The 57,671-nt window shown below is 29.8% G+C and carries 50 protein-coding genes and 1 tRNA gene (1 of these 51 running past the window's edge); 46 read left to right on the forward strand and 5 right to left on the reverse strand.

Going from position 1 to position 57,671, the window contains the following annotated elements; translation table 11 throughout:
* Window positions 1-217 precede the first annotated feature (217 nt).
* The gene (locus tag NNC19_RS10990; protein ID WP_310938699.1) at window positions 218-964 is read left to right on the forward strand and encodes a peptidylprolyl isomerase; all 747 of its coding nucleotides are present in this window, start codon (window positions 218-220) and stop codon (window positions 962-964) included.
* A gap of 55 nt (window positions 965-1,019) precedes the next feature.
* On the opposite strand, the gene NNC19_RS10995 is transcribed toward NNC19_RS10990, so the two are convergent.
* Together NNC19_RS10995 and NNC19_RS11000 are read right to left on the reverse strand one after the other, a co-directional pair.
* Window positions 1,020-1,664 carry an HAD family phosphatase gene (locus NNC19_RS10995; RefSeq protein ID WP_310938700.1) on the reverse strand — a complete coding sequence of 215 codons (645 nt, stop codon included), beginning with the start codon at window positions 1,662-1,664 and terminating at the stop codon, window positions 1,020-1,022.
* 63 nt (window positions 1,665-1,727) lie between these two features.
* Window positions 1,728-1,803 (reverse strand) — tRNA-Pro (locus tag NNC19_RS11000).
* A 364-nt stretch (window positions 1,804-2,167) separates the two neighbouring features.
* On the opposite strand from NNC19_RS11000, the gene NNC19_RS11005 reads away from it, so the two are divergent.
* From NNC19_RS11005 to rsmI, 4 genes are all read left to right on the forward strand, one after another.
* Complete coding sequence (locus tag NNC19_RS11005) at window positions 2,168-3,430, forward strand: NlpC/P60 family protein (protein WP_310938701.1); 1,263 nt, start codon at window positions 2,168-2,170, stop codon at window positions 3,428-3,430.
* A 357-nt stretch (window positions 3,431-3,787) separates the two neighbouring features.
* Window positions 3,788-4,999, forward strand: a complete 1,212-nt coding sequence (locus NNC19_RS11010; protein ID WP_310938702.1) for an NlpC/P60 family protein — start codon at window positions 3,788-3,790, stop codon at window positions 4,997-4,999.
* Window positions 5,000-5,113: 114 nt separating this feature from the next.
* Window positions 5,114-5,863 (forward strand): tRNA1(Val) (adenine(37)-N6)-methyltransferase, encoded by a 750-nt coding sequence (locus tag NNC19_RS11015; RefSeq protein WP_310938703.1) that lies wholly within the window; start codon window positions 5,114-5,116, stop codon window positions 5,861-5,863.
* Window positions 5,863-6,714, forward strand: coding sequence for a 16S rRNA (cytidine(1402)-2'-O)-methyltransferase (gene rsmI / locus NNC19_RS11020; RefSeq protein ID WP_310938704.1), 852 nt, complete (start codon window positions 5,863-5,865; stop codon window positions 6,712-6,714). Before NNC19_RS11015 ends, rsmI begins: the two co-directional genes overlap by 1 nt.
* A 77-nt stretch (window positions 6,715-6,791) precedes the next feature.
* Here rsmI and NNC19_RS11025 read toward each other — a convergent pair whose 3' ends face one another.
* Window positions 6,792-7,037 carry an AbrB/MazE/SpoVT family DNA-binding domain-containing protein gene (locus NNC19_RS11025; RefSeq protein ID WP_143315991.1) on the reverse strand — a complete coding sequence of 82 codons (246 nt, stop codon included), beginning with the start codon at window positions 7,035-7,037 and terminating at the stop codon, window positions 6,792-6,794.
* Between the two features lie 480 nt (window positions 7,038-7,517).
* On the opposite strand from NNC19_RS11025, the gene NNC19_RS11030 reads away from it, so the two are divergent.
* From NNC19_RS11030 to rlmD, 35 genes are all read left to right on the forward strand, one after another.
* Window positions 7,518-8,108, forward strand: coding sequence for a DUF1836 domain-containing protein (locus NNC19_RS11030; RefSeq protein ID WP_310938705.1), 591 nt, complete (start codon window positions 7,518-7,520; stop codon window positions 8,106-8,108).
* A 49-nt stretch (window positions 8,109-8,157) separates the two neighbouring features.
* Window positions 8,158-10,449: an ATP-dependent DNA helicase gene (locus NNC19_RS11035; protein WP_310938706.1), complete on the forward strand. Its 2,292-nt coding sequence runs from the start codon at window positions 8,158-8,160 to the stop codon at window positions 10,447-10,449.
* A 62-nt stretch (window positions 10,450-10,511) separates the two neighbouring features.
* Window positions 10,512-11,351: a YihY/virulence factor BrkB family protein gene (locus NNC19_RS11040; RefSeq protein WP_310938707.1), complete on the forward strand. Its 840-nt coding sequence runs from the start codon at window positions 10,512-10,514 to the stop codon at window positions 11,349-11,351.
* Between the two features lie 88 nt (window positions 11,352-11,439).
* Window positions 11,440-11,793: a single-stranded DNA-binding protein gene (locus NNC19_RS11045; protein ID WP_310938708.1), complete on the forward strand. Its 354-nt coding sequence runs from the start codon at window positions 11,440-11,442 to the stop codon at window positions 11,791-11,793.
* Window positions 11,794-12,285: 492 nt separating this feature from the next.
* Complete coding sequence (locus NNC19_RS11050; protein ID WP_310938709.1) at window positions 12,286-12,579, forward strand: DUF6514 family protein; 294 nt, start codon at window positions 12,286-12,288, stop codon at window positions 12,577-12,579.
* Between the two features lie 50 nt (window positions 12,580-12,629).
* Entirely contained in the window at window positions 12,630-13,004 is a 375-nt protein-coding gene (gene acpS, locus NNC19_RS11055) for a holo-ACP synthase (protein WP_310938710.1), read from the forward strand.
* 2 nt (window positions 13,005-13,006) lie between these two features.
* Window positions 13,007-14,506: an NAD(P)H-hydrate dehydratase gene (locus NNC19_RS11060; protein WP_310938711.1), complete on the forward strand. Its 1,500-nt coding sequence runs from the start codon at window positions 13,007-13,009 to the stop codon at window positions 14,504-14,506.
* A gap of 58 nt (window positions 14,507-14,564) precedes the next feature.
* On the forward strand, window positions 14,565-15,173 hold the full coding sequence (locus tag NNC19_RS11065; protein WP_310938712.1) for a germination lipoprotein GerS-related protein: 609 nt from the start codon (window positions 14,565-14,567) through the stop codon (window positions 15,171-15,173).
* 267 nt (window positions 15,174-15,440) lie between these two features.
* The gene (locus NNC19_RS11070) at window positions 15,441-15,674 is read left to right on the forward strand and encodes a hypothetical protein (RefSeq protein ID WP_310938713.1); all 234 of its coding nucleotides are present in this window, start codon (window positions 15,441-15,443) and stop codon (window positions 15,672-15,674) included.
* A gap of 8 nt (window positions 15,675-15,682) precedes the next feature.
* Window positions 15,683-16,036 carry a type II toxin-antitoxin system PemK/MazF family toxin gene (locus NNC19_RS11075; RefSeq protein WP_310938714.1) on the forward strand — a complete coding sequence of 118 codons (354 nt, stop codon included), beginning with the start codon at window positions 15,683-15,685 and terminating at the stop codon, window positions 16,034-16,036.
* 261 nt (window positions 16,037-16,297) lie between these two features.
* A complete protein-coding gene (locus NNC19_RS11080) occupies window positions 16,298-17,122 on the forward strand; it encodes a transketolase (protein WP_310938715.1) in 825 nt (274 codons plus the stop codon).
* Window positions 17,122-18,063 carry a transketolase family protein gene (locus tag NNC19_RS11085; protein WP_310938716.1) on the forward strand — a complete coding sequence of 314 codons (942 nt, stop codon included), beginning with the start codon at window positions 17,122-17,124 and terminating at the stop codon, window positions 18,061-18,063. The genes NNC19_RS11080 and NNC19_RS11085 overlap by 1 nt, the downstream gene beginning before the upstream one ends.
* A gap of 323 nt (window positions 18,064-18,386) precedes the next feature.
* Window positions 18,387-19,235: a YitT family protein gene (locus NNC19_RS11090; protein WP_310938717.1), complete on the forward strand. Its 849-nt coding sequence runs from the start codon at window positions 18,387-18,389 to the stop codon at window positions 19,233-19,235.
* Between the two features lie 14 nt (window positions 19,236-19,249).
* Window positions 19,250-20,095 carry a YitT family protein gene (locus NNC19_RS11095; protein WP_310938718.1) on the forward strand — a complete coding sequence of 282 codons (846 nt, stop codon included), beginning with the start codon at window positions 19,250-19,252 and terminating at the stop codon, window positions 20,093-20,095.
* Between the two features lie 159 nt (window positions 20,096-20,254).
* The gene (gene ftsE, locus NNC19_RS11100; RefSeq protein WP_310938719.1) at window positions 20,255-20,941 is read left to right on the forward strand and encodes a cell division ATP-binding protein FtsE; all 687 of its coding nucleotides are present in this window, start codon (window positions 20,255-20,257) and stop codon (window positions 20,939-20,941) included.
* On the forward strand, window positions 20,931-21,821 hold the full coding sequence (gene ftsX / locus NNC19_RS11105; RefSeq protein WP_310938720.1) for a permease-like cell division protein FtsX: 891 nt from the start codon (window positions 20,931-20,933) through the stop codon (window positions 21,819-21,821). The genes ftsE and ftsX overlap by 11 nt, the downstream gene beginning before the upstream one ends.
* 68 nt (window positions 21,822-21,889) lie before the next feature.
* Window positions 21,890-23,131 carry a S41 family peptidase gene (locus NNC19_RS11110; RefSeq protein WP_310938721.1) on the forward strand — a complete coding sequence of 414 codons (1,242 nt, stop codon included), beginning with the start codon at window positions 21,890-21,892 and terminating at the stop codon, window positions 23,129-23,131.
* A 13-nt stretch (window positions 23,132-23,144) separates the two neighbouring features.
* Window positions 23,145-24,428, forward strand: coding sequence for a PDZ domain-containing protein (locus tag NNC19_RS11115; RefSeq protein WP_310938722.1), 1,284 nt, complete (start codon window positions 23,145-23,147; stop codon window positions 24,426-24,428).
* A gap of 141 nt (window positions 24,429-24,569) precedes the next feature.
* Window positions 24,570-26,537: an excinuclease ABC subunit UvrB gene (gene uvrB / locus NNC19_RS11120; protein WP_310938723.1), complete on the forward strand. Its 1,968-nt coding sequence runs from the start codon at window positions 24,570-24,572 to the stop codon at window positions 26,535-26,537.
* Between the two features lie 40 nt (window positions 26,538-26,577).
* The gene (uvrA, locus tag NNC19_RS11125) at window positions 26,578-29,400 is read left to right on the forward strand and encodes an excinuclease ABC subunit UvrA (RefSeq protein ID WP_310938724.1); all 2,823 of its coding nucleotides are present in this window, start codon (window positions 26,578-26,580) and stop codon (window positions 29,398-29,400) included.
* Window positions 29,401-29,494: 94 nt separating this feature from the next.
* A complete protein-coding gene (locus NNC19_RS11130; protein WP_310938725.1) occupies window positions 29,495-29,932 on the forward strand; it encodes an FHA domain-containing protein in 438 nt (145 codons plus the stop codon).
* Window positions 29,933-29,954: 22 nt separating this feature from the next.
* Window positions 29,955-31,175, forward strand: coding sequence for an FtsW/RodA/SpoVE family cell cycle protein (locus tag NNC19_RS11135; protein ID WP_310938726.1), 1,221 nt, complete (start codon window positions 29,955-29,957; stop codon window positions 31,173-31,175).
* A 3-nt stretch (window positions 31,176-31,178) separates the two neighbouring features.
* Window positions 31,179-32,648, forward strand: coding sequence for a penicillin-binding protein 2 (locus tag NNC19_RS11140; protein WP_310938727.1), 1,470 nt, complete (start codon window positions 31,179-31,181; stop codon window positions 32,646-32,648).
* A gap of 114 nt (window positions 32,649-32,762) precedes the next feature.
* A complete protein-coding gene (gene uvrC, locus NNC19_RS11145) occupies window positions 32,763-34,622 on the forward strand; it encodes an excinuclease ABC subunit UvrC (protein WP_310938728.1) in 1,860 nt (619 codons plus the stop codon).
* A gap of 134 nt (window positions 34,623-34,756) precedes the next feature.
* Window positions 34,757-35,671, forward strand: a complete 915-nt coding sequence (gene murB, locus NNC19_RS11150) for a UDP-N-acetylmuramate dehydrogenase (protein WP_310938729.1) — start codon at window positions 34,757-34,759, stop codon at window positions 35,669-35,671.
* A gap of 121 nt (window positions 35,672-35,792) precedes the next feature.
* The gene (gene rapZ, locus NNC19_RS11155; protein ID WP_310938730.1) at window positions 35,793-36,671 is read left to right on the forward strand and encodes an RNase adapter RapZ; all 879 of its coding nucleotides are present in this window, start codon (window positions 35,793-35,795) and stop codon (window positions 36,669-36,671) included.
* Window positions 36,668-38,020, forward strand: a complete 1,353-nt coding sequence (locus NNC19_RS11160) for a YvcK family protein (protein WP_310938731.1) — start codon at window positions 36,668-36,670, stop codon at window positions 38,018-38,020. The genes rapZ and NNC19_RS11160 overlap by 4 nt, the downstream gene beginning before the upstream one ends.
* 138 nt (window positions 38,021-38,158) lie before the next feature.
* Window positions 38,159-39,106 (forward strand): DNA-binding protein WhiA, encoded by a 948-nt coding sequence (gene whiA, locus NNC19_RS11165; RefSeq protein WP_310938732.1) that lies wholly within the window; start codon window positions 38,159-38,161, stop codon window positions 39,104-39,106.
* Between the two features lie 19 nt (window positions 39,107-39,125).
* Window positions 39,126-42,713 (forward strand): DNA polymerase III subunit alpha, encoded by a 3,588-nt coding sequence (locus tag NNC19_RS11170; RefSeq protein ID WP_396136412.1) that lies wholly within the window; start codon window positions 39,126-39,128, stop codon window positions 42,711-42,713.
* Window positions 42,714-43,091: 378 nt separating this feature from the next.
* A complete protein-coding gene (gene pfkA, locus NNC19_RS11175) occupies window positions 43,092-44,051 on the forward strand; it encodes a 6-phosphofructokinase (RefSeq protein ID WP_310938733.1) in 960 nt (319 codons plus the stop codon).
* Between the two features lie 70 nt (window positions 44,052-44,121).
* A complete protein-coding gene (pyk, locus tag NNC19_RS11180) occupies window positions 44,122-45,540 on the forward strand; it encodes a pyruvate kinase (RefSeq protein ID WP_310938734.1) in 1,419 nt (472 codons plus the stop codon).
* Between the two features lie 180 nt (window positions 45,541-45,720).
* Window positions 45,721-47,121: a GH1 family beta-glucosidase gene (locus tag NNC19_RS11185; protein ID WP_310938735.1), complete on the forward strand. Its 1,401-nt coding sequence runs from the start codon at window positions 45,721-45,723 to the stop codon at window positions 47,119-47,121.
* A gap of 91 nt (window positions 47,122-47,212) precedes the next feature.
* Window positions 47,213-47,920, forward strand: coding sequence for a GntR family transcriptional regulator (locus NNC19_RS11190; RefSeq protein WP_310938736.1), 708 nt, complete (start codon window positions 47,213-47,215; stop codon window positions 47,918-47,920).
* 206 nt (window positions 47,921-48,126) lie between these two features.
* Window positions 48,127-48,486, forward strand: coding sequence for a DUF1540 domain-containing protein (locus NNC19_RS11195; protein WP_310938737.1), 360 nt, complete (start codon window positions 48,127-48,129; stop codon window positions 48,484-48,486).
* A gap of 67 nt (window positions 48,487-48,553) precedes the next feature.
* Window positions 48,554-49,921 (forward strand): 23S rRNA (uracil(1939)-C(5))-methyltransferase RlmD, encoded by a 1,368-nt coding sequence (rlmD, locus tag NNC19_RS11200; protein ID WP_310938766.1) that lies wholly within the window; start codon window positions 48,554-48,556, stop codon window positions 49,919-49,921.
* A gap of 239 nt (window positions 49,922-50,160) precedes the next feature.
* Here rlmD and NNC19_RS11205 read toward each other — a convergent pair whose 3' ends face one another.
* The gene (locus NNC19_RS11205) at window positions 50,161-51,006 is read right to left on the reverse strand and encodes a helix-turn-helix domain-containing protein (protein ID WP_310938738.1); all 846 of its coding nucleotides are present in this window, start codon (window positions 51,004-51,006) and stop codon (window positions 50,161-50,163) included.
* 257 nt (window positions 51,007-51,263) lie between these two features.
* On the opposite strand from NNC19_RS11205, the gene NNC19_RS11210 reads away from it, so the two are divergent.
* The 5 genes from NNC19_RS11210 (at window position 51,264) to NNC19_RS11230 (ending at window position 55,807) form a co-directional block, all read left to right on the forward strand.
* On the forward strand, window positions 51,264-51,926 hold the full coding sequence (locus NNC19_RS11210; RefSeq protein WP_310938739.1) for an iron-containing alcohol dehydrogenase: 663 nt from the start codon (window positions 51,264-51,266) through the stop codon (window positions 51,924-51,926).
* 178 nt (window positions 51,927-52,104) lie between these two features.
* Window positions 52,105-52,677: a sugar O-acetyltransferase gene (locus tag NNC19_RS11215; RefSeq protein WP_310938740.1), complete on the forward strand. Its 573-nt coding sequence runs from the start codon at window positions 52,105-52,107 to the stop codon at window positions 52,675-52,677.
* Window positions 52,678-52,732: 55 nt separating this feature from the next.
* Window positions 52,733-53,581, forward strand: coding sequence for an aldo/keto reductase (locus tag NNC19_RS11220; RefSeq protein WP_310938741.1), 849 nt, complete (start codon window positions 52,733-52,735; stop codon window positions 53,579-53,581).
* A gap of 227 nt (window positions 53,582-53,808) precedes the next feature.
* A complete protein-coding gene (locus NNC19_RS11225) occupies window positions 53,809-54,330 on the forward strand; it encodes a sigma-70 family RNA polymerase sigma factor (RefSeq protein WP_310938742.1) in 522 nt (173 codons plus the stop codon).
* A gap of 4 nt (window positions 54,331-54,334) precedes the next feature.
* A complete protein-coding gene (locus tag NNC19_RS11230; RefSeq protein ID WP_310938743.1) occupies window positions 54,335-55,807 on the forward strand; it encodes a DUF4179 domain-containing protein in 1,473 nt (490 codons plus the stop codon).
* 48 nt (window positions 55,808-55,855) lie between these two features.
* Here the strand turns inward: NNC19_RS11230 and NNC19_RS11235 are convergent, their stop codons facing one another.
* A complete protein-coding gene (locus tag NNC19_RS11235; protein ID WP_310938744.1) occupies window positions 55,856-56,857 on the reverse strand; it encodes an AraC family transcriptional regulator in 1,002 nt (333 codons plus the stop codon).
* A 215-nt stretch (window positions 56,858-57,072) separates the two neighbouring features.
* On the opposite strand from NNC19_RS11235, the gene NNC19_RS11240 reads away from it, so the two are divergent.
* Window positions 57,073-57,671, forward strand: partial view of an ABC transporter substrate-binding protein gene (locus tag NNC19_RS11240; protein ID WP_310938745.1) — the 5' portion only. The gene runs 346 nt beyond the window's last position; only the first 599 of its 945 coding nucleotides appear in the window; its start codon is at window positions 57,073-57,075; the stop codon falls past the right edge of the window.

Here is a 57,671-nt window from a genome sequence, read left to right on the forward strand (position 1 = left end):
TAGCTCAGTCGGTAGAGCAGAGGACTGAAAATCCTCGTGTCCCTGGTTCGATTCCTGGTCGAGCCACCAGGAAAAAGCACTAACTTAAGTTAGTGCTTTTTTATATTGATAAAAATATTTATATAAATGGTTAAGGTTAGAAAATTAATTAGTTGTTATAAGTATTATATACTGATAAAATGTACTTATACTATTTTATATTAAAAGGAGAAAAACAATGGAAAATAAGATATGGGCAGTTGTTGCAGGAAATGAAATAACAGATAAGGATTTAAACGAAATTATTATGAGATATCCTGAGGATAAAAGGATGTATATGAACAACGAACAAAGCAAAAAGCAATTATTAGAGCAAACTATAGCTTTTGAGTTATTTGGAAAATTTGGAGAAGAGATAAAATTAGATGAAACAGATGAATACAAAGAAACTGTAAAGAAGTTAGCTAAAGAAATTCTTATACAAATGACAGTAAATAAGGTATTATCAGAAGTTACTGTTACTGATGAAGAAGTTGAAAATTATTATAATGAAAATAAAGAAAAGTTTATGGATCAAGCTACAGCATCAGCTAAACACATTTTGGTTGAAAAAGAAGAAGAAGCAAATAAGATAAAGTCAGAAATAGAAGAAGGAAAGATGACTTTTGAAGATGCAGCTAAAGAATATTCAACATGTCCATCAAAAGAACAAGAAGGAAATCTTGGATCGTTTGGTAGAGGAATGATGGTTCCAGAGTTTGAAGATGCAGCTTTTGCAGCAGAAATAGGAAAAGTAACACAACCAGTTAAAACTCAATTTGGATATCACTTAATATTAGTAGAAGAAAAAAATGAACCAAAAGAAAAGAATTTTGAAGAAGTTAAAGATATGGTTACTGGACAATTGATTCAAGAAGCACAACAAAAAAAATACCTTGATGTAACTAAGGAATTAGAAAACAAGTATGGCGTAGAAAGAAAATAATCAGAAAAATACATAACAAAAATTAAGACTGCTAATTTTGATAGCAGTCTTTTTATTATAAAATTTCATTAAAATTATATATATATTTATCCACTTCAAGCACCAATTTATCTCTTTGATATTCAGAAGATTTATCATAAACAGCTATAACCTTCATATTAGCTAATTTAGCACCTCTAACAGCTTCAAGAATATCTTCAAATACTATACAGTCTTTAGGAGATACTCCTAACCTACTAGCAGCTAAAAGATATACATCTGGATTGCTTTTGTTGAGTTTAGCTTCATCAGTAGTTGTAATAGCATCGAAATAATCATAAATACCATTTGATTTTAATACAGTTTCTAATAATATTTTATTATTGCTTGTAGCAAGAGCAATTTTTATTCCTAATTTTTGTAGATAATTTAGGAAAGGTAATACTCCAGGTTTTAAACTAACTTTATTAGAATAGAAATTGTAAGCCATGCTATTCCAAGTATTTAGAATAGTTTCAATAGAATCTTCTAATTTAAATTTAGATTTGAAGTAAATTGCTGTTTGCTCAAAGCTAAGATGACCAATTTCATCTTTTAGGTTTGATGGAACTGGGATACCCTTTGAAGAAAGATAATTAATATCTATCTGTTCCCATACCCACATAGAATCGATAAGAGTACCATCTAAATCAAATATTGCTCCTTTTATATCTTTAAGCATATGTCACCTCAGAATATTTATATAGTGTAATAAAAAAAGGTAGACAATAATCTACCTTTTAATTGGTCGGGGTGACAGGTCTCGAACCTGCGACCTCATGGTCCCAAACCATGCGCGCTACCATCTGCGCCACACCCCGTAGCACATATACTATTATATATTGATGTACATAATATGTCAAATATAACTTCTAAATCTGGCAATAAAGAAAAATATCAAAAAATGATAATTTAGTACTAAAGAAAAATAATAAATTAACGATAATATATAAATAGAGCATAAGAATAAGCCTAAATAAGATGAATTGTCTACGAAATAAAGAATATGATAGGATTTAATAGGATAATAGAATATATGTTGGATAATGAACTCTAATTTGGGATAGAGAAAGTATATAAAAACCACTACACATTGTTTCATAATAAGTAAAATGTTATAATTATATGTAAAGTTTAGGATTTTATATACTGCGAAGGGAGGGATGGTCAAAGAGACCATTATTTATGAAAAGAAGAATTATATCTGCAATTATTGCAGGAGTATTTGTTGTTACAACTATGGCTTCAACTATTCAAGTTAGTGCAGCTCCGTCAGACCAACAAGTGCAGCAGCAAAGAGATAAGTATGAGGAATTAAAGGGAAAAGTTGCTCAAGAAAATGAAAAATTACAGGCATTTGATAATCAAATAAGCCAATTAACTAGTAAAATTGATAATAATAATAAGCAAATTGACGATATAAACAAAGAGGTAGAAAATACAAATAAAGAAATTGAACAAACTAAAACAGATATATCTGATAAAGAAGAGTTATTAGGAAAAAGATTGAGAGAGATATATAAATCAGGTGGACAAACTGATTATATTTCATTAATTGCTTCTGCAGATAGTTTAAGTGATTTAATTAGTAAAGTAAATGCAGCTGTAAAGTTAGTTAATACAGATCAAAAAATTGTAGGTGATTTAAAAGATAGCAAAACTAAGCTTGATGAAAAAGTAGAATCACTAGGAACAAAATCAACAGAAGTTCAAAATATTAATAATGATATAAAAACACAAAAGGATCAAGTTGATCAAAAGAAAACAGAACAACAAGCAGTTAAGGAAAAAGCTCAAACAGAAAAAGATAAGTTCTATAAAGAGTATTTAGTTCCAATAGAAAGAGAATCAACGCAAGGGTTTGTAAGCACTGCAAATAATCCAAATAGTTCAGTTGATGATCTTAATGCTGCAATTAGTGCATTAAGAGCTATGAAAGCTCAGCTTAAGAGTAGTGAAGTTGAAACTGAAGTAAATAATGCTATTGAAAATGCTAAAAAATTAGTTAATGAGAAACAAGCAGCAGCAGAGGCTGCAGCAGCCGCTGCTGCAGTAAGTTCAGCAAAGGTAAATAGAGGTGGAGATGTAAAAGCGTCTGTTCCATCATCTACAAGCACTTCAGCAATTGTGAATTATGCATATAAGTTCATAGGTTGTCCATATGTATGGGGAGCAACTGGTCCTAGTACATTTGATTGTTCAGGATTTACATCATATGTATATAGAAATGTAGCAGGAATAGATATAGGAAGAACTACATATGAACAAATTAATGCAGGAAGAGAAGTTTCACGAGATGAGTTACAGCCAGGAGATTTGGTATTTCCACATGATGGACATGTAACTATATATATTGGTAATGGACAAGTAATACATGCACCTCAAACAGGTGATGTAATAAAAATATCACCAATTTGGAAGTTCTGGAGAGCTAGAAGAATATTATAGTATAAATAGTAGACAAGCTATTTTGGATGTAAGTAAAAGCCATCTAAAATAGCTTGTTTTTTTATATGAAAGGGATCACTATAAAAGCACATAAATATTTATTTAGATAACATTTTTTTGAAAAATAATATATAATTACTAAGAGAATTGTCGTAATTGAGAGTGAAAATATTTACAGTATGGAGTATAAAGTAGAATTTCATAGAAAAATGAAATATAATTAGGGTAATGAGAGATAAAAAAGCTAGATGACACTACCTAAAGTTGTTTCAAAACAAATATGATGATATAATCCTTGTATATCATTTCGAATTTTCTATACAAATGAGGGGGGGGATGGTCTAAAAGACCATGTAGATGAACAGAAGAATAATATCTGCGATCATTGCAGGGGTGATGATTATTACAACTATAACTCCAACAGTTCAAGTAAGTGCAGTTCCATCTAATCAAGAAGTTCAACAATCAAGAGATAAGTATGAAGAATTGAAAGCAAAGGTTAATGAAGTTAATCAAAAAGTTCAAGAGTTTGATGATCAAATAAGTCAATTAACAATTAAGGTTGATGGAAATAATAATCAAATTAGTAATATAAACAAAGAAGTTGAAGGCGTAAATAAAGAGATTGATGTAATGAAAACGGATATGTCTGGGAAAGAAGAAGTTCTAGGAAAGAGACTTAGAGAAGTATATAAATCAGGTGGACAAACCAATTATATTTCATTAATTGCATCTGCAGATAGTTTTAGTGACTTGATTAGTAGAATAGATACAGCTGTAAGATTAGTTAATATGGATCAAAAAGTTGTACAAGAGTTACTTGATAATAAAAGTAAGCTAGATGAGAAAGTAGATACACTAGCAACAAATGCAAGTCAAATTCAGAGTATTAATGATGAAATACAAGTTCAAAAAGCAGAGCTTAGCCAAAAGAAAACGGAGCAACAAAATCTTGTAGATCAAGCAAAAACAGAAGAAGATAATTTTAATAAGCAATTCTTAACTCCGATGGAAAGAGAAGTTGCACAAGGTTTTATGGATGTAGCTAACAATAAAGATAGTACTGTAGCACAACTTAATGATGCAGTTTCAACATTGACTGCTATTAGAGGTCAAACCAAAAGTGCTGTAGTTATTAATGAGATAGATACTGCTATTAAAGCAGCTAAAAAGACAATTAGTCTAAGTAAAACGCCAGGAGCGGCTAATAGAGGAGTTGTTGCATCTGGAAATGCAGGATCACTATTGTCATATGCTTATACTTTATTAGGAAGACCATATGTATGGGGAGCAAAGGGACCTAACTCTTTTGACTGTTCAGGATTTACATCATATGTATACAGAAATGTAATGGGAATAGAAATAGGTGCAAGTACATATGAACAAATTAATGCAGGAGTAGAAGTTTCACAAAGTGAATTGCAACCAGGAGATTTGGTATTTCCACATTCAGGACATGTAGCTATATATGTTGGTAACGGACAAATGATACATGCTCCACGTACTGGGGATGTAATTAAAATTGGACCAGTATATGCATTCTGGAGAGCTAGAAGAATATTAAAATAGAAAAATAAAACAAGCTACCTTAGTATAGAAGAGTTATCTAAGGTAGTTTTTTATTTGTTAGATATTAAATATTAAGGTATAATAATATGTATCATTTTTGCGGAGTTGATAAATATGGACAAGATTAAAATATATGAAGATGAATCCATTGATGATTTACAGCTAAATGGATTAAAATTGATTCAGAAAAAAGATTCGTTTAGATTTGGAGTGGATGCAGTTTTGCTATCTGATTTTGCAAATGTAAAGAAATCTTTTAGAGTAGTAGATTTATGTACTGGAACAGGAATAGTACCATTTTTAATTTTAGGAAAATATTCGCCTAAAGAAGTAGTTGGAATAGAAATACAAGAAGATATGGCTAATATGGCTGAAAGAAGTACTAAATTAAATCAAGTAGAGACGAATATTAAAATTTATGCAAATGACCTAAAAAATATTAATTTTTTAAAAAAATTAGGAAGATTTGATGTATTAACAGTAAATCCACCATACAAGCTAAATAGTTCTGGAATAATAAATCCGTCAGATAAATTGGCTATAGCTAGACATGAGGTTATGTGTACACTAGAAGATGTTATAATAGCAGCGAGAACTTTATTGAAGGATAATGGACGAATTTATATGGTTCATAGACCAGAAAGATTAGCAGATATCTTTACATTAATGAGAGAATATAAGATAGAACCTAAAAGGGTAAGGTTTGTTCATCCGAATACCAAAAAATCGCCTAATATAGTCTTGATAGAAGGACAAAGAGATGGTGGTAAGTTCCTTAAGTGGGAAGCACCATTATATGTTTATAAAGATGAGGGTGGATATAGTGATGAGATAAACTCAATTTATGGAAGGGAAGAAATTTAATGTGTGAAGGAAAAGTTTTTTTAGTACCAACTCCTATTGGAAACCTGAAAGATATGACATTAAGAGGATTAGAAGTTCTGAAGAGTGTTGATATTATTGCAGCTGAAGATACAAGGCAAACACTAAAATTATTAAATCACTTTGAAGTAAAGAAAACATTAATAAGTTATCATAAACATAATGAGAATATAAAAAGTGAAGAAATAATAAAAAATGTTCAGCAAGGAAAAAATGTTGCTATTGTAACTGATGCAGGAACTCCAGGAATTTCAGATCCAGGAGCAGTAATAGTTGAAAAATGTATAGAAAATAATATAGGCTTTGAAGTTCTTCCAGGAGCAACAGCAATAACAACAGCACTTGTATATTCAGGACTAGATACAACAAAGTTTCAGTTTAGGGGATTTATATCAAGAGAAACTAAGGAAAGAAAAAAAATATTTGAAGATATTAGAGATGCCAAAGAATCGTTGATTTTTTATGAATCTCCACATAGATTAATAAGCACTTTAAATTTAATATTAGAAGAATTAGGAAATAGAAGAATAGCTGTTTGTAGAGAACTCACTAAGTTACATGAAGAAATAAAAAGAGGAACTATAACAGAGATGATTGAATACTTTTTAGAAAAAGGGATAAAAGGTGAATTTGTATTAGTAGTTGAAGGAAAGCAACAAAAAGATATAGATAATGAAAATAGAGAGAAGTGGGAAAGTTTAACCATAGAAGAACACATTATGCTTCTAATTAATGAAGGACTTACCAAGAAGGAAGCAGTAAAAAAAGTGGCTAAAGATAGAGGGATGGAGAGAAATGTAGTATATAAGATTTCTACAGATATAGAAATATAAAAAAGAGTACCTCTTAGGGATAGAGGTACTCTTTTTCAGTATGATATTAATAAAATACTAAATTATGTATCTGTGTATTATCTTCCATTTTTCATTTCTTCAAGACAGTTCTTGCAGATATTCTTACCTTTATAATTTATAACATCTCTAGCATCACCACAGAAGATACAAGCTGGTTCATATTTCTTTAATATAATTTGTTCACCATCTACATATATTTCTAAAGCATCTTTTTCTGCGATATCTAAAGTCCTTCTTAATTCTATAGGAATAACAATTCTTCCTAATTCATCTACTCTTCTTACTACACCTGTTGATTTCATTTTAAATTCCTCCTTATATTTGCATTGTTCGACATTTTACATTATCATATTACCAAATTTGTAATATAAAGTCAACCAAAAATGTGAAAAAAAGTTTTTTTTATTTACAAATTTCTCTCTAAAATAAGTCTAAATTGAATATACTACCATTTTTTAAAAATGTCAATAGTTTACATTTGATTTTTTTATACTTTTTTTAATTATTCAACTCATTTTGAATGCATAATAACTACAAATTAAGTAAAAACTATATTAGTAGTGCAAAAAAAATATAGAGATGAGTACATTGAATAAAAAAGATAAAAATTAACAATAACTTGTAGAAAAAGCGATAGTTTGTCGAAAAATATTATTATATATAATATACCATTCAATCCCAAGAATAGCAATAAAAAAATAATGATTTATTAAAGTAACTTGTAATAAGTTTTGCTATACTATATAATATAGTTAGTTACGAATAAGTAAAGGGGAATACATATGGGTAGTAAGTTTGATTCAGATTATATAAATAATTTAGTAAAGGATATATCAAAGGATAATGTTATTCCATATAGTGATTTACCACAATATGATTTGTTTTTATCACAGGTAATAGATTTTTTAAATGATAGATTTTCTAATGATAAATATACTAATAATATTGTTCAAAATTATATTAAAAGTGGAGTTATAAGTAAGCCAGAGGATGGGAAAAAGAGGGGATATACTAAAATACAGCTAGTAGAGCTTGTTCTTTTAAGTTATATGAGACCAATACTAACAACAGAAGAAATAAAGAAAGTATTTAGATTAGCCTTCAATGAAATAAATGATAGAGATGATGATGTAATATCCTGGGAATCGGCATACAAAATATTTACAGAAATTCAGCAAGAAAGTTGTAATCAGATATTAGAAAACTTTGTTAAAGATATTAGTAAGATTGATAAAGTTATGAATTCTCTTGAATTAGACAAAAAAGATGAAGAGAGAATAAGAGTTTTTATTAGTGTAATGTCGTTGATGGCACAAGCAAGTATAATAAAAAAATTAGTACAAAAAATTACTAATGAATATGATTCAGAGTAGGAGAGAAGAATCTCCTATTTTTTATTTTATAGAATAAAGGTGAGATGGTGTGGTATTAGAAATAAAAAAATCTGTGAGAGAATTTGTTGAGGTTGTCTTAAAGTCTGGAAGTTTAGATAATAGATTTAAAACTAATGCTAGGGCTTTAGAGGGGGTAAAGGCACATCAAAAATTGCAAAAAAGCAATAATGAAATTTATAAAAATTATGAAAAAGAAGTATACTTAAAAACTTATATAAATATGGAAAGTTTCATACTTCATTTAGAAGGACGATGTGATGGGATTATTAGTGATGGAAATAGCATAATTGTTGAAGAAATAAAATCTACATATGTACCATTAATAGAGATATTTGAAGATTTCAATGTTATGCATTGGAGTCAAGGAAAAATATATGCATATATGATATGTAAAGAAAAAAATATTAAAACAATATATGTTCAATTAAGTTACTATAATTTAGAATCTAATGAAGTAAAGTCCTTTTTAAAGAAATATGAATTTAAAGATTTAGATATATATGTTGAAGAACTTGCTAATTATTATAAAAAATATGTACTTATTGAAATAAAACATAGAGAACTGAGAAATGAAACAATAAAAAAAATGAAATTTCCTTTTGAAAAATATAGAGATGGACAATTAAAGCTTATTAAAGCTTGTTATGGAACAATAAAGGAAGGAAGAAAAATATTTTTACAAGCACCTACAGGAATAGGAAAAACAATATCAACTGTATTTCCAAGTATTAAGGCATTGGGTGAAGGTTTAGCAGATAGAATATTTTACTTAACAGCTAAAGGTGTAAATAGAAAAGTTGCTGAAGAATCATTTGAAATATTAAGAAATCAAGGATTGATATTTAGATCAATTGTAATAACAGCAAAAGAAAAAATATGTTTAAATGATAAAGTCAACTGCAATGAGGAAGAGTGCACATATGCAAAGGGATATTATGATAAAGTTAAAAATATTATTTTTGAAATAATAGAGAAAGAAAATAATATTTCAGTAGATAAGATAATTTATTATGCAAAAAAATATAAAGTTTGCTCTTTTGAACTGTCTTTAGATTTAGTTAAATGGTGTGATGGAGTTATATGTGACTATAATTATATATTTGATCCTAAAGTATATCTTAGACGTATAGTAGATGAGGATGGAGAAAAAAATATTATTCTTATAGATGAAGCTCATAACCTAGTTGATAGAAGTAGAAGTATATATAGTGCAAAACTAAATAAAAGTAAGTTGCTAGATTTTAGAAGAGAAGTTAGGGGAATATTACCTAACTTATATAAGAGTATAAATAAAATTAATAAATTATTTATAGAGGAGAGAAGAAATTGTGAATCTCAAGAGAAAAACACCATGGTTTACAAGGCAATCCCAAAAGAATTATGCAAAGAGTTAAGAGGTTTTAATAAAGAAGCTGAGGAAATTCTTACAAGAAAAGATAAATTAAATTTTCATGAACTATTATTAGAGATATATTTTGATATAAGTAGTTTTTTAGCTATTTCAGAAATGTATGGTGATGATTATGTAACTTATGTGGATACAAATAAAGATGAAGTTTTGATTTCTTTATTTTGTGTAGATCCTTCAATTAAGTTAAAAGATACAATGAATAAGTTTAGAGCTGTAATACTTTTTTCAGCAACATTATCTCCTTTTCAATATTTTATTAAAGTATTGGGGGGAGATGTTAATGATTATAGACTTAAATTAAAATCTCCTTTCCCCAAAGAGAATCTTAAAGTGTGCCTATATAAAGGTAACACTAGATATTCTGCTAGGGATAAAACATTATCCAAAATATGTTTCAAGATTTTGGATTTTATAGAAAATATCAAAGGTAATTATATAATATTTTTTCCATCATATGAATATTTGAATAAAGCACGAATCTATTTTAGAGATAATTTTGAAGAGAAAAAAATAATTTTTCAAGATTCAAATATGGATGAGGGAGCTAGAGATAAGTTTTTAGCTGAGTTTAAAGAAGAACGAAATACAATAGGACTCTGTGTAATGGGAGGAATGTTTTCAGAAGGGATTGATTTGCCAGGAAATAAACTTATTGGAGTTGTAGTGATAGGAGTGGGATATCCTAAAATTTCGTTAGAGGGAGATATTATAAAAAGTCATTTTGGTGAAGAAGGGGAGAGAATAGCATATGTATATCCAGGAATAAATAAGGTTATGCAAGCTGTAGGGAGAGTAATTAGGACAGAATATGATAAAGGTAGAGTGTTACTTATTGATGATAGGTATATAAAAGGAGAGTATTTTAACTTATTACCAAATGAATGGAAACCATTGAATATTATAAACTAATATAAAAATGAGAATAATAGCATAGAATAGAAGAAGCAATAAAAGGATTGATTGGTGATAACATGAACAATATTAAAAAGAGTAAAATTGATTTATTAATACATCTAATAGTTAAAGTTAATAAAGATGATATATTTGCACTTGCATCACAATTGGCATATTATTTAGTATTATCTTTTTTTCCATTTTTAGTATTTCTGCTTACATTAGTTGGATTTTTGAATTTAAATTCAAAAGAAGTACTTGAAGGATTAAAAACTATTTTACCTTTATCAGTACTAGAATTAACAGAAACAACTATAGTAGAAGTTTTACAATCTCAAAATACAGGGTTGTTGGGAGTTTCTATCATATTATCTATATGGTCAGCATCATCAGGATTTAGAGCAGTTATAAAGGGAATTCATAAAGCTTACAACATAGCAGATGAAAGATCATATATAAAGAGAGCAACTATATCTTTTGTTAGCACTATAACATTAGCAATAACAGTTATAATGGCACTTCTTTTATTAGTATTTGGAAAGGTTATTGGAATTTATTTAGTTGAGACATTTCCTTTTGGGAATGCGATCGGAGTAGTATGGAATATTTTAAGATATGGAATTATTGTATTTGTTTTAATATTGGTGTTTGCAGCCATATATAGATATACTCCATCAAAACAACTAAAGTGGAAAGAAGTTTTACCAGGAGCAGTTTTTAGTACAGTAGGTTGGCTAATGATATCAATAATATTTTCATTTTATATAAATAATTATAATAATTATTCAAGATTTTATGGAAGTTTAGCTGCAGTATTTATATTAATGATATGGTTATTTTTATCTTCAATAATTTTCATTTTTGGAGTAGAAATAAACTCTGTATTAGATATAAATAGGCAATTAGTGAAAAAATAGATTATATAGAAAAAATAAGGATAATATTTGAATATTAATTTATATTCATGGAAACACTTAAAAATGAAAATATTCAGGAGGTGTTAAAATGAATAAAATAATTATATTAGGAAGACTTATTAGGGATCCTGAACTTAGAACTGTAGAAGCTGGGGATAAAGTATTTACAAAGTTCATAGTTGCTGTTGATAGAAATTTTAAATCAGCTGATGGGACTAGAAAAGCTGATTTGATTCCAGTAACAGTTTGGGGAAAAAAGGCTGAGGTAGTATGTAAATACTTAAAAAAGGGTAATTATATTAGTTTAAGTGGAAGGCTAAGAACAGGGAGTTATGAAGACAAAGATGGAAATAAAAGATACATAGCTGAGGTAATTGCTGAAGACTTTAAATTTGTAGGTGCAAAGAGAAGCGAAAATGATGAAGCTACAAACAATCAATAGATAAATAAGAAATACTAAGTAAACATAAGATAAGAATGGAATAAGAATTTTAGATTCTATAAAAGAAATATATTTTTATGTTAATAAAGAGGCAGTATACAGTTTTTTTACTTTATACTGTCTCTTTTTATAATGGGGGAGTTTTAATATTATATTGAGAAATTATTTTATTATAGATACTAAATAAAAAAGTAAGCATAGTCAGTAAGAATGTAATATAACTTATATGAAGATGATTAAAAAATTAATTATAGTACAAATTTACTAGTTAAGTTCCTACTTTTGTAAGGATAACCTAATAATCGACATATTTATATATTTAGATTATATGAAAATGGAGAATTAGAAAAGAAGAAAGGTATATTAGGTTTTTTTATGTCATTAAATAAAAAATGGTTTTAATGAAAACGGGACAACCTTTGACAATGTTTGCTTTTCGACTATGATAGAATTGTTTTATAAAAGGGAAATTACATAAAGGGAGATGGAATAATGTTGGTAAATAGAGAGGTTATAACAAAAGATTCAAGTGGGATGGAAAGAAAGTATATTTATAAAATAACAGAAGAAGTTTTAGAAGGAATTAAGGAATATGGGATAGAAGTAATAAGAGAAGATACTGAGTTGGGGTTAGTTACCAATAATGTTAGAAGTGAAGTAAAATCTATTTCACATAAAAAAGAAAACGTTTCTAAGATATTACATGTGCTATCAAGAAATGAGGTATCACCAATTCATTTGTTGGATGTAGTAGAAGAGTATATTGACAAAAGTTCATACATATAGTGTATAGATAAAACTTTGATATAATATAAATATTGGAGAGGGGTATACATATGATAAGAGGAATAGGGACAGATATTGTAAAAGTTAAAAGAATAGAAAAAATAATTAATAGAACCCCAACATTTGTGGAAGGTGCATTTACATATGTTGAGATATGTTATTTTGATAGTAAAAAAAATAAGGCAGAGAGCATTGCTGGGATGTTTGCAGTAAAGGAAGCAGTTAGTAAGGCTATAGGAACTGGAATTAGAGGGTTTGGGTTACATGATATAGAAGTAATTCATGATGAATTAGGGAAGCCTAATATAAATCTTAGTAATAAAATAATAGAAAAGTATAATCTTGAAAATTGTAAAATACATGTTACTATATCACATACAAATGAAGATGCTGTTGCATTTGTAGTAATTGAAGAGGTGATATAAATTTGGAAATATTATCAACAGAAGCTGCAAAAGCATTAGATTCATATACAATCAATGAAATTGGAATTCAAGGCATAGTGTTAATGGAAAATGCAGGATATGGGATAACAAATGAATTAATTAACAAAGGAGAAAACTTTATATTTATCTGTGGGATCGGAAATAATGGTGGAGATGGACTTGTAGTAGCAAGAAAATTAATTATAGAAAATAAAAAAGTTAAAATTTATATAGTTGGAGATACAAAAAAAGTCAGTTATGGATTTAAAGTTAACTATGAAATTTTAACTAAAATGTCAGTTGATTTAGAATTTGTAAATATTGAAGATAATATAGAAAAAATCAAGACTGATATACAAAATGCAGATATTGTAGTGGATGCTATTTTTGGAATAGGATTAAACAGAAAAATAGAAGGAGAGATACATAAATTAATTGATTTAATAAATCAATATTCTAGGTTTACCATAGCTATTGATAATCCATCAGGATTAGATTGTAATACAGGGAATCCTCTTGGGCTAGCAATTAAAGCTAAGGAAACACTAGTAATAGAAGTATTTAAAAAGGGATATTTTAATTTAAAAGCTAAAAAATTTTTGGGAAAAATAACTGTTATAAAAATTGGTATTCCAAAGAATGTAGTGGAAAAATACAGTGAGAATATCAAAATGTTAGAAGATTTAGAGTATAAAAGAATGATGCCTATAAGAGAAGTGTATGGCCATAAGGGGAGTTATGGAAAGGTGTTAATTTTAGCTGGAAGTCAGGGATTTACAGGAGCTGCATACTTAGTTACAGAAGCAGCTGTGAGAACAGGAGCAGGGCTAGTAACATTATTAGTTGAAAAAGAAATACAATCTCTTATGTCAGCTAAGTTAACTGAAGCTATGACGATTTGTTATGATGAAAAGGTAAAAATTGAACAATTAATAAATAAGGTAGATATAATAATTTGTGGTCCAGGGCTTGGATGTGAAAACAAAAATAAAGATATGTTAGAGAAGTGTATATCTAATAGTAAATGTCCTATTTTAATAGATGCAGATGGATTAAATATAATTTCTGAAAAGGAGAGTTTACTGAAGAAATTAAAAGGGCGAGCTGTTTTTACTCCACATCCAGGAGAAATGGCTAGATTAACAAAGAAAAGTATAGAGTATATTGAGTCAAATAGAATTGATGTGTGTAGAAGATATTCAAAAGATTATGGAGTCATAACAGTATTAAAGGGTTATAATACAATAATTTCAGATGGTGACAGTGTAATAATAAACAATACTGGAAGTAGCAAAATGGCCTCAGGAGGTATGGGAGATTGCCTTTCAGGAATAATTGGTTCATTAATTGCACAAGGTATGGAGATTTTTTCAGCTGCAAAATTAGGATGCCATATTCATGGAACTATAGGAGATCTTGTAGGTAAGGAAAATTATGTTGTAAATGCACGAGATATAATTGTGAACATTCCTAAAGTTATGCAATATATATTAACAAAATAGAATAATTCTGTTCATAAAGTAATATTAGTATTAATGAGTAATTTAAATTGGAGGAATCATGAAAACAAAATTTAAAGTAGCTAATAAATGGTTATTATTAATGGCTGTACCATTTATTTCTATAATACTAGTTGTTATTTTTAGACATGAATATTATCCGACTAATGAAGAAATTCTTGAATTTATTAAAAATACAAAGGCATATTCTTCTCAAGTGGACTATACAATAAAGAATTCTAGGGGAGAGTATAATGAGGAAACTAATATATACTATGGGAAAGAACTAGGAATGAGAATAGAGTTTGGTCAAGAAAGAGTCAAGATTTATAAAGATGGATATATAAGTATGAATGATAATGGAGAAGAGTATAAAATTGATGAAGATTTGGATAAAGTATATACATTATCATTTGTCAGTAATCTATTATCAAATGAAATTAAAGAAGTTAAAGAGGGATCAGAAGAGTGGGGAGATACAAAGTATCTTGAAATTGAGATTTCTCTTCCATTTAAAAATAATCATATGAGTTTGGCTAAATTATATATAAACAAAAAAGATAAATGTCCAATAGTGACTAAAATTTATGATATAAACCACAATGAAAAGATGACAATTGTATATAAGAATTTTAAATATTTAAATGAGATAAATAAAGAAATGTTTTAAATTAATAAACATATTACAAATATAAATAGAACTAAATTAAAATAAAGTCTGTACTTAATATTTAACTAGAGTGGTAGATATATGTAGTGGAATGGTAGAATCTATTTTAATTTATTTTGGGAAAAATAGTATAAAATGATAATAAATAGTATACTGAATGATTATTCTGTAAAAATAGAAAAAAAATCCACAAAACCTTTGACATGTTGACATTATTTGCAATATAATTTAATTATACATAAACTCTTACTACCAGGGGGGAAAAATATGTCATCATCAAGGGAATTAAAAAGAAAAAAAAGAGCAAGACTTGTAAATAATAGGAAATCATTTGGAGATAGTTTAATACAATGTAATGAGAAGCGTGATTATCGTAAAAAATTTGACTTAATGAGAAAAGGGTATATAGAAATGGGAGAGATAAATTTACAACTTGCAATTGATAATGAAAGTGAACTAGTTGATATTAATAATTATGAGACATGGCTTTGCGGAGTGTGATTTTTCAAATGACGACAATGGTAGTAAAAAGGGGAGATATTTTTTATGCAGATTTAAGCCCTGTAATAGGATCTGAGCAGGGGGGAATTAGACCTGTGATAATAATGCAAAATGATATTGGAAATAGATATAGTCCAACAGTAATTGTAGCAGCAATAACATCACAGATAAATAAAGCTAAATTACCTACTCATGTAGAAATATCATCTGAAGAATATGGACTAAATAGAGATTCTGTTGTGCTTTTAGAACAGATAAGGACTCTTGATAAAAAGAGATTAAAAGAAAAAATAGGACATATGACAGAAAGTGATATGACAAAGGTAAATAAAGCGTTATTAATTAGTTTGAGTTTAGGGTGAAAAGTACAAGCTTAATTAGTATAATCGAGGTAGGTAAACTATCTCGATTTTTTTATAAGTTGAATTGAAATCAAAAGATATTCTATATAGAGTAGCATAAAAAAACAAATAATATATACTATATAATTTAAAACAAAGAAAAAGAGAACATTATCATACAATTAGAGTATCCAAAACATTTTTTTTATGGTAAAATATTATTAATAAATAAGGGAAAAATAGAGAATATAATTGCATTAAAATAATTAGGAGGATACTGTAATGAAAAAGAACAAAGAAGAACTAATTCAAATTTCTAAGCAGATTAGACAAGATATTATAGAGATGTTAACAGCATCAGGATCGGGTCATCCAGGAGGATCATTATCATCAGCAGATATTGTTACAACATTATTTTTTAATGAATTAAATATAAATCCTGAGAATCCTAAAGATGAAAACAGAGATAGATTTGTATTATCAAAAGGTCATGCAGCACCAGTTTTATATAGTGCTTTAGCAAGAAGAGGGTATTTTGATCCAAAAGAATTAATAACTTTAAGAAAATTAGGTTCAAGGTTACAAGGACATCCTAATATGAATGATGTTCCAGGAATAGACATGTCTACAGGATCATTAGGGCAAGGAACATCAGCAGCTGTAGGTATGGCTTTAGCTGGGAAGTTAGATAAAAAAAGTTATAGAGTGTATGCTATATTGGGTGATGGGGAATTAGAAGAAGGACAAATATGGGAAGCTGCTATGTCAGCAGCTCATTATAAACTAGATAACTTAACTATATTTATTGATTTTAATGGACTTCAAATAGATGGCGATATAACTAATGTTATGAATCCATCACCAATAGATAAAAAGTTTGAGGCTTTTGGATGGAATGTGATTGTTATAGATGGACACAACTATGATGAAATTTTAGATGCTATAGAAAAAGCTAAAAATCTAAAAGAGAAACCAACTGCTATTTTATGTAATACTATAAAAGGTAAAGGGGTTTCGTTTATGGAAAATGAAGCAGGATGGCATGGTGCAGCTCCAAGTAAAGAACAATGTGAAATAGCAGTTAAAGAATTAGGGGGAGATAGATAATGAGTAATAAGAAAGCAACTAGAGAAGCTTATGGAAAAGCATTAGCAGAACTAGCAAATGAGAATAAAAATGTAGTGGTTTTAGATGCAGATCTTTCAAAATCTACAAAAACAGCTGATTTTAAAGTTGTTGCCCCAGAAAGATTTTTCAATATGGGAATAGCTGAAGCTAATATGATGGGAGTTGCAGCAGGTCTTTCAACTTGTGGAAAGATACCATATGTTAGCACATTTGCAATGTTTGCAGCTGGTAGAGCATTTGAGCAAATTAGAAATTCAATATGCTATCCTAAATTAAATGTTAAAATATGTGCAACTCATGCAGGTTTAACAGTTGGAGAAGATGGAGCTTCACATCAAGCTATTGAGGATATATCACTTATGAGAAGTATCCCAAATATGACAGTAATAAACCCAGCAGATGATATAGAAACAGAAGCAGCTATAAAAGCTATAGCAAAAGTTAAAGGCCCTTGCTATGTTAGGCTTGGAAGGATGGCTGTTGCAACTGTTAATAATGATAAAAACTATAAATTTGAAATTGGTAAAGGAGTTACCCTTTCTGAAGGAAAAGATGTTACTATAATTGCAACTGGAATTATGGTAGAAGCAGCATTGGAGGCAAGAGGTATATTATTAGAAGAAGGAATAAGTGTTAAAGTGATAAATATACATACTATTAAACCAATAGATAGAGAACTTATTATTAAAGCAGCAAAAGAAACAAAAGCAATTGTAACTGCAGAGGAACATAATGTAATTGGAGGTTTAGGTGCAGCAGTTTCAGAGGTATTATGTGAAGAGTTCCCAGTACCAGTTGTTAAAGTAGGAGTTAATGATGTATTTGGAGAAAGTGGAAAACCAAATGAATTATTAAAGGCTTATGGATTAACTGCATCAGATATAGTTAAAAAAGTTAAGAAAGCAATTGAGATGAAATAAATAGTAATATATTTTTATTTTAAAGTGATAATACTTAATGAGTAATGTACAATTTACAATTCAAGTAAAAGATGAAAATTAAAAAATATCTTTTATTTATATTTGTTTATTGTACATTTATTTTTTATAAGCATTTAAATAAATCGTTTCAAATTTAGTATAAAGTATGCTTTTATAGTTAATTTATTATAGATGTTAATTAAATTAATAGAATTATTGAGTAAGTAAAAATTAAAAAATATAAAATAATATAGTAAAGGATATTTTTTTTCCATGATAGGAATTATAATGATATACGAGATATTATATGGAGGAATAATTATATGACTAAAAAAACAATAAAGGATTATGGTTTAATTACTTTTGGAATAATCTTAGTGGCACTGTCGGTGGAATATTTTTTTGCCCCAAATAAGTTAGCAGCAGGTGGGGTAACAGGAGTAGCAATAGTTCTAAATAGTTTGGTGCCATACTTAAGTGTGGGGCTTATTACTCTTGTGGTGAATTTGGCGTTATTTGTAGCAGCATTTTGGTTAATAGGAGGCAATTTTGGAGCAAAGACTATATATGCAAGTTTAGGACTATCAGTAATAATGTGGATTATTGAAACTTTTTTTGAGCCTTTTGCAATAACTAAAGACTTAGTGATTGCATCAACATTTGGAACTTTGATTTCTGCATTTGGTATGGCGATTGTATTTAATTGTAATGCTTCAACAGGAGGAACAGATATTTTAGCTAAAATATTAAATAAATATTTTCATATGAATATTGGAAGAGCACTTCTAATTGTAGATATTATAATAACTTTTGCAGCTGCAATGATATTTGGTTTAGATATTGGATTTTATGCTATGTTAAGTGTAATTATATTAGGTATTACTATAGATAGATTTATTGATGGCTTTAATTCGAGCAAAGAGATAATGATAATGAGTGATAAGCATGAAGAAATTGGTGCTTTTATACTAGAAGAATTAGATAGGGGATGCACATATTTAAAAGGTGTAGGAGTATATAGTAAAAAAGATATAAAGGTAATTTATACAGTATTAAGCAGAAATGAATTTATAAAATTAAAAGATTTTATAAAAGAAATTGATAGAAGGGCGTTTATTAGTGTAAGGGAATCTTATGAAGTATTAGGGGAAGGTTTTATGGAAATGGAATAGCAAGGAGAAAACATATGAAAAAATTTAAAGAATATTTATTTATAACTATAGGGATTATCATTGTTGCAATTGGACTAGAATTTTTCTTCTTTCCAAATAAAATTGCATCAGGAGGGGTGGCTGGATTAGCATTAGTACTTCAAGATATATTTAATATAGAGACTGGGCCAGTAATGTTTATATGTAATGCAGTATTATTTGTAATAGGATTTGTTTTAATTGGAGGGAGTTTTGGAGTTAAAAGTATATATGCGGGTATGGGATTGTCTGTAATTCTTTCAGTAATTGAAAAATTAGGTGTTATAAGAGCTGTTACTGATAATTTTATGCTAGCTACTTTTTTTGGAAGCGCTGTTCTAGCAATAGGGTCTGCAATTGTTTTTTCACAAGGATCATCCACTGGAGGAACTAGCATTACTGCAAAATTAATTAGTAAATATTTTTTCGTTGATATTGGAAAGGGACTACTTGTTTCAGATTCTGTTGTAATACTTTTAGCGATGTATACTTTTGGAATAGAACTTGGATTATATGGACTGTTAAGTGTATATTTAACAAGTACATTAGTTGACAAATTTATTGATGGATTTAATTCATGTAAACAAGTAGTTATATTCACAGAACAAGAGGAAATGGTTGTTAATTATATAACAAGAGAAGTTGATAGAGGGTGTACGGTATTTAATGGGAAGGGTGGATATACAGGGGAAGAAAATTGTGTGATTTTTACTGTATTAGATAGGAGGCAATTTATACAATTAAAAAAATTTATGAAAGCTGAAGACCCTAATTCATTCATTACAGTAAATGAAGCACAAGAGGTTTTAGGAAAGGGTTTTGGTAATATATTTGAAGTCTAAAACTAAATTAGTTTGAAAAAAACAAAAAAATATATATAATATAGGCAGGGATAGTCGTTTAAACAAGTGTTATGTTATAATGTCTCTATATGTTATAATAATTCTAGAGAAAAAAGATGAATTGAGGCATATTTACATGAAAATAAGGAGTGTGGTAATGTGATTAGGTTTAAAAATGTTTCAAAAATATATGATAATAATGTTAAAGCCCTTTCAGATGTTAATGTAGATATAGAAAATGGGGAGTTTGTGTTTTTAGTAGGACCATCAGGGGCAGGTAAATCAACTTTTATAAAAATGTTGTTGAAAGAAACAGAACCTACTACAGGTAAAATTAAAGTTGATGATATAGAATTAGCTAATTTAACAAGAAAAGAAATACCTTACTTTAGAAGAAAAGTAGGAATGGTATTCCAAGATTTTAGATTGATTCCTAATTTAAATGTTTATGAAAATGTTGCTTTTGCTATGAAAGTTGTTGAAGCATCACCAAGAGAAATAAGAAGAAGGGTTCCTATGGTGTTGTCACTAGTTGGACTTGCACATAAGTATAAGATGTTCCCAGCTGAATTATCTGGTGGAGAACAACAAAGAGTGTCTTTAGCAAGAGCAATTGTAAATAATCCAAGTGTTCTAATTGCCGATGAGCCAACAGGAAACTTAGATCCTGAAACAGCAAGTGAAATAATGTTGTTGCTTGATGATATTAATAAAGCAGGAACTACAGTTTTAATGGCAACACATGCAAAAGACATAGTTGATACTATGAAAAAAAGAGTTATAGCAATGGAAGGTGGAGAAATAACAAGAGACGAGAAGAGGGGGATGTACGAAAATGAAGATTAGTACTATTAATTATTTAGTAAGTGATGCATTTGTTAGTTTAAGAAGAAATAAGACCATAAGTTTTGCATCAATAATAACTGTATTAATTACATTTATGGTTTTGGGAATTTTTTCAATTATTGCAAAGGATGCTAGTTTAGCAATTGAAGGTGTAGAATCAAAAGTTGAACTTAAGGTATTTCTTAAAGATGATGTACAATTAATTGATAAAAGAGAAATTGAAGTAAAGCTTAGAGATCAAGCAGGAGTAAAATCTGTAGTATATGAATCAAAAGAAGAAGCTTTCAATAATATCGAAAAAAGCATGGGTGAGAGTGAAGGATTATTACAAGGATATAGTCTTGATAAAAATCCATTCCCAGAGTCATACATAGTTAAACTTGAAGACCCAAGTTATGCACAAGCTGTTGGTGAATCTGTAAAAGAACTACAAGGGGTTGAAAGTATAAGTAACCAACAAGACATAATAAATACAGTGCAAAATGTAATCAAAGGAATTAGAATAGTAGGTATAGTTCTATTTATAATTCTAATAGGAGTTTCTGTCTTCTTAATAATGAATACTACAAAATTAGCTGTATATTCAAGAAGAAGAGAAGTTGGGATAATGAAATTTGTTGGAGCAACAGACTGGTTTATAAGATGGCCATTTATAATTGAAGGAATGGTTATGGCACTTTTGGGAGCTTTGCTTTCTACATTAGTAGTATTTGCAATATATAAAGGTGTATTTGCATTTGTTGCATCTAAGATGTTAATGGTAAACTTGGTAGATCCTACATATGTATTTAAAACTTTATTATGGAAGTTTGCATTAGGGTCTATAGCTGTTGGTGGTACTGCAAGTTATGCTGCTTTAAGAAAGTTCTTAGTAGTATAATTATAAAAAATAAGAATAGAATAGTTACTGTACAAAGATAATCTTGCGTGGGAAAGGAAGCTTTTGGAATGAACCAATTTAAAGAACAAAATACAGGTAAAAGTAAGAGAATGTCTTATAATGCATTAGGGACTATAGGCGTGATACTGGCAGCATTTTTAGTTGGAAATGTTTCTGCAAGATTTGGAATTTTTGTAGGACCAGATGCAAGTGAATATTCAAAAGCTGTAAAATATGCGCAAGATTATAGTAATTATGCAGGATTATTTGAGGCTAGGCAGGCATTAATTGATAATTACAATGGAGATGTAGAAGATGATGTTCTATTAGATGGAGCTATCAAGGGAATGACAGCTAGTTTAAAAGATCCATATACATTGTACATGACTAAGGATGAATATAAAAAGTTCAATTTATCAAATTCAGGTTTAAGAATTGGTATAGGTGTTACTATATTTGCCAAAGATAATACAGTAACTATAGTGAATGTTGAAGCTGATAAACCAGCTGCAAAAGCTAATCTTACTTCAGGAGATATAATTGTAAAAGTAGATGGAGAAGATATTGGAGGAGATGTTAGTAAAGCAATATCATTAATATCAGATACTAGTAAAAAAACTACTAAACTTACAATTTTGAGAAGTGGTAATAATACATTTGATGCTGAACTTACAAAAGAAGAAATAAAAACTGATTCAGTTTCAGGAGAAATTATAGAGAATAAGGTTGGATATATTAGATTAAAGGATTTTAATGAAGATGCATCAAAGTCTTTTATTGACAAGTTAAAGGAATTGAAGGATAAAGGAGCTGCTGGTTTAATTTTGGACTTGAGAGGAAATGGTGGTGGATTCCTTACAGAGGCAGAAAGTATAGCTTCACAATTCATTCCTGAAAGTAAAGTAATAACAACTTTAAATAATAAGTTTGGCAAAGAGAAGAAAATTTTATCTAAAGGTGGAATAGCTCAAGAAATGCCTATGGTATTGCTGATTGATGGTAATACTGCTAGTGCATCAGAAGTTTTAACAGGTGCTTTAAGAGATTATGGAATAGCAACGACTGTTGGAACTAATACTTATGGAAAAGGTGTTGCTCAAGCACCATTTACATTAGAGAATACAGAAGGGGCTTTAAAAATTACAATAGATAATTTTTATACACCAAATGGAGAAAATATACACAAAATTGGAATTAAGCCAGATTATGAAGTTAAGTTATCTGAAACAGATACAAACAAAGAATATTCTAGAAATACAGATCCTCAATTTCAAAAGGGGCTAGAAGTAATAAGAGAAAAGATTAAGTAGGAGGCTCACTTTTATGGATTTAATTATGTATACATTGAGATCTCTCTCCTATATAATAGTGGAGCCCTCTTTAATTATTATGTTAATCATACTTGGAGTAATATTTTATAGTAAAAACAAAAAGTTAGTAGCTATGCAAAGGATGATTATGGGAGAAGGAGTTAATTCACCGCTTGAATTAACTTTATCACAAATTGTTTTAGGAATATTTGCTGGAATATTTGCAAGTATAATATTAAGTCATTTAGGAGTAATATTTGATGAAAATTCAGGCATAGAATTTTTATTTATGATTTCAATATTATTAATGTTTATAAAACCTAGATTAGTATGCTTTTCATATTCAGGTTCAGTATTAGGCTTAATAAGTTTGATATTTAGTTATTTCAATATAAAAACAAGTGATGGAACTAATTTATTTACATTAGACATAGTTATGTTAATGACATTTGTAGGAATACTTCATATAGTCGAAGCATTTTTGGTAATGATTGATGGAGCTAAAGGTGCTGTTCCTGTATTTTCTAATAAGGAAGGAAAGATTATTGGAGGTTATGCATTAAGTAGATATTGGATACTTCCTGTAGCCATATTCATAGCATATAAAGCAGTGAGTCAAGGTGGGTTAGGAACTGAGAGTATTGGAACTCCTGATTGGTGGCCTATATTAAGATATGATAATGTGTTAAATATAATCCAATCAGCTATACTAACTTTATCACCTCTTTTTGGTGTGTTGGGTTACTCGTCATTAACATTTACAAGAAAAAAGCGAGATAAGGCTATTTCATCAGGTTTGTTTATATTAGGATATGGAATACTACTAGTTCTTGTAGCCCAGTTAGCTAGATTTGGGCTGATAGGAGAAATTGTAGTAATAGTGTTTGCTCCTTTAGCACATGAAATAATTTTAATACTTCAACGAAAAATTGAAGAAAAGAGAACTCCTTTATTTTGTAGTAATGAAGATGGAATAGCTATCTTAGATGTTGTTCCATATTCAAAGGCTTATGAAATTGGTTTAAAAGCTGGAGATAGAATAATGTCTGTAAATGATAAAGCTATTAATAATGAAGGAGATATATATACTATAATTAAAGAAAGTTTAAATAATTTAAATCTCAAGATTAAAAATAAAACTGGAGAAATAAAAGAATTTTCTTTAAAACAAGAAAACAATAAAAGATTAGGTTTAGTTTTAGTACCTAAGTTTGTTGATATGGGAAAAATAGTTTCTTTTGAGAATGATAAATTCTCAGAGGTATTAAAAAATATAAAAGATAAGAATAAAAAGTAGATTTTTAGAAAAAACTCTTTTGGAAGTAGTTAACACTATTTCAAAAGAGTTTTTATTATTTTAATAACCTTGACTATAAAAGTTAGAAAAAGTAAAATGAATATACGAATATAAGTTCGATTAAAAGAAACGGGTGATATTATGGGAGAATTTAAAATACATTCAAAATATAAACCTACAGGAGATCAGCCTCAAGCTATTAATGAATTAATAGAATCAATTAATAGCAATAATAGAGGGCAAACTTTATTAGGTGTAACAGGCTCAGGTAAGACATTTACTATGGCGAATATAATAGAGAAATTACAAAGGCCAACAATTGTGTTAGCTCACAATAAAACACTTGCAGCTCAATTATGTGGAGAATTTAAGGAGTTTTTTCCTGACAACATTGTAGAGTATTTTGTATCCTATTATGATTATTATCAACCAGAAGCTTATGTACCTCAAACTGATACGTTTATAGAAAAGGATGCTTCAATTAATGATGAAATTGATAAATTAAGACACTCAGCTACATCAGCTTTATTTGAACGAAGAGATGTTATAATAGTGGCTTCTGTTTCATGTATATATGGATTAGGTAATCCTGATGAATATAAAAAATTGACTCTTAGTCTAAGGGTTGGTATGGAAAAAGAAAGAGATGAAATTATTAAGAAACTGATAGAGATTCAATATGAAAGAAATGATATTGATTTTTCTAGAGGCACTTTTAGAGTAAGAGGAGATTCCTTAGATATAGTTCCAGTATCTACATCTAATAAAGGTATAAGAATAGAGTTTTTTGGAGATGAAATAGAGAGAATAAGAGAATTTGATGTGCTTACAGGAACTATATTGGGAGAGCGAGATCATGTTGCAATTACTCCTGCATCCCACTTTGCTACTTCTTCAGAAGTTTTGGAAAAATCAATAAATATAATAGAGGATGAATTAGAAGTTAGATTAAGAGAACTTAATGCCCAAGATAAGATATTAGAAGCACAAAGACTTAGGCAAAGAACAAACTTTGATATAGAGATGATAAGAGAGATGGGATATTGTACTGGGATAGAGAATTATTCACGAATATTTGACAATAGAGATCCAGGAACCCCTCCAAAGACACTTCTAGATTATTTTCCAGAAGATTATTTAATGTTTGTTGATGAAAGTCATGTAACCTTACCACAGGTAAGAGCTATGTATGCAGGAGATAGATCAAGAAAAGATACCTTGGTAGAATATGGATTTAGATTGCCTTGTGCATATGATAATAGGCCATTAAAATTTCCAGAATTTGAAGGGAAGATAAAGCAAATTGTATTTGTAAGTGCTACACCTTCACAGTATGAGTTAGATAATTCAGCAGTTGTGGCAGAACAAATAATAAGACCTACAGGGTTAATAGATCCAGAGATTATAATAAGACCAGTAAAAGGGCAGATAGATGACTTATATGCTGAAATAACAAAAACTACACAAAAAGGATTTAGGACATTAATAACAACATTAACTAAAAGAATGGCAGAAGATCTAACAAAGTATTTAACAGAACTAGGTGTTAAAGCAACTTATATGCACTCTGATATAGAGACTATAGAGAGAATGAAGATAATAAGAGAATTAAGACTTGGAGAGCAAGATGTCTTAGTTGGGATAAATCTTTTAAGAGAAGGGTTAGATATACCAGAAGTAGCTCTTGTTGCCATATTAGATGCAGATAAAGAAGGTTTTTTAAGATCAGAAACTTCTCTTATTCAGACTATAGGTAGAGCTGCAAGAAATGCAGAGAGTAAGGTAATAATGTATGCAGACAATATTACTGGTTCTATGGATAGAGCAATCAAGGAGACAAATAGAAGGAGACAAATTCAACAAGAATATAATGAAAAACATGGTATAGTACCTACTACTATAATCAAAGATGTGAGAGATGTTATAGAAGCTACAAAAGTTTCAGAAACAGAGGCAAGTTATGTTGTTAAAGAAGAAACTAAGAAGTTAACTGCAAAAGAAAAGAAAGCACTAATTAAGAAATATACTGAAGAGATGATGGATGCAGCTAAGAATCTTCAATTTGAAAGAGCAGCAGAACTTAGAGATTTAATTGAAAAATATAAATAAAAATCAGAGAAATTAAAATAAAAAAGAAGGGAACTTAATTATGAAAGATAAGATAATTATTAAAGGAGCTAAGGTAAATAATTTAAAAAATGTAGATTTAGAGATACCTAGAGATAAGCTAGTTGTATTTACTGGACTTTCAGGATCAGGAAAGTCATCTCTAGCTTTTGATACGTTATATGCAGAAGGCCAAAGAAGATATGTTGAATCACTATCAGCTTATGCAAGACAGTTCTTAGGACAAATGAATAAGCCAGATGTTGAATATATAGAGGGATTATCACCAGCTATTTCTATAGATCAAAAGACTACTAGCAAAAATCCTAGATCTACAGTTGGAACTATAACTGAAATTTATGACTATTTGAGGTTACTATATGCAAGGGTTGGAACACCTTATTGTCCAAAGTGTGGAAAAGAAATAAGTCAACAATCAGTTGATCAAATTGTTGATAAAGTTATTGCACTTGGGGATAAAACTAAAATTCAAATTTTAGCTCCAATAATAAGAGGAAGAAAAGGGAATCATGAGAAGGTTCTTGAGAACATTAAGAAAAATGGTTTTATAAGAGCAAGAGTTGATGGAGAAATATTTGACCTAACAGAAGATGAGGTTAAGTTAGAAAAGAATAATAAACATAATATTGAAGCTGTAGTTGATAGAATAGTTGTTAAAGAAGGAATTGAAGGAAGACTAAGCGACTCTTTAGAAACTGCTTTGAAATTAGGTGAAGGGTTAGTTTTAGTTAACATAATAGGAGAAGAAGATATTTTATTTAGTGAAAAGTTTGCTTGTCCTGATTGTGGAATAAGCATAGATGAACTTGCTCCAAGACTATTTTCTTTTAATTCACCATTTGGTAAGTGTGATTATTGTGATGGACTAGGAAGTCTGTATGAAATAGATGAGAATTTAGTTATTCCCAATAAGGAATTAAGTATTATGGATGGAGCAATTGCAAATTGGGGAGAAGGTAGATTGAAGGAAGAGTCATGGACATTTGCTATTTTAAAAGCTTTATCTGAAGAATATGATTTTTCTTTACATACACCAATTAAGGATTTGCCAAGGAAAATTGTTGATATATTATTTTATGGAACTAAGGGAAAAAAGCTTAAAGTTGAGTATGTTAAAGATGGAGTAAGATCCATTTATAATTATGCATATGATGGAGAAATAAATTCATTAAAGAGAAGATATAATGAAACTAATTCTGATTTGATTAAAACTGAAATAGAGCAGTACATGAGTGATAATCATTGTCCAAAATGTCATGGGGATAGACTTAAAAGGGAAGCCTTATCTGTCAAGGTAGGTGGAATTAACATAAGTGATTTTACTAAATTATCAATTAAGGAAGAATTAAGTTTTATTAATGGAATAGAATTTTCAGAGAAGAATAAAATTATTAGTGAGCAAATTGTAAAAGAAATAAAAAGTAGATTACAATTCTTAGTTGATGTTGGATTGGATTACTTAAATTTAGCAAGAAGTTCAGGAACATTGTCTGGTGGAGAATCTCAAAGAATCAGATTAGCTACTCAGATAGGATCATCTTTAATGGGAGTATTATATATATTAGATGAACCAAGTATAGGACTTCACCAAAGAGATAATGACAAGTTAATAGGAACTCTTAAAAATTTAAGAGATGTAGGAAATACTGTTATAGTAGTTGAACATGATGAAGATACAATGAGGGAAGCTGATTATATTGTTGACATAGGTCCAGGGGCAGGAGAACATGGAGGGACCATAGTAGCAGCGGGAACTCTTCAAGAAATTATGAACAATGAAAAGTCTATTACTGGACAGTATCTAACGGGGAAAAAAGGAATTGAATTACCAGAGAATAGGCGAAAAGGAAATGGAGAAAAAATAACTGTAAAGGGGGCAAAGGAAAATAATTTAAAAAATGTTAATGTATCTATAGCACTAGGAACTCTAACTATGGTTACAGGCGTATCAGGATCAGGAAAAAGTACTCTAGTAAATGAAATATTATATAGGGGATTAAATAAATTAGTTAATAAAAGTAAGAATCCAGTAGGAGATCATAAAGAGATTCTAGGTTATGAAAATATAGATAAGATTATTGATATAGATCAAAGTCCTATAGGAAGAACTCCACGATCTAATCCAGCTACTTATACTGGTACATTTGACATAATAAGAGAATTGTTTTCGCAAACTCAAGAGGCGAAGATGAGAGGATATAAACCAGGAAGGTTTTCATTTAATGTTAAGGGTGGAAGATGTGAAGCTTGTTCAGGAGATGGAATAATAAAAATAGAAATGCAATTTTTATCAGATGTTTATGTTCCTTGTGAAGTATGTAAAGGAAAACGCTATAATAGAGAGACTTTAGAAGTAAAATATAAAGGAAAAAATATTGATGATATATTGAATATGACAGTGGAAGAAGGATTGAGATTTTTTGAAAATTTACCAAGAATAAAAAATAAATTACAAACACTATTTGATGTTGGTTTAGGATATGTTAGATTAGGGCAACCTTCAACTCAATTATCAGGAGGAGAAGCTCAAAGAATAAAGTTAGCTTATGAATTATCAAAGAGAAGTACTGGAAAAACTTTATATATTCTAGATGAGCCAACAACAGGACTTCATATTGATGATGTTAAAAGATTAGTAGAAATACTTCAAAGGCTAGTAGATGCAGGAAATACTGTTGTTGTAATAGAACATAATTTAGATATGATAAAGTGTGCAGATTATATCATTGATCTTGGACCAGAAGGTGGAGATAAAGGAGGAACTTTAGTATGCCAAGGAACACCAGAAAAGGTTGCGAGTAATGAAAATTCTTATACAGGTAAATATTTAAAGAGAATTTTATAAGGATGTAGGCATTTTTTACAATATAATTAGTATGGTTTTATTTAAATTTGTTGTATAATCTATTTAGAAAAAAAAATAGATTCGAGGTGAAGGTATGAATTTTTCCAAAATATCAGCGATAGTATTTGGTATAGTGTTTATAATAATACTATATGTAATAATATATTTTGCTTTAAAAATAATGTACAAGGATGTAAAAGGTGGAGGACGTAGAAGACAACCTCAAGGAAAGAAGAGCTATGGTATTGAAATAGTGGATATAGGAAAAGAGGAGAGTTTGAAAAAGGGAACAGTTATTCCTGTTAAAGGGATAGTTAGTTTGGGGAGAAAGGAAAATAACTCAGTAGTATTAGTTGACCCACATGTTTCTGGTAATCATGCTAGATTTGTTATTAGAAATAATATTCTGTTTATTGAAGATTTAAATAGTACTAATGGAACATATGTTAATGGCAGAAAAGTAACAGGAAGAGCAAAGCTTTTTGGTAAAGATGAGGTAAAAATAGGGTCGTCCTGTTTTAGAGTACTATAATAGCAACAATTGAGGTGATTGGATGAAAATACGAAAAGATGAAGTAAAGCTACTGATAATTACTTATATATTTTGTATAGTTCTTTTTGGTAAATTGGCTATATCAGCAAGTCCTATGGATACTAAAGCTTTAATAATAGGAGGAATTTCCTGTCTTATAATAGGGGTGGCATATTTTGTTGTAAGAAAATTTTACCCAGATGGAGATAAATTCTTATTAATATTTGCATGTATACTATCAATTATTGGGATAGCTATGATATATAGACTAAATTCAAAAGAAGCTGGAAAGCAAGTAGTTTATGTTGGTTTAGGAATTGCAGTATATATATTAACTGTTATGCTCTTACCACGTATGGAACAATTGTCAAAATATAAATATATATATTTAGGGATTACTGTAGTTATGATGCCATTAGCTTTGATATTTGGAACAGAAGTTAATGGGTCTAAGAACTGGGTTTATGTTGGAGGAACTGGGTTTCAACCATCAGAATTTGCTAAAATAGCATTGGTATTATATTTAGCAGCTTTTTTGAAAGATTTCAATAGTGAAAAAAAGGGTATTGAGAATGTTAAACAGCTAATAGAGCCAGCAGGTGTTATGATGTTTGCTTTAGGTTGTTTGGTATTGCAAAAAGATTTGGGATCAGCTTTAATATTCTTTGGAGTAGCAGTTTCTATACTTTATGTTGTAACAGCAAAGAAGAAGTATGTATTTGCTTCTTTGGGAGCATTTTCAGTAGGTTCTGTTTTAGCATATAATTTGTTTTCACATGTTAGGTTAAGAGTTATGATTTGGAAAGACCCATGGAAATATGCATCTGATCAAGGATATCAAATTGTACAAGGATTATATTCAATATCATCAGGTGGAATGTTTGGATCTGGCTTGGGACAAGGCTCTCCAAATTATGTACCAGTAAATACATCAGACTTTATATTTGCAGTAATTTGTGAAGAGTTTGGAATGGTATTTGGAATAGGTATAATGATATTAATGTTTTTATTATTTTATAGAGGTATAAGAGTAGCATTTATAACAGAGAATAAATTTTCCCAAATAACTGCAGTAGGATTAAGTACTATGATAGCTTGTCAAACTTTGGTTATAATTGGAGGAATATTTGCAATCATTCCTCTTACAGGAATAACACTTCCTTTTGTTAGTTATGGAGGAAGTTCGCTTCTAACTACTTTCTTTGCTTTAGGATTATTACAAAAGATTTCAGAGGAGGGCTAAAGCATGAATGATTTTAGAAACAGTGTAAAGGGAGTTATGGTAGTATTTTTATTCTTTTTTGTAGCATTAATTTCATATATAGCATATTTTCAAGCATTTGAAGCACATGACCTTGCAACTAGTAATAGCAATGGTAGAGTAATAGCAAAGAAGAATGAAGTAGTAAGAGGTACTATTTATGATAGAAATGGGAATGTATTAGCTGCAAGTGAAAAAGTTGATACAGCAAATCAAACAAGAAAATATACTAATGGAGAATTATATGTTCATCCATTAGGATATGCAAGTAAAAAATATGGAACAGCTGAACTTGAAAAAGTTTATGATGATGAATTATCTACAGATAGCACTGCTGAAGGTGGATTTAAGGAACTTTTCAAAAATTTCAGTATAGACTCATTAAAAAAAGCATTTCAAACAAGAGATGAGAAGGAAAAAAAGATTGGGAATGGGGTAATAACAACCTTAGACCCTAATGTTCAACAAGCAGCATTTAATGCATTAGGAAATCGTAAAGGAGCTGTAGTTGCACTTGATCCAAAAACAGGTGAAATATTGGCAATGGTTTCAAAACCAACATATGATCCTAATAACTTAGAGACATCAATGGCAGCTGCAGTTTCAGGATCAGGAGAAAATAGTCCTCTTATAAATAGAGCAACTATAGGAACATATCCTCCAGGATCAACATTTAAGACTATAACTACAGCAAGTGCACTTCAAAATATATCGGGAGCTAAGACTAAAGTTTATGAAGATGATGGTAGTCTTGAAGTTGGAACACAAACAATTAATAATGCAGAAGGTGAAGCTCCAGGAGATAAAAATTTAGAGGAAGCTTTAGTTGAGTCAAGTAATGTTGTATATGGGCAAATAGCGATAGACTTAGGTAATGATAAGCTAAAAGCTACAGCTGAAAAGTTTGGCTTTAATAATGATATTCCAACAGAAGGTTTTCAAATGAGCCAAAGTAAATTTCCTTCACATGGAAAGGCTGATAAGGGATTAATAGCTCAATCAGGATTTGGGCAAGGGGAAGTAGTTGCAACTCCTATGCAGATGGCATTAGTAGCTAGTACTATAGCAAATGATGGAGTTATGATGCAGCCAACTCTTGTTAAAGAAGTAGTTGACAAGGATAAAAAGTCAGTAAAAAAAATTGAAACTAAAAAGTATGGGCAAGTAATAAGTTCTTCAGATGCATCTACAATAAAAGGATATATGAAGGAAATGGTAAATGAAAAATTATCAGGAGTAAGTGGATTTAGTGGATTAAATGCAGCAGGTAAAACTGGTACTGCAGACCACACAGATTCTAGTGGAAATTTAAAAACGCCACATTCATGGTTTATATCATTTGCTCCAGCAGATAATCCAAAGGTAGCAGTAGCAGTAATTGTAGAAGATGGTGGATTTGGAGCAAAATCTGCAGCGCCAGTAGCTGCAACTGTTATGAAAGCAGCACTTAAGTAAAGTATATAATTAATTTGTAAAGAGTTAGAACATAATAAATATAATGGCTGTCTTAAAATAAGTTTGTTTTGAGGCAGCCATTAACAATATTTAATAAAGAGGGGGTGTATTATTATGTTTGATTTTGAACATCAGTTAAAAATATTGCCTGATAAACCAGGGGTATATTTGATGAAAAATTCTCTTGGGGAAATTATATATGTTGGTAAAGCAAAAGTTTTAAAGAATAGAGTTAGACAATATTTTCAAAACTCTAAAAATCATTCTACAAAGGTTAAAAGTATGGTTAAAAATATTTCTGAATTTGAATATATAGTAACTGATTCTGAAATGGAGGCTCTAATTTTAGAGGGAAATTTAATAAAAAAGCATAGACCTAAATATAATATAGCCCTTAAAGATGATAAGTTTTATCCATTTATAAAAATAACTATAAATGAGGATTTTCCAAGAGTATTTATGACTAGAAGTTTTGTGAAAGATGGGAACAAATATTTTGGACCATATACTAATGTCACAGCAGTACATGAAACTATGGAACTTATCAAAAAGGTGTTCCCTATAAGAACTTGCAAGATGCATATACAAGAAGGGATGAATGTTCGACCATGCTTAAATTATCATATAAAGAAATGTACAGCACCATGTGGAGGGTACATATCTAAAGAAGATTATGGGAATATAATCAATGAAATTGTTGATATATTAAGTGGAAAAGATAAAACTATAGTAAATAAGTTAAAAGAAGAAATGCAAATGGCATCTTCAGAACTAGATTTTGAGAAAGCAGCATCTTTAAGGGATAAAATGTTATCTATAAATAATTTAGTTGAAAAGCAAAAAGTTTTTAAAGTTGTTGAAGGTGATGAAGATTTTATTAATTTATATAAGGACGAAAAAGATACCTGTATTCAAATATTCTTTATGAGAGAAGGAAAAGTTACAGGAAGAGAACACTTTGTTGTAGAAAATAGTTCTGATGAAGAAGATGGAGAGATTTTATCTGAATTTATAACTAGTTTTTATTCAGGTACAGCAAAAGTATCAAAGAACATATATGTACCAACTATAGAAGATAGAGGTCTTTTGGAAGAATTTCTTACTATAAAAAGGGGGTCTAAAGTATGGCTAAAGGTACCACAAAGGGGAGAAAAAAAGGACTTATTGCAATTAGTTAAAAATAATGCAAAGCTTACTTTAGAACAATTTAAAGATAAAATTCTTAAAGAAAAAGAAATTAATAGGGTGACATTAAGTGAATTAGAAGAAGTATTAAACTTAGATGAATCACCATATAGAATAGAAGCTTATGATATATCCAATATTCAAGGGGTTGATTCAGTAGGAACTATGATAGTATTTGAAGGTGGGAAAGCTAAAAATAGTGATTATAGAAAGTTTAGAATAAAAACAGTTAAGGGTGCTGATGATTATAGTAGTATGAGAGAAGTATTAACTAGAAGATTTGAACATGGGCTTAGAGAGATTGAAGAAATCAAAGCTAGAAATCTAGAATTTTCAAAGGGAAAGTTTTCAAATTTTCCAGACCTTATTATGATGGATGGAGGAAAAGGGCAAGTAAATATAGCTCTAGAAGTGTTACAAACTTTAGGGATAAATATAGAAGTATGTGGATTAGTTAAAGATGATAAACATCAGACAAGGGGTATAATCTATAACAATAATGAAATAATTATAAATAGAAGTTCAAATTTAATGCAACTTATAAGAAGGGTCCAAGATGAGGTGCATAGATTTGCTATTACATATCATAGAAATGTTAGAGATAAGAGAGTGTTACATTCAGCTTTAGATGATGTGCCTAATGTGGGAGAAAAGAGAAGAATCATTCTTCTTAAGAAATTTGGCAGTGTTGAAAATATTAAGAAAGCTAAAATAGAAGAGCTTATGGATACACCAGGAATAGATAGAAGAACAGCAGAAAGTATAGTAAGTTATTTTAAAGAACAGTAACAACATTTTTAATTTATGTTATAATATATAGCAAAAAGGAAATTTCAACCTTGTCTAATACAATAGTATACTTTATACTTAAGGATAAGAATTTTAATATTTTTAAAATTAATAATAATTTCAAGGAGTTAATTATGAACCAATATTTCAAATATAAAGATTTATTTAAAGAAATTTATTCAGAAAATGATATAAAAATAAATGAGAATATGAGTGAGCATATATATTTTAAAGTTGGAGGACCAGCAGACATATTATTAAGTCCAACTAATACAGAGCAATTAGTAAAGTCAATAAAGATATGCAAGGATAATAATATTCCATATTATGTGATAGGTAATGGGTCAAATCTCCTAGTGAAAGATAATGGTATAAGAGGGGTAGTAATCAAGATAACAGATTTGAATGAAATTAGATGTAAAGGTAATTTTATTAAAGCAGAGGCTGGGGCTTTGCTTAAAGATGTATCAACTAAAGCTTTAGAAAATTCATTAACTGGATTTGAATTTGCTTGTGGAATACCTGGATCTATAGGTGGAGCTGTGTTTATGAATGCTGGAGCCTATGATGGTGAAATTAAAAACGTAATAAGAGAAGCTGAAGTAATAGATAATAATGGAGACGTTATAGTTTTAAATAGAGATGAACTTGAATTAGGATACAGAACTTCTAAAGTTATGAAGGAGAAGTTTGTTGTAGTTGGAGCAATATTTGAACTAAAGTTGGGTGAAGATGAGAAAATTAGAAATAGAGTAAATGAACTTACTGAAAGAAGAGAAGAAAAGCAGCCACTTGAGTATCCATCGGCAGGAAGCACATTTAAAAGACCTGAAGGATATTTTGCAAGTAAGTTGATACAGGATGCTGGACTTAAAGGATATTCTTTTGGAGGCGCTGCTGTTTCAGAAAAGCATTCAGGATTTGTTATAAATAAAGGTGGAGCTACAGCTAAAGATATTTTGGCTGTAATAGAACATGTTCAAGAAGAAGTTAAGAGACAGTTTGGAGTAGAATTGCATCCAGAGGTTAGAATATTAGGTGAAGATTAATTTATAGTTTGCTATCTTAAATTTGAAATTGTTAGTTTCTATTTTAGATAGCATACTTTTTTGTTTTAAAAAAATATATGATATAATAACAATGTAATAAAGTAGGAGTAGGAGGTATTGTATGAGATTTGTTATAGTGACTGGGTTATCAGGAGCTGGAAAAACAGAAGCGACAAAAAGCTTAGAAGATATAGGATATTTTTGTGTAGATAATTTGCCGCCTAAACTTATTCCTAAATTAGCGGAAGCATGTAGTGGAGGGAATATAGAGAAGGCTGCATTAGTGATAGATATAAGAGGCGGAGTATTTTTTGATGATCTTTTTGAATCATTGATGTATTTAAAGAAAAATAATTTTGAGTATGAAATATTATTTTTAGATTCCTCTGATGAAATATTAGTAAAAAGATTTAAAGAAGCAAGAAGAAGTCATCCATTATCACCAGAAGGTAGAGTTGTTAATGGAATTAATGCTGAAAGAAAAAAACTTAGAGAAGTAAAAGATAGAGCAGATATAATTATTGATACATCTAAGTATGCCATAAGGGATTTGAGAGGCAAAATAAATGAATATTTTGGAGATGCTAAAATTCCAGAAAAGCAATTAACTATAACTGTATTAAGTTTTGGATTTAAATATGGAATACCAGTAGATTCTGATTTGGTGTTTGATGTTAGATTTATACCAAATCCTTTTTATATACCAGAACTTAAAAAGTATTCTGGAGATGATGAACCAGTAAAGAAGTATGTTCTAGAGCAAAAAGAAACAATAGGATTTGTGTCTAAGCTAGAAGATATGTTAAGATTTTTAATACCTAACTATGTAAAAGAAGGTAAAAGGCAATTAATTATATCAATTGGCTGCACTGGAGGAAGACATCGTTCAGTTGCTATAGCTAATGCTGTTCACGAATTATTATTTAATGATGGATTTGATGCAAAGATAGAACATAGAGATATAGGGGAAGACCTTCATAAAGGAGCAAAGAAGCTATGAGGTTTGCTGATTGGTTAAAACCTGGTATAAAAGTTAAGAGATGGATAACTTTTGGTGTTTTAGGGGTTTTGCTTATTGCTTTTGGAGTTACAGAGCTTGTAAATCGTAAAGTTTATGATTTATACTATCAAATTTTTTACGTTTTTCTTAATTTAACAGGGATATTTGTTATTTATACAGCAGTTACAGAATCTATGAAATCTATAATTGTTATGATTAATAAAGGATATTTAAAGGTATCCCTAGATAGTAAGAAGATAGAAAGTCTTATATATGAAAAAAGATTATTAGTTAAAGGACCTAAGATAGTAGTAATAGGTGGAGGAACTGGACTTTCAACTATGCTTAGAGGTCTTAAATATTACACATCAAATATTACAGCAATAGTTACAGTAGGAGATGATGGTGGTGGATCTGGAGATCTTAGAGAAGATTTAGGAATGTTACCACCGGGAGATATAAGAAACTGTATATTAGCTTTGGCAGATACAGAACCATTAATGCATGATTTGTTACAATATAGATTCCAAGATGGAAGATTAAAAAATCAAAGTTTTGGAAATCTTTTTTTAGCTGCTATGGCAGGAATATCTGATAATTTTGAAGATGCAGTACAAAAAATGAGTTCTGTATTAGCAGTAACAGGAAAAGTTTTACCTGTTACATTAGATGATATGCAATTAGTTGCAATTCTTGAAAATGGAAAAGAGGTTTGTGGAGAATCACAAATACCAGAAGAGGCAATTAAACAAAAATCTAAAATAAAAAAATTAATGATTAATCCAGAAGATGCAGAACCATTAGAAGAGGCTTTAGAAGCAATAAAAGAAGCTGATGCAGTAGTTATTGGGCCAGGAAGTCTTTATACAAGTGTTGTTTCAAATCTTTTAGTAAAAAAGATAGGTACAGCGGTTAGGAGATCTGAAGCTTTAAAGATTTATATATCAAATATAATGACACAGCCAGGGGAAACTGATAATTTTTCCGTTTCTGATCATTTAAAGGTTATAAAGAGATATGGTGGGAGAGACATAGTAGATTGTGTTATAGCTAATTCAGGAGAATTATCTAAAGCAGTTCAGGATCAATATTTGGAGGAAGCTTCAATACCTGTTAAGGTTGATGAAAAAGAGATTAAAGAACTTGGAGTAGAACTTGTTTTATCAAACATAGCAAAGGTTAGTGATGACACAGTAAAACATGATTCTGAAAAATTAGCAGAAGTATTAATAGATACAGTAATGGAAAAGAAATTGCTATATGATAAAAGAAAGATATTTGAATATATGTACTTATCTCAACGTATCAAAGAACGAGAAAAAGAAGAGAAGAGGGAAAAGAGGCACTAATGGTTGTGCCCTTTTTTTATTTTAGTCAATAAATGAACATTAAATTTCAGTGATACATTACAGAATATTTTATGCTATAATTAAGTGTTATAGAAAGAAATTGTTTTATATATTGATTATAGATTAAAGGAGATTAGTATGTCATTTTCATCTAAAGTTAAGGGAGAGATAGCTAGGTATACAGAATTAACGAAATCTGAGGCATTAGCACAGATTTCTGCAATAATGAAGGTAAGTGGAACTATTAGTTTTAGTGGTAAAGGATTGTCTTTTAAAATCACAACAGAGAATCCATCTAGTGCTAGATTAGTATTTACTTTATTAAAGGCACATTTTAACATTCACTCTAAACTTATGGTAAAGAAGAGTAACTCATTAAAGAAGAATAATATCTATATGGTAGTTATAGATGAAGAAATGGGAGTTAGAGATTTACTTCAAAAGACAGGGATATTAGCAGAAGTAGATGGGGTTATGAGTTTAAATTATAGAATACAAGAAAGTATGATAGAAGGGGAAACAGAGAAAAGGGCATATATAAGAGGAGCTTTCTTAGGTGGAGGAAGTATAAGTAATCCAGAAAAGACATATCATTTAGAATTTGTTACACATAGTGAGGAGTATGCTTTAGATCTATGTAACCTTATTAACACTTTTGGATTAAATTCAAAAGTGATACAAAGAAAGAGTTCTTTCATAATTTACATAAAAGAAGGAGAGCAGATAGTAGACTTATTAAATATTGTAGGAGCACATACTTCATTATTGGAATTAGAGAATATTAGAATAATGAAAGAGATGAGAAACAATGTAAATAGGTTAGTAAATTGCGAAACTGCAAATCTTTCAAAAACAGTTAATGCAGCTGTTAGGCAAGTGGAAAGTATAAAACTTATTCAAAGTCAGATAGGGTTAAAGAGACTACCTAAAAATCTAAGAGAGATTGCAGAATTAAGACTTAATTATCCAGATGAATCATTAAAAGAATTAGGCGAAATGCTTGACCCACCAGTTGGTAAATCAGGAGTAAATCATAGATTAAGGAAAATAGAAAAAATAGCTGAAGAATTAAGAGCAAGTGAATAAATTATTAATTAAGGAGATGATGAATTTGGGAGATAAGAAGTTCTGTCATCTTCATCTTCACACAGAGTACAGCTTATTAGATGGATCAGGAAAAATTCCAAAGCTTATAAAAAAAGCCAAGGAACTAGGTATGGAAAGTATAGCTATTACAGATCATGGAGTTATGTATGGTTGTGTAGAGTTTTATAAGCAAGCTAAGGAGCAAGGAATTAAACCTATTTTGGGTTGTGAGGTTTATGTTGCAAGTAAATCAATGGATATAAAAAAGCCTGACAAAGAGAATCGTACTGCTCATTTAGTACTTCTTGTGAAGAATGAAGTTGGTTATGAAAATTTAATGAAAATTGTATCAGAAGCTTCCATTAGTGGATTTTACTATAAGCCGAGAATTGATCATGAATTTTTAAGAAAACATAGTGATGGAATAATAGCTTTAAGTGCTTGTCTAGGTGGAGAAGTTCAAAATTATCTGCTTAGAGATGAGTATGAAAAAGCAAAAGAGGTTGCACTATTATATAAAGATATTTTTAAAGAGGGATTTTATTTAGAAATTCAAAATCATGGAATGGAAGAACAGAGAAAAGTTAATGAAAATAACATAAAGATATCTAGAGAAACAGGAATTCCTTTAATTGCAACAAATGATGTTCACTATATTAATCAAAAGGATTCAAAGTCACATGATATTTTAATGTGTATTCAAACAGGAAAAACTGTTGATGATGAAAATCGAAGAAGATATCCTTCAGATCAGTTTTATCTTAAATCTCCAGAAGAGATGTGGGATATGTTTTCATATGTGCCAGAAGCTTTAGAAAACACAATTAAAATAGCAGAAGAATGTAATTTTGATTATAAATTTCATGAATCAAAATTACCAAAGTTTCCATTGCCTAAAGATATAGATCCTTTTGAATATTTGAGAGAAACTTGTTATAAAGGTTTAATTGAAAGATATGATGTATTTAAATCTTTGCGTGAAAAAGAATATAATTTAGACGAAGTTGAAGTCATTGCTAAAGGTAATGAAGAAGCAGAGAGCTATGTTGAAAGACTTGAATATGAGCTTGGAGTTATTAAGCAAATGGGGTATGTTGATTACTTTTTAATAACTTGGGATTTTATAAGATTTTCAAATGAAAGAGGAATACCTACTGGGCCAGGAAGAGGATCAGCAGCAGGAGCTATAGTTGCATATACACTTGGAATAACCAAAATTGATCCTATAAAATATAAGCTTATTTTTGAGCGTTTTTTAAATCCAGAGAGAGTAAGTATGCCAGATATAGATTCTGATTTTTGTTATGAAAGAAGACAAGAGGTTATAGACTATGTTGTTGAGAAATATGGAGTAGATGATGTTTCTCAAATTATTACTTTTGGGACTATGGCACCAAGAATGTGTATCAGGGATGTGGGTAGAGCAATGAATTATTCTTATGCAGAAGTTGATAGAATATCAAAAATGATACCAACTATGCTAGGGATAACAATAGATAAGGCCTTAGAACTAAACCCAGAGCTTAAATTAGCTTATGAAGAAGATGAAAGGGTAAAGAACCTTATAGATATTAGTAAGGACTTAGAAGGGCTCCCAAGGCATTCTTCTACACATGCAGCAGGTGTTGTTATATCTTCTAGGCCTTTAGTTGAATATGTACCACTTCAAAAAAATGAGGAAATGATAGTAACTCAGTTTGGAATGACAACATTAGAAGAACTTGGTCTTTTAAAAATGGACTTTCTTGGACTTAGAACTCTTACTGTTATGAATGATGCAGTTAAGATAATTAAGGAAAATAGAGGAATAGAAATAGATTTAGATAAGATAGATTTTGATGATAAAGAAGTATATAAGATGATAGGAGATGGAAAAACAGCAGGTATATTTCAGTTGGAATCTCCTGGTATGACTTCGTTTATGAAAGAGTTAAAGCCAGATAATATAGAAGATATCATAGCTGGAATATCTTTGTATAGACCAGGCCCTATGGCTGAAATACCAAAGTATGTAGAATGTAAAAGAAATCCTGGGAAAGTACAATATCTAACTCCAGAACTTGAAAGTGTCTTAAATGTAACATATGGTGTTATGGTTTATCAAGAACAAGTTATGGAAATTGTAAGAAAATTAGGGGGATACTCTTGGGGAAGAAGTGACCTTGTTAGAAGAGCTATGTCTAAGAAAAAACACAAGGTTATGGAAGAAGAAAGAAAGAACTTTATATATGGGATTGTAGATGATGAAGGCAATCTTGATGTTCCAGGGTGTGTAAGAAATGGCATTAGTGAAGAAATCGGGAATAAGATATTTGATTCAATGATGGATTTTGCATCCTATGCATTTAATAAGAGTCATGCTGCGGCTTATGCTGTTGTAGGATATCAAACAGCTTATTTAATGAGATATTATCCAGTGGAGACTATAGCAGCATATCTTAATTCTGTTATGGGAACTAGTGAAAAAGTAGTTCATTATATTAAATTTGCTGAGAGTCAAGGAATACAAGTGTTACCTCCTGATATTAATGAAAGTTATTCAAAGTTTACCGTTAAGGGAGATAGCATAAGATTTGGCTTAGCAGCTATAAAAAATGTAGGGATTAATGTAATAGAAAGTATAGTTAAGGCAAGAAGTGAAAAAGGAAAATTTAATTCTTTAGAAGATTTCATTGATAAAATAGACATATCATCAGTAAATAAGAGGGCTGTTGAAAGTTTAATTAAGGCTGGAGCACTTGATAATTTTGATGTTTTTAGATCTAAGTTATTAGCTGTATATGAAAAGGTAATGGATGGAGTATCTAGTGAGAGAAAAAGAAATATAGATGGACAGATTAGTCTTTTTGGATTAAATGAAGATAAATTAGATTTACCTAAAGTTAATTTTCCCAACATAAAAGAATTTAATAAAAAAAATTTATTATCAATGGAAAAAGAAATGACAGGATTATACTTATCGGGTCATCCATTAGAAGAATATAAAAAGAGTTTGGAACTTCAAACTTCAACTACAATAGAAACAGTATACAAAGCTTATGATATGCTTCAAGAAAACTTATCTAATGATGTAGATGGAGAAGATGAGCTAATTGATGAGCCACCATTAAAAGATAATGATACGGTTATTATTGGAGGAATACTTACAGAAGTTAAGCAAAAAGTAACTAGAAATAATACAATGATGGCTTTTTTAGTTTTAGAAGATTTAACTGGAACAATAGAAGTTATAGTATTTCCAAGAACATTAGATAAGCTTAGAAATTTAATTGAACCAGATTCAATAGTTAAAATTAAAGGTAGAATAAGCATAAAAGAAGATGAACTTCCTAAATTAATATGCGAAAGTATAGATGGATTAGAAAAAGTAAATTCTGAGAAGGTTTATATTAAGCTGGAAAATGAGGAAAAGGTTAGGGAGGCAAATAAAGAATTTAAAGACATAATAAAAGGCTATGAAGGAAATACTGTCATTTACTTGTTTGCGTCAGATAGAAGACAATATTATAGGCTAAATAGAGATAGATGGATTAATTCAGAAAGTGAAGTAATAGATATAATAAAAGAAAAATATGGAATAGATAATGTTAAAATTGTAGAAATATAATATGATGATGATGGTGGAAAGTTATATTATTTATAAATTTCCACCATTAATTTTTATTGAAAAAAATATTGAAAAAACAAGAAAAATGATAAAAACTATATAAAAATTCACAAATAGGCAAATGAAAATTATTACAATAATTAATTCGTAAAAAATATTTGAATTGTCTATAAATTTATTGTGTCTAGGGTATAATAAATGTGTGATAAATAAAACTATATAATTGTAGTTTTATGCAAAAACATGTGTAAAAGTTCTGCAAATTCCATTGATAAATATCGATAAGTTTTGTACAATAGAAATCGGTAATTAATAAGTGGACAGATTTAACATATATGGGACTAATGGTGTCCCAATATTGTGTAAGGAGGAACGAAAATGAAAAAGATAGCTATTTTAACAAGTGGAGGAGATGCTCCAGGAATGAATGCTGCTATTAGAGCTGTAGTAAGAACAGCTTTAGAGAATGGCCTTGAAGTAATGGGAGTAAAAAGAGGATATGCTGGATTAATTAATGGTGAATTATTCAACATGGACAGAACATCAGTATCAGATATAATTCAAAGAGGTGGAACAGTTTTAAGAACAGCAAGATGTCTTGAATTCAAACAAGAAGAAGTTAGAAAAAGAGCTGTAAAAATACTTAAAGCTTATGGTGTTGATGCCCTTGTTGTAATAGGTGGAGATGGTTCTTTTATGGGAGCCAAGCTTTTGTCAAAATTAGGAGTTAAAACAGTAGGTCTTCCAGGTACAATAGATAACGACTTAGCTTACACAGACTATACAATAGGATTCGATACAGCACTAAATACTGTAGTAGATGCTATAAATAAAATAAGAGATACCTCTACTTCACATGAAAGAGTTTCAATAGTTGAAGTAATGGGAAGACATTGTGGAGATATAGCTGTTCATTCAGGAATAGCAGGTGGAGCAGAAGCTATATTAGTTCCAGAACTAGGATTTGATCAAGATGCTTTATGCAGAAAGATTTTAGAAGGTAAAGCAGCTGGAAAAATGCATAACCTAATTATCTTAGCAGAAGGAATTGGTGGAGCGTTTGAACTTGCTAAAGAAGTAGAAGAAGTAACAGGAATTGAAACAAGAGCAACTATTTTAGGACATACACAAAGAGGTGGAAGCCCAAGTGCATTCGATAGAGTATTATCATCAAAAATGGGAGCTAAAGCTGTTGAGGTTTTACTAGAAGGAAAGACTTCAAGAGTTATAGGAATCAGAGATAATAAAATAGTTGATGATGATATAGATGAAGCATTAGCTATGGAAAGAAAGTTTGATGAAGAATTATACCGTGTAGCTGAAGTGTTATCAAAGTAATTGGTTACAATTTAATTTATTATATATTGTAAAAGATGAATTTAAAAGCAAAAAAAGGAGTGTAATTTTCATGAGAAAAACTAAGATGATCTGTACAATAGGTCCAGCTAGTGAAAGTGATGAAATTTTATCAAAGGTTATAGAAGCAGGTATGAACGCTTCAAGACATAACTTTTCACATGGAGACCATGCTGAACATGGTGGAAGAATAGAAAAGGTTAAGAGACTATCAAAGAAATATAACAAAGAAATAGCTATAATTCTTGATACTAAAGGACCAGAAATAAGAACTGGGAAATTTGAACCAAGTAAGCTTGAATTACAAATAGGATCAGATTTCACAATATATTCAGGAGAAGAAGTTATAGGAGACACAACTAAGTGTTCAGTAACTTATGCAGGTCTTGCTAATGATGTTAAACCTGGAAACACTATCTTAATAGATGATGGTCTAGTTGGATTAACAGTTAAATCAGTAGAAGGAAACAAGGTTCACTGTGTTGTTAATAATACAGGTCTTGTAGGAACTCACAAAGGAGTTAATGTTCCAGGAGTTTCAATACAACTTCCTGCTTTAACTGAAAAAGACGCAGCTGATCTTAAGTTTGGTTGTGAAATTGGAGTTACTATGATAGCAGCATCATTCATAAGAAAAGTTGATGATGTAAAGGCTATAAGAAAATTATTAGATGAAAATGGTGGAGAACACATTTTAATCTGCTCTAAGATAGAAAACCAAGAAGGTGTTGACAATATAGATTCTATATTAGAAGCATCAGATGCAATAATGGTTGCAAGAGGAGACCTTGGAGTTGAAATTCCAATAGAAAATGTACCAGCTGTTCAAAAAATGATTATTCAAAAGTGTAATGCAGCAGGAAAACCAGTTGTAACTGCTACACAAATGCTTGATTCAATGATCAGAAATCCAAGACCAACAAGAGCAGAAGTATCTGACGTTGCAAATGCTATTTTAGATGGTACAGATGCAATAATGTTATCAGGAGAAAGTGCTAATGGTACATATCCAGTAGAAGCAGTTCAAACAATGGCTAAAATTGCTGAAGAAACTGAAAAGCAATTAAAGTATGAAGTAGCTGTTTCAACTGCTAAAACTCATACACCAGCAATTTCTGGAGTTATATCAAGAGCTACTTGTAATGCTGCAAATGAATTACAAGCTGCTGCAATAATATCATCAACTCAAAGTGGTTCAACTGCTAAGAGAATTTCTCAATGCAGACCAGAATGTCCAGTTATAGCTGTAACACCATCAGAAAAGGTAGCTAAACAACTAGCATTCTCATGGGGAGTATTCCCAATCGTTGCTGATAGAATGGAATCAACAGATGAAATGATGGAAAAATCAGTACAAATAGCTGAAGAGCATGGATTCATAGCAAAGGGAGATACAGTAGTTGTTGCTGCTGGAGTTCCAGTTGATAAGATAGGTACAACTAACTTAATGAAGGTTAGTGTTGTAGAATAATAACTTTTGAAAAAGTTTCTGAGAAATCAGAAACTTTTTTTTATTGTACAAATATATTAAAAAATCTAGGAAATCATTTACAAAGTTTAATAATTGTTATAAACTATATTTGTACCTATAAATTTTATATATTACAATAAATTATTTTTATAGGCAAAAATATAAAAAGGGGGATTGAAGATGAAATTTCCAAAGGATTTTTTATTCGGTGCAGCATCTGCAGCTTATCAAGTAGAAGGTGCATGGAATGAAGATGGAAAGGGAGTATCAAATTGGGATGTATTTTCAAAGATACCAGGTAAGACATTTGAAGGAACAAATGGAGATGTTGCTGTTGACCACTACCATAGGTATAAAGAAGATGTAAAATTAATGGCAGAAATGGGGCTAGAATCTTATAGATTTTCAGTGTCCTGGCCTAGAGTTATGCCAAATGGAGATGGTGAAGTTAACCAAAAGGGATTAGATTTTTATAATAATTTAATAGATGAATGTTTAAAGTATGGTATTGTTCCTTTTGTAACTCTTTATCATTGGGACATGCCTCAAGTTTTAGAAGAAAAAGGTGGCTGGACTAATAAGGCTACAATAGATGCTTTTGTAAAATATGCAGAAACATGTTTTAAAGCTTTTGGAGATAGGGTAAAGCATTGGATTACATTTAATGAAACAATAGTATTTTGTAAATCAGGGTATATGAGTGCAGCACATCCACCAGCTATTGAAAATGATCAAAAGAAATATTTCCAAGCAACTCATAATGTATTTGTCGCACATGCTAAATCAGTGGAAATATATAAGAAATTAAAGCAGTATGGAGAAATTGGAATAACTCATGTATTCAATCCTGCATTTAGTATTGATGATAGTGAGGAAAATATAGATGCAGCAAAACATGCTAATTATTTTGAATTGTATTGGTATTATGATCCTATACTAAAAGGAAAATATCCAGAGTATGTTTCTAATCTATTAAAAGAAAGAGATGCATTTCCTGATATGACTGAAGAAGAATTAGATATATTAAAAAGAAATGCAGACAGTAATGATTTTATAGGATTAAATTATTATCAACCAATGAGAGTTGCTAAAAATTATGATATAAATTCTACAGAAAAGCAAGATCCAACTGGAGCAGCTGGTGGAGTTTATTTTGATAGATACTTTAGATCAGTTGTTATGGAAGATAAAAAATATACTAAATGGGGATGGGAAATATCACCTGATGCCTTTGTAGATGGAGTTAAAATGTTAAAAGAGAGATATGGTGATGTAAAGTTATATGTTACTGAAAATGGGTTAGGTGACATAGATCAAATTATAGAAGATGAAATAATGGATGTTCCAAGAGCAAAATTTATTGAAGAACATTTAAGAGCTGTTAAAACAGCAATTAGTGAAGGAATTAATTTAAAGGGATATTATGCTTGGTCTGTTATAGATTTATTAAGTTGGTTAAATGGGTATAAAAAGCAATATGGATTTATATATGTAGATCATAAGAATAATCTAGAAAGAAAGAAGAAATATTCTTATCATTGGTATAAAAAAGTTATTGAGACAAGGGGAGAAGAACTTTAAAACTCTTTGGGATAAAAAACTCTTTACTTAATTTGCAAAATATGTTGCAATATAATTATGTAAAAGTTTAACTATGTAGGGGGATAAATAAGTGGCAATAAAGTATAAAGAAATAGGGAATTCAATAGAAGAACGTATAATATCTGGAGTATACAAACAAAGCAAGAAGCTTCCTACAGAAGAAGAGTTAATGAGGGAATATATGGTAAGCAGGAATACTATCAGAAAAGCAATTAGTTTGCTTGTTGATAGGGGATATTTATATCAAGTTCAGGGTAGCGGGATTTTTATAAGACAAACATCCAAAGATGGGTTTATCACATTAGGAAATATGAGAGGATTAACAGGAGATTTTCCATCTAAAAAGATAACTACTAAACTTCTAGAGTTAAGGGTAATAGAAGCAAGTGAGGAATTAGCAGAAAAAATGAGATGTGTTGTGGGGACAAATCTCTATTTTGTAAAAAGACTTAGATTTTTAGATGATGAAAATTTTGCAGTAGAGTATTCTTATTATAATAAGGATATAGTTCCTTATTTGAATAATGAAATAGTGGAGAAATCTATATATGAATATATCCTTAAGGATTTAAAGCTTAATATAGGTTTTGCGGATAAGATGATTTATTGTGATAAATTAGATAATGAGCATAGTGAACTTTTGTGTCTGGATGAAGGGGATCCAGCCACTATAATAGAAGATACAGTTTTTTTAACAAATGGGTTAATATTTGATATATCAAAAGTGATTTATAATTATAAGATGGCAAAGATGTTAAGTTTGGCGAATTATAAATAATGTTAACAAAAAGTTTACAAATCAGACCAAATATATTAGGATATAATGTATATTACAACATAAAATAAGGTATAATCTTATTATGGAATTAAATGGCAACTGATTCTGTACTTGCACCCGTAAGGGTGCTTTTTTTGTTTTTAAGAATAAATTTTAATAATATGTTTAGACTAAGATATAAAATGTATTAATTAGGAGTGGGAGAAATGGTTAGATTAAATTGTACAGCAAGAAATTGTGTAAATAATGAAGGTGGATTGTGTGGAGCAAGAGAAATCTTAGTTCAAGGGATAAATTCAGATACAAGTGAAAATACATATTGTTCAAGTTTTAGACAGGATACAGTTGTCAATGAAGTTGCAGCTATAGGCAATACAAATTTTGCAGGAGAATTAATGCAAATTTTTTCTTCCCAAGATGAAATGGAAATGGGTCCAGTTGTGAATTGTCATGCTAGAAATTGTTTTTATAATGGGAATGGAATATGTGGAGCTAGAGATATTTCTGTAATGGGAGATGGTGTTACTAATGAAATATCAACAAGATGTGAAACTTTTATTAGATAATAGGTTCATAGCTATTATAGATATATGATATAATTTATTGAAGTCAAATATGAAGGGTGATTTTAAGTTGGTAGAAAAGAATAAAGAATATATTTTAGATATAATAGCTGAAGGTTATGAAGGAGAAGGAATAGCTAAATTAGAAGGCTTTCCAATCTTTATTCAAGGGGCCCTAGCTGGTGAAAAGGTTCGTGTAAAAATTATTAAGGTTAAAAAGGGTTATGCTTATGGAAAGTTAGAAGAGATAATTGAAACATCAGAGAGTAGAGAAGTTCCACCATGTACATATTTTAAAAGATGTGGAGGATGCTCTATTCAACATATGAGTTATGAAAAACAATTAGATTTTAAGTGGGAAAGAGTAAAAGATTGTATTTCTAAAATAGGGGGATTGTCTAAGGAATTAGTTAAATATCCACTAGGAATGGAAAGCAATCCATATAGATATAGAAATAAGGTACAACTTCCAATAGGTAAAGTTAATGGAGAAGTAGTAGTAGGATTTTATGCTCCAAGAAGTCACAATATAATAGACATAAACAGTTGTTTGATACAAGATGAGGTAGCAGATAGCGTTAGCAATATAACTAGAGAATGGATAGTTAAAAATAACATAGAACCTGTTACTTTAGATGGAGAGTATAATCCTAAAGGAATAGTAAGACATATAATGATAAGAAAAGGCTTTAAGACTGGGGAAGTGATGGTAGTCTTAGTTGCTAGTACTAAAGATATACCTAACTTGAATGAATTAAAAGAATCGCTTATTGATTCTATAGAAGGAATTAAAAGTATTGTATTAAATGTAAATCCTAAAAATACTAATGTTATATTAGGAGAAGAGTGTATAACTATATATGGTAGTGATACTATACAAGATTACATAGGTGAATTTAAGTTTAATATTTCACCATTATCATTTTTTCAAGTTAATCCAGTTCAGACAGAAGTTTTATATAATAAAGCATTAGAATTTGCTGGACTTACAGGAAAAGAAACTGTGTTTGATGCTTATTGTGGGACAGGAACTATAACTTTATTCTTATCTAAAAAAGCTAAGAAGGTATATGGAGTTGAAGTAATAGAGCCAGCAATTATTAACGCTTGGGAAAATGCTAAGATTAATTCTGTGGATAATGTTAAGTTTTCTGTGGGTAAGTCTGAAGATGTTATTCCTTCATTAATAAATGATGGGATAAAAGCTGATGTTATTGTTGTAGATCCACCAAGAAAAGGGTGTGATGTTAAACTGCTTCATGCTATAGGAGAAACAAAACCTGAGAGAGTTGTTTATGTTTCATGTGATCCTAGTACTTTGGCTAGGGATTTGAAGATATTAGAGGAAGCTGGATATAGGCCTGTGGAAGTACAGCCTGTGGATATGTTTCCTCAGACAGCACACGTTGAGAATGTTGTGAAGCTAGTAAGAAAATAATCAAATATTCTTGTATTGTAATATTCTTATATTCTTTAGAATATGCTGGAAAAATGCGAGTTTTCAGGAGTTTGATTGCAAAAGTACATGATTTTATAAGTTTTAAAAAGAAAAAATATAAATACATTATTATGAAACAGTGATTTAAGGATTACTGTTCTTGATCTTTTTATAAGAAGAAAGCCAGTTGAAAATATTTTTTAAATGAAGTTATTTAAGCTGGCTTTTAGTTATATGTCTTAGAGTTGAAATTTATTTGCCCATTTTGCATGTTTACGATAATATTTTTTATGATATTGTTTTGGAGTTAATCCTACCTGATCTTTAAATACTTTTATAAAATGACTACTAGAACTAAAGGCAAGAAATTGTCCAATTTCAGTTTGGGTATAATCAGAGTAGAGAAGCATATTTTTTGCAGCTTCAATTCTCTTTGACCTAATATATTCTTGAATGGTTATACCTTTTTCTTTTTTGAATAAAATAGCTAGGTAGTTAGGTGACAAGGATACTTGATTGGCAAGTTCTTGCAAAGTAAGCTTGTAATGTAAATGATAATAGATATAGTCCATACATTCACGAATGGGCTTACTATATTTAATGTTAAATGAATCACTATCACATGTTTGTTCCGATACTTGATATGAATAATGTATGGCAGCCATTTTCTCTGTGAAAGTGGTAATCATATTTGTTTGAAGTTCATAGATGTCTTGAACAGTAAAACATTTGTCCAAACCTTGGATGAATAAGTCACTCATATTATAAGCTTCCTGTTCATCCATACCTCCTTCAATACAGAAACGGGTAGCAAGTGTTGTAGAAGCAACAAATAAATATTTTTTATCAAAAATGGGGTCCTCAGAAAGTTTTCCAGCTATACCAGTTCTAAATAGTCTTTTACTTTCCTCAATACTTCGAATATCCCCATCTCGTACATATTCATATTGAAGGAGTTCTTCGTCATAGGAATGATGATAATGAACTTTTTCACGCTGTAAGAAGGTTGTATAAATCAGTTTTGATTCTATATTTTTGTCAATATTATTATTTAATTTTGATTGATATTCTTGCTTTTTACTCATGGCGTAATCCTCTCAATAAAAATTCTTATAAAAAATCAGAATTAATTGATGAATAGATTATATCATGATTCGTAAGATTATGATATTTTATATGTTTTTTTTTAGTATGATTAGAAAGTAACAGAATTAAGATAAAGGATTCTGATATTTTCCACTAGGAGTAAGAACACAGATATAAAATTGCCATGTCAATGAATTGAGACTGTCATGGAATAATGTTAGATATTAATAAAGATAAATAAAAAAGGAGACTAGATATGTATAACCCATCTATGTTTCCAACACTATCCATAGTGGATTCGGATCTTATGATGAGTGTTCCGCTTAAATTCACTGCATATCAAGGAATGGATGCATTCTTCCATGCTTCTGAAAGTGTTATCAATAAGAATCAACATCCAATGGGTGAGATGTTTGCATTGAAAGCCATTGAACTGATTGCAGAAAATCTACCTATTGCATATAATGATGGTAATAATAAAGAAGCTCGTGCCAATATGGCTCTTGCAAATACACTTGCAGGTTATTATATGCTTTGTACTTCAGCACATACCATTGAACATGTAATGGGAAGTTATCATGAAGATTTAGTTCATGGTGCAGGTCTTATTATGACTGCACATGCATATTATGATTTCTTTGCAGAAAGAAAAGCTGCAGAGGAGCCAATGATTAAGATGGCTAAAACTATGGGAGTGAAAAATCCAACAAGTGGAAAAGATTTCATAAAGGCACTTGATGATCTTATTGCAGCAGTTGGTTGCTCTGAGCTTAAAATGAGTGAGGCTGGAATCACAAAAGATGAATTAAAGTTATATCCTCAGAGAGTACATGAAGTACTTGGTGGTGATATTACAGCAGATCCATTACCATTGTCTGATGAAGATTATTTAGAAATTTATGAAAAGTCATATAAATAAGTCAAAAATAGAATGAATACAGAATAAGTGGAGAATATAGACAATTCTTCACTTGTTTTATTACAAGGATGTTGAAGATGTCTTGTATGAAGATATGGAGCAAAATTGTTTGTGAGAATGAGAATTTAAAAGAAGAGTATGTATGTTCTTTTATAAGGTTTTTTGGAGGGTTAAAACAATGACAGAAGTAGAAAAGTTAGATGCAGGTCTGGAATATGATTTTTGGGATGAAGGAGTTAATAGAAGAAAACTTGATGCAATTGAGGGCTGTGCAAAGCTACAGGTGATTAGTGCTAGTGATGAAGCAGCAAGAGAAAATGTTATACGCAAATTGTTTGGTTCTGTGGGGCAAAATCCAAGTATCGGCCCAGGATTTAATTGCGATAATGGGGAAAACATTCATGTGGGAGATAATTTCCTTACAAATTACAACGTAACTATTCTTGATATAGCTCCAGTGAATGTTGGAGATTTTGTCATGATAGGGCCAAACACATTAATAACCACTGTAGGACATCCATTATCACCAATGGGTAGACGTAAACATCTTGGTATATCAAAGCCTGTGAATATTGGGAATGACGTTTGGATTGGTGGGAATGTAACAGTTCTTCCTGGTGTAACAATAGGTAATAATGTAATTCTTGCTGCTGGTGCAGTAGTGACCAAAGATATACCAGATAACTGTGTGGCAGGAGGAGTACCTGCTAGGATAATAAAACCATTGTTGAATGATATTGAGGAAAATTAAGAAAAAGTAATATAAAAAAATTTGAAAGACAAAATATAATTATGGAGGGCAAACAATGAATAGATTATCAGATACATTTACATTAAATAATGATTACAAAATTCCATGTGTTGGATTTGGCACATGGCAGACACCAGATGGTGAAACTGCTGTTAATGCAGTAAAAGCTGCAATTCAGTGTGGATATAGACATATTGATACAGCAGCTATTTATGGAAATGAAAATAGTGTTGGAAAGGGTATTACTGAGTGTGAGGTGCCAAGAGAGGAAGTATTTATCACAAGTAAAGTATGGAATAAAGAACGTGGATACAAAAAAACATTGAAAGCTTTTGAAAAGACATGTGAAGATTTAGGGGTAGATTATATTGATCTTTATCTAATTCATTGGCCTGCAAGTCAGAGTCAGTTTGAAGACTGGGAAGAGATAAATTTAGAGACATGGAAGGCAATGATAGAACTTTTTAAGGCAGATAAAATCAAATCAATAGGTGTATCTAATTTTATGCCACATCATTTAAAAGCATTAATGGAAACAGAGATAAAACCGATGGTAAACCAGATTGAATTCCATCCTGGTCAGATGCAGGAAGAGACAGTAGAGTATTGTAAGAAAAATGGAATTCTTGTAGAAGCATGGAGTCCATTGGGAACAGGAAGAATGCTAACAAATGAAGTTCTTATGAACATTGCAGAAAAATATCAAAGGTCAGTTGCACAGGTTTGTATCAAATGGATCTTGCAACAGGACATTCTCCCATTACCAAAGTCTATTACTCCTTCAAGAATAGAGGAGAATACACAAGTGTTTGATTTTGAACTTTCACAAGAAGATATGGAGATTATTAATGGTATGGAATATAGTGGTGGTTCTGGATTACATCCAGATAAAGTTGGTTTTTAATTAGTAAATTAAAGACTAGATTAGTGTTAATATTAATCTAGTTTTTTCATTTTAATAACACTTTAGTCCTTGGTAAAACTGAAATTTAGGATGAACTTGAAATAAATATATCCTTTTTAATTAAAAATAAAATTTTTATAATTTTCTAAAACCATTTGTCTATTTTCATTGTCTAATAAATGTAAAATATAAATTACATGTAATTTTAAAGTTTGAGGAGTTTTATTATGAATGTTGAAGAACAAGTGAAGCTGGCAATTAAAGGTGATAAAAAATCCTTTGAATATCTAATTGACATCAATAAAGAAGGGCTTTATAGAACAGCTTTTGCTTATGTAAAGAATGAACAGGATGCATTGGATATATTACAGGATACAGTGTATAAGGCATATATATCCATTGATAAGTTAAAAGAGCCTAAGTATTTTAAAACATGGTTAACCAGAATATTAATAAATAATTCTATAAATTTTATAAATAAGACTAGGAAAATAGTATATATAACTGATGATATGAAAAGTGAATCAGGCTATTGTGAAGGCAATAAAATAGATGAGAAATTGGACATGTTAAGTTCTATTGATAAGTTGGAGGAAAAATGTAAAACAGTTATACTTCTTAAGTATTTTCAGGATCTTACCATAGCTGAAATTTCAGAGGTTCTTGACTGCCCAATAGGTACAATAAAAACTTATCTTAATAAGGGGTTAAATAAATTAAGAGTATTTATGAATGAGGAGATAGTTTAATATTATGGATAATTTAGAAAATATAAAAAATGAAATTAAAATTCCAAAAGGAATAGATTTAGCAATTAAGAGTGGCATTAAAAAGGGAGAAAAAGAGAAAAAATTAAAAAAGCGAAAAAATGTATATAAAAAAGTGGCTTCAGCAGCTGCAATTCTAGTGGTTATGGGTTCAGTAGTAGTTATAAAACCAGATATAGTAAAGGCAATTCCAGGTGTTCAATCAATATTTAAGCTAATTGGTTATGGAAATACAGGAGAGAGCTTTGGAAAGTTTGAACAATTTTCAACTAGTATTAATAAGTCTGTAGAGAAGAATGGAATAAATGTAACTATAAATGAAATAACTATAGATGGGAATACATTGGCAATAACTTCAACTATGGAGGGGGAAAACCTTAAAGAAGGGATTGGCTATATGGGGGGGATAATGCTTAATGGTAAATCAGTTGATGGTTGGAGTAATAAGGATAAAAAAGTTGATGATAATACCCTTATTACAGTGACAGAAGCAAATATTTCTGATTTGGATTTGGCAGAGGATGTGGATGTTGAAATAAATATTGTATATGTTGGGGAGATAAAGGGTCCTTGGAATTTTAAGTTCAAGGTTTCTAAAAGTGATAAGCAGACAAATTCTAGAGTAGTTCAGTTAAATAAAACCATAAATATACCAAATAGTACGTTAAAAATGGACAATATTTCAATAAGTCCTTTAGGAAACACATTGAATTATTCTGGCATATATAATGAAACTCAGGAAAGCCAGATGAATGGTATCTTTGATTTTGTTATCATAGATGATAAAGGCAAGATGTTGCAAACAAAGGATGTCGGGTCTCACTCAACTAAGGAAAAGTATGAAGGTAAGATAGAGATATTAAATGATTTAACAAATGTGAAATCAGTAACTGTAGTTCCAATACTTAAGAAATGGGGGATAAAGAGGATGGATATATACAATTCTTCCTATCCAATACTTCAAACAACAATAAACAGCACTAACTTCAATATTCCTCAGGAAACAATAACAAAGAGCAGACCAGCAACTAAAAAAGAAAAATCAGCTGGATATTCTTTTAATAATGTTATTCATGCATTTAATATAGATAAAACTAGAGAGTTTTCTAATATAGATGGATTAGTGAACCAAGTTATAAAGGTTGGAAATAATAGTATAGTGGTAATAAAAGGTATTGAAGCTTCAGAAAAGGAAACAAAAGTTACATTTAAGATAGAGGGTAACTGTGTTTATGATTATAGGAATATAGATCAAGCTGTTATTATAGATGAAGAATACAATGATTTTAAATTGGCAGAGGATGGGGAAAGAGCAGCATTTGAAAATGTTGATGAAGGAATTGTGTCAGTTAAGCTACCTACAATAGATAAAACAAAAAAATATAAAATAGCACTTCCTCAAATTGATGAACCTGAAATTGAAGAAAGATATAAAATAAACATTGATTTAGAAAAATAAAATATTAGATTGAAATAGAGAAGAGTTAATTGTAAATGTAACTCTTCTCTATTTTGTTTTTCTAAACTGTAATGGCGTTTTTCCATAAATCTTTTTAAACATCTTAGAAAAGTTTGCAGAGTAATTATAACCTACCTTATGGGCAATATCCTCAATACTTAAGTCTGTTGTTGATAAGAGGTTTGTTGCAACAGTCATTCTAATATGATTTGTATATTCTCCAATAGACATATGATATTGCTTTGAAAATCCTGCTTTAAGTTTTTGCTCATTTAGAAAAACTATCTTGCTTAAAGTTTCTATACTAGGGGGATTGCAATATTCCTTTGATAGAATATCATAGGCTTTTTGAATAGCAGAAATATCAGAAGAAGTCAACTTTATAGTTCTATTATTTCCAATATTAATATTTCCATAGTTAATTTGATTAGTAAAAGCATTTTCAGGAGATTTATTAATCTCATTTATTAAAATTGCTAAGCACTCTAATATTTTACTTTCAAGATACATACCATTTAAAGCATTTTTGCTAGCTAAACTTTGTAGTTCCCGAATGATTTCTACGATTTCTAAAGGTAGATAAGTATAAGTATAATTTTTTATAAAAGTATCTAAATCAAATATATCTGGAAAGTTAGGTTTTATTATTTCAGTAAAATACTTTTCATATATAGTTATTTCAGTTCCATGATAATGTTGCCCCTTTTTCCAAATTTGCTGTCCTTTTAAATCTTTCTCAATCACAAAGAAAGAAGATGGAGTGAAAGAAAATACAGGATTATTCTCAATTTTAAATTCTGTGATTCCTTTATAAACTAAACCAAATCGCATTAAAAGTTGAGAATTATCAAAGGATAAAGAGAAGTCTTCTGGAATAGTATAATCAGCAATACCTAAGTTATAGTAATCTTCTCTTGAGTAGCTAATTAAATAGCCAAGTTCAGGCTTGTTTTTATTTTTATATAAAGTGTAACCTTCATTTTCAATTTTACTAAAACATAACTTTTTTAAAACTTCAGATTTGAATTCGTCACTAGATTTTACAAGCATAGATTACCTCATTTCTACTCATAATAAATTGTAAATAGCAATTTGTTTAGGAATATATTAATTATATTTAATATATCCATTATGCACAATAAGAATAATCCAATAAGATGCAAAAATAATTAAATTAGGTTCAAAGATTGAATTGATAATGAATATCAAGTACAATTACCTTAGTAAAAACATATAGAATATAAATTCTGAAAGGAAGATAAGATATGGCAAGAAAATCAGTATTAAAAACATTTATAGTTGCATGTATAACATCAATGCTTTTTGTTGGATGTTCAAATACTTCTACAGTAAAGGAAGAAAACAAAACAGTTAAGGTAACTGATGTTAAAGGAGAAGTAGAAATACCAGAAAAACCAGAAAGAATAGTAGATTTAAGTGGAAATAGTGATACTTTATCCATTTTAGGATACAACGTAATAGGTACTGCTAATAGTGATGCATATGATTATAAAAAATTACCTACATATTTAGAAGGTACATTAAAAGATGCTAAAATACTTGGCTATAGTATGCAAGATACTATGGATGTAGAAGCAATAATGAATTTAAAGCCAGATTTAATTATAATCTCAACAGTACAAGAAAAAATGTATGAGCAATTAAGTGAAATTGCACCTACAGTAATGATTAAGTTAGAAGCTTTAGATTGGAAAGAAGATGTTAAGACTTTAGCAAAAGTATTTAATAAAGAAGAAGCAGCAAAAACTTGGTTAGAAAACTATGATAAAAAGGCAAAAAAAGTTGGGGAGAAGGTTAAAGAAACCTATGGTAAAGATTCAACTTACCTTTCCTTCTTAGCTAG

This window comes from Clostridium sp. SHJSY1 (genome assembly GCF_031626875.1).
Taxonomy (GTDB): domain Bacteria; phylum Bacillota; class Clostridia; order Clostridiales; family Clostridiaceae; genus Clostridium.

Coding starts and splice junctions, on each gene's coding strand:
- NNC19_RS11135 (WP_310938726.1), top strand. CDS start 29,955: ATGAAAATACGAAAAGATGAAGTAAAGCTACTGATAATTACTTATATA.
- NNC19_RS11045 (WP_310938708.1), top strand. CDS start 11,440: ATGAATAAAATAATTATATTAGGAAGACTTATTAGGGATCCTGAACTT.
- uvrC (WP_310938728.1), top strand. CDS start 32,763: ATGTTTGATTTTGAACATCAGTTAAAAATATTGCCTGATAAACCAGGG.
- NNC19_RS10990 (WP_310938699.1), top strand. CDS start 218: ATGGAAAATAAGATATGGGCAGTTGTTGCAGGAAATGAAATAACAGAT.
- NNC19_RS11030 (WP_310938705.1), top strand. CDS start 7,518: ATGGGTAGTAAGTTTGATTCAGATTATATAAATAATTTAGTAAAGGAT.
- pfkA (WP_310938733.1), top strand. CDS start 43,092: ATGAAAAAGATAGCTATTTTAACAAGTGGAGGAGATGCTCCAGGAATG.
- NNC19_RS11025 (WP_143315991.1), bottom strand. CDS start 7,037: ATGAAATCAACAGGTGTAGTAAGAAGAGTAGATGAATTAGGAAGAATT.
- NNC19_RS11140 (WP_310938727.1), top strand. CDS start 31,179: ATGAATGATTTTAGAAACAGTGTAAAGGGAGTTATGGTAGTATTTTTA.
- NNC19_RS11075 (WP_310938714.1), top strand. CDS start 15,683: ATGACGACAATGGTAGTAAAAAGGGGAGATATTTTTTATGCAGATTTA.
- NNC19_RS11130 (WP_310938725.1), top strand. CDS start 29,495: ATGAATTTTTCCAAAATATCAGCGATAGTATTTGGTATAGTGTTTATA.
- NNC19_RS11110 (WP_310938721.1), top strand. CDS start 21,890: ATGAACCAATTTAAAGAACAAAATACAGGTAAAAGTAAGAGAATGTCT.
- murB (WP_310938729.1), top strand. CDS start 34,757: ATGAACCAATATTTCAAATATAAAGATTTATTTAAAGAAATTTATTCA.
- NNC19_RS11185 (WP_310938735.1), top strand. CDS start 45,721: ATGAAATTTCCAAAGGATTTTTTATTCGGTGCAGCATCTGCAGCTTAT.
- NNC19_RS11170 (WP_396136412.1), top strand. CDS start 39,126: ATGAATTTGGGAGATAAGAAGTTCTGTCATCTTCATCTTCACACAGAG.
- NNC19_RS11040 (WP_310938707.1), top strand. CDS start 10,512: ATGAACAATATTAAAAAGAGTAAAATTGATTTATTAATACATCTAATA.
- ftsX (WP_310938720.1), top strand. CDS start 20,931: ATGAAGATTAGTACTATTAATTATTTAGTAAGTGATGCATTTGTTAGT.
- NNC19_RS11080 (WP_310938715.1), top strand. CDS start 16,298: ATGAAAAAGAACAAAGAAGAACTAATTCAAATTTCTAAGCAGATTAGA.
- NNC19_RS11065 (WP_310938712.1), top strand. CDS start 14,565: ATGAAAACAAAATTTAAAGTAGCTAATAAATGGTTATTATTAATGGCT.
- NNC19_RS11115 (WP_310938722.1), top strand. CDS start 23,145: ATGGATTTAATTATGTATACATTGAGATCTCTCTCCTATATAATAGTG.
- NNC19_RS11210 (WP_310938739.1), top strand. CDS start 51,264: ATGTATAACCCATCTATGTTTCCAACACTATCCATAGTGGATTCGGAT.
- NNC19_RS11225 (WP_310938742.1), top strand. CDS start 53,809: ATGAATGTTGAAGAACAAGTGAAGCTGGCAATTAAAGGTGATAAAAAA.
- NNC19_RS11005 (WP_310938701.1), top strand. CDS start 2,168: ATGAAAAGAAGAATTATATCTGCAATTATTGCAGGAGTATTTGTTGTT.
- whiA (WP_310938732.1), top strand. CDS start 38,159: ATGTCATTTTCATCTAAAGTTAAGGGAGAGATAGCTAGGTATACAGAA.
- NNC19_RS11015 (WP_310938703.1), top strand. CDS start 5,114: ATGGACAAGATTAAAATATATGAAGATGAATCCATTGATGATTTACAG.
- pyk (WP_310938734.1), top strand. CDS start 44,122: ATGAGAAAAACTAAGATGATCTGTACAATAGGTCCAGCTAGTGAAAGT.
- uvrA (WP_310938724.1), top strand. CDS start 26,578: ATGAAAGATAAGATAATTATTAAAGGAGCTAAGGTAAATAATTTAAAA.
- NNC19_RS11070 (WP_310938713.1), top strand. CDS start 15,441: ATGTCATCATCAAGGGAATTAAAAAGAAAAAAAAGAGCAAGACTTGTA.
- NNC19_RS11205 (WP_310938738.1), bottom strand. CDS start 51,006: ATGAGTAAAAAGCAAGAATATCAATCAAAATTAAATAATAATATTGAC.
- uvrB (WP_310938723.1), top strand. CDS start 24,570: ATGGGAGAATTTAAAATACATTCAAAATATAAACCTACAGGAGATCAG.
- NNC19_RS11235 (WP_310938744.1), bottom strand. CDS start 56,857: ATGCTTGTAAAATCTAGTGACGAATTCAAATCTGAAGTTTTAAAAAAG.
- NNC19_RS11160 (WP_310938731.1), top strand. CDS start 36,668: ATGAGGTTTGCTGATTGGTTAAAACCTGGTATAAAAGTTAAGAGATGG.
- NNC19_RS11085 (WP_310938716.1), top strand. CDS start 17,122: ATGAGTAATAAGAAAGCAACTAGAGAAGCTTATGGAAAAGCATTAGCA.
- NNC19_RS11230 (WP_310938743.1), top strand. CDS start 54,335: ATGGATAATTTAGAAAATATAAAAAATGAAATTAAAATTCCAAAAGGA.
- NNC19_RS11090 (WP_310938717.1), top strand. CDS start 18,387: ATGACTAAAAAAACAATAAAGGATTATGGTTTAATTACTTTTGGAATA.
- rapZ (WP_310938730.1), top strand. CDS start 35,793: ATGAGATTTGTTATAGTGACTGGGTTATCAGGAGCTGGAAAAACAGAA.
- NNC19_RS11195 (WP_310938737.1), top strand. CDS start 48,127: ATGGTTAGATTAAATTGTACAGCAAGAAATTGTGTAAATAATGAAGGT.
- rsmI (WP_310938704.1), top strand. CDS start 5,863: ATGTGTGAAGGAAAAGTTTTTTTAGTACCAACTCCTATTGGAAACCTG.
- acpS (WP_310938710.1), top strand. CDS start 12,630: ATGATAAGAGGAATAGGGACAGATATTGTAAAAGTTAAAAGAATAGAA.
- NNC19_RS11220 (WP_310938741.1), top strand. CDS start 52,733: ATGAATAGATTATCAGATACATTTACATTAAATAATGATTACAAAATT.
- NNC19_RS11095 (WP_310938718.1), top strand. CDS start 19,250: ATGAAAAAATTTAAAGAATATTTATTTATAACTATAGGGATTATCATT.
- NNC19_RS11050 (WP_310938709.1), top strand. CDS start 12,286: ATGTTGGTAAATAGAGAGGTTATAACAAAAGATTCAAGTGGGATGGAA.
- NNC19_RS10995 (WP_310938700.1), bottom strand. CDS start 1,664: ATGCTTAAAGATATAAAAGGAGCAATATTTGATTTAGATGGTACTCTT.
- NNC19_RS11010 (WP_310938702.1), top strand. CDS start 3,788: ATGAACAGAAGAATAATATCTGCGATCATTGCAGGGGTGATGATTATT.
- NNC19_RS11215 (WP_310938740.1), top strand. CDS start 52,105: ATGACAGAAGTAGAAAAGTTAGATGCAGGTCTGGAATATGATTTTTGG.